The sequence below is a fragment of the Erwinia sp. TECH1 genome, assembly GCF_054057575.1.
The window spans coordinates 4,386,123-4,443,793 of the sequence record NZ_JBSRZK010000001.1 but is presented as its reverse complement, the minus strand read 5'-3'; the positions used below and the strand labels follow the sequence as shown (position 1 = coordinate 4,443,793).

At 57.0% G+C, this 57,671-nt stretch carries 50 protein-coding genes (2 of these 50 cut by a window edge); 31 read left to right on the top strand and 19 right to left on the bottom strand.

The window, feature by feature from the left end; genetic code table 11:
• A protein-coding gene (ugpQ, locus tag ACVWZ0_RS20915) for a glycerophosphodiester phosphodiesterase (protein ID WP_253457528.1) crosses the window boundary here: on the top strand, nt 1-649 show its 3' portion. Its footprint begins 95 nt before the window's first position; the window shows 649 of its 744 coding nt (coding positions 96-744); its start codon lies off the left edge, out of view; the stop codon is at nt 647-649.
• A gap of 244 nt (nt 650-893) precedes the next feature.
• On the opposite strand, the gene ACVWZ0_RS20910 is transcribed toward ugpQ, so the two are convergent.
• Nucleotides 894-1,184: a DUF2756 domain-containing protein gene (locus tag ACVWZ0_RS20910; protein WP_253457530.1), complete on the bottom strand. Its 291-nt coding sequence runs from the start codon at nt 1,182-1,184 to the stop codon at nt 894-896.
• A gap of 155 nt (nt 1,185-1,339) precedes the next feature.
• Here ACVWZ0_RS20910 and ggt point away from each other — a divergent pair, with 155 nt between their 5' ends.
• Complete coding sequence (gene ggt / locus ACVWZ0_RS20905) at nt 1,340-3,082, top strand: gamma-glutamyltransferase (protein ID WP_253457532.1); 1,743 nt, start codon at nt 1,340-1,342, stop codon at nt 3,080-3,082.
• Nucleotides 3,083-3,115: 33 nt separating this feature from the next.
• Here the strand turns inward: ggt and ACVWZ0_RS20900 are convergent, their stop codons facing one another.
• Nucleotides 3,116-3,613: a GNAT family N-acetyltransferase gene (locus tag ACVWZ0_RS20900; protein ID WP_253457535.1), complete on the bottom strand. Its 498-nt coding sequence runs from the start codon at nt 3,611-3,613 to the stop codon at nt 3,116-3,118.
• Nucleotides 3,614-4,000: 387 nt separating this feature from the next.
• Between ACVWZ0_RS20900 and ACVWZ0_RS20895 the strand changes: the two genes are divergently transcribed.
• From ACVWZ0_RS20895 to gntU, 4 genes are all read left to right on the top strand, one after another.
• On the top strand, nt 4,001-4,696 hold the full coding sequence (locus ACVWZ0_RS20895; RefSeq protein ID WP_253457539.1) for a pirin family protein: 696 nt from the start codon (nt 4,001-4,003) through the stop codon (nt 4,694-4,696).
• A gap of 94 nt (nt 4,697-4,790) precedes the next feature.
• The gene (gene gntR / locus ACVWZ0_RS20890; protein WP_253457542.1) at nt 4,791-5,786 is read left to right on the top strand and encodes a gluconate operon transcriptional repressor GntR; all 996 of its coding nucleotides are present in this window, start codon (nt 4,791-4,793) and stop codon (nt 5,784-5,786) included.
• A 238-nt stretch (nt 5,787-6,024) separates the two neighbouring features.
• Nucleotides 6,025-6,558: a gluconokinase gene (gene gntK, locus ACVWZ0_RS20885; RefSeq protein ID WP_253457545.1), complete on the top strand. Its 534-nt coding sequence runs from the start codon at nt 6,025-6,027 to the stop codon at nt 6,556-6,558.
• Between the two features lie 6 nt (nt 6,559-6,564).
• On the top strand, nt 6,565-7,905 hold the full coding sequence (gene gntU / locus ACVWZ0_RS20880) for a gluconate transporter (RefSeq protein ID WP_125289912.1): 1,341 nt from the start codon (nt 6,565-6,567) through the stop codon (nt 7,903-7,905).
• A 420-nt stretch (nt 7,906-8,325) separates the two neighbouring features.
• Here gntU and ACVWZ0_RS20875 read toward each other — a convergent pair whose 3' ends face one another.
• Complete coding sequence (locus ACVWZ0_RS20875) at nt 8,326-8,805, bottom strand: hypothetical protein (protein WP_253457548.1); 480 nt, start codon at nt 8,803-8,805, stop codon at nt 8,326-8,328.
• A 190-nt stretch (nt 8,806-8,995) separates the two neighbouring features.
• Complete coding sequence (locus tag ACVWZ0_RS20870) at nt 8,996-9,589, bottom strand: YhgN family NAAT transporter (RefSeq protein ID WP_125289910.1); 594 nt, start codon at nt 9,587-9,589, stop codon at nt 8,996-8,998.
• Between the two features lie 241 nt (nt 9,590-9,830).
• Here ACVWZ0_RS20870 and asd point away from each other — a divergent pair, with 241 nt between their 5' ends.
• Nucleotides 9,831-10,940 (top strand): aspartate-semialdehyde dehydrogenase, encoded by a 1,110-nt coding sequence (asd, locus tag ACVWZ0_RS20865; RefSeq protein WP_253457550.1) that lies wholly within the window; start codon nt 9,831-9,833, stop codon nt 10,938-10,940.
• Here asd and ACVWZ0_RS20860 read toward each other — a convergent pair.
• Entirely contained in the window at nt 10,920-11,096 is a 177-nt protein-coding gene (locus ACVWZ0_RS20860) for a hypothetical protein (protein ID WP_253457553.1), read from the bottom strand. The genes asd and ACVWZ0_RS20860 overlap by 21 nt on opposite strands.
• 385 nt (nt 11,097-11,481) lie before the next feature.
• Here ACVWZ0_RS20860 and glgB point away from each other — a divergent pair, with 385 nt between their 5' ends.
• From glgB to ACVWZ0_RS20825, 7 genes are all read left to right on the top strand, one after another.
• Nucleotides 11,482-13,668, top strand: coding sequence for a 1,4-alpha-glucan branching enzyme (gene glgB, locus ACVWZ0_RS20855; protein ID WP_253457556.1), 2,187 nt, complete (start codon nt 11,482-11,484; stop codon nt 13,666-13,668).
• Nucleotides 13,665-15,650, top strand: a complete 1,986-nt coding sequence (gene glgX / locus ACVWZ0_RS20850; protein ID WP_253457559.1) for a glycogen debranching protein GlgX — start codon at nt 13,665-13,667, stop codon at nt 15,648-15,650. Before glgB ends, glgX begins: the two co-directional genes overlap by 4 nt.
• Nucleotides 15,651-15,662: 12 nt before the next feature.
• Nucleotides 15,663-16,952 (top strand): glucose-1-phosphate adenylyltransferase, encoded by a 1,290-nt coding sequence (gene glgC / locus ACVWZ0_RS20845; protein WP_253457562.1) that lies wholly within the window; start codon nt 15,663-15,665, stop codon nt 16,950-16,952.
• A gap of 75 nt (nt 16,953-17,027) precedes the next feature.
• A complete protein-coding gene (glgA, locus tag ACVWZ0_RS20840) occupies nt 17,028-18,461 on the top strand; it encodes a glycogen synthase GlgA (protein ID WP_125289905.1) in 1,434 nt (477 codons plus the stop codon).
• Between the two features lie 19 nt (nt 18,462-18,480).
• Nucleotides 18,481-20,928: a glycogen phosphorylase gene (gene glgP, locus ACVWZ0_RS20835; protein WP_253457565.1), complete on the top strand. Its 2,448-nt coding sequence runs from the start codon at nt 18,481-18,483 to the stop codon at nt 20,926-20,928.
• A gap of 342 nt (nt 20,929-21,270) precedes the next feature.
• Nucleotides 21,271-21,546 carry a hypothetical protein gene (locus ACVWZ0_RS20830; RefSeq protein WP_253457568.1) on the top strand — a complete coding sequence of 92 codons (276 nt, stop codon included), beginning with the start codon at nt 21,271-21,273 and terminating at the stop codon, nt 21,544-21,546.
• 14 nt (nt 21,547-21,560) lie between these two features.
• Nucleotides 21,561-21,926: a hypothetical protein gene (locus ACVWZ0_RS20825; protein ID WP_253457570.1), complete on the top strand. Its 366-nt coding sequence runs from the start codon at nt 21,561-21,563 to the stop codon at nt 21,924-21,926.
• Nucleotides 21,927-21,981: 55 nt separating this feature from the next.
• Here the strand turns inward: ACVWZ0_RS20825 and glpD are convergent, their stop codons facing one another.
• Nucleotides 21,982-23,490 (bottom strand): glycerol-3-phosphate dehydrogenase, encoded by a 1,509-nt coding sequence (gene glpD / locus ACVWZ0_RS20820; protein WP_253457573.1) that lies wholly within the window; start codon nt 23,488-23,490, stop codon nt 21,982-21,984.
• 226 nt (nt 23,491-23,716) lie between these two features.
• Here glpD and glpE point away from each other — a divergent pair, with 226 nt between their 5' ends.
• The 6 genes from glpE to ACVWZ0_RS20790 all read left to right on the top strand — a co-directional run bounded on the left by glpE (nt 23,717) and on the right by ACVWZ0_RS20790 (nt 31,308).
• Nucleotides 23,717-24,046, top strand: a complete 330-nt coding sequence (gene glpE / locus ACVWZ0_RS20815) for a thiosulfate sulfurtransferase GlpE (RefSeq protein ID WP_253457575.1) — start codon at nt 23,717-23,719, stop codon at nt 24,044-24,046.
• A 48-nt stretch (nt 24,047-24,094) separates the two neighbouring features.
• Nucleotides 24,095-24,907 (top strand): rhomboid family intramembrane serine protease GlpG, encoded by an 813-nt coding sequence (glpG, locus tag ACVWZ0_RS20810; protein WP_253461197.1) that lies wholly within the window; start codon nt 24,095-24,097, stop codon nt 24,905-24,907.
• Nucleotides 24,908-24,926: 19 nt separating this feature from the next.
• On the top strand, nt 24,927-25,685 hold the full coding sequence (locus ACVWZ0_RS20805) for a DeoR/GlpR family transcriptional regulator (RefSeq protein WP_253457578.1): 759 nt from the start codon (nt 24,927-24,929) through the stop codon (nt 25,683-25,685).
• A gap of 147 nt (nt 25,686-25,832) precedes the next feature.
• On the top strand, nt 25,833-28,253 hold the full coding sequence (gene malP, locus ACVWZ0_RS20800; RefSeq protein WP_253457581.1) for a maltodextrin phosphorylase: 2,421 nt from the start codon (nt 25,833-25,835) through the stop codon (nt 28,251-28,253).
• Nucleotides 28,246-30,324 carry a 4-alpha-glucanotransferase gene (gene malQ / locus ACVWZ0_RS20795; protein ID WP_253457584.1) on the top strand — a complete coding sequence of 693 codons (2,079 nt, stop codon included), beginning with the start codon at nt 28,246-28,248 and terminating at the stop codon, nt 30,322-30,324. Before malP ends, malQ begins: the two co-directional genes overlap by 8 nt.
• 465 nt (nt 30,325-30,789) lie before the next feature.
• Entirely contained in the window at nt 30,790-31,308 is a 519-nt protein-coding gene (locus ACVWZ0_RS20790; protein WP_253457587.1) for a ClbS/DfsB family four-helix bundle protein, read from the top strand.
• Here the strand turns inward: ACVWZ0_RS20790 and ACVWZ0_RS20785 are convergent.
• The 3 genes from ACVWZ0_RS20785 to gntX form a co-directional block, all read right to left on the bottom strand.
• Complete coding sequence (locus ACVWZ0_RS20785; protein WP_301289650.1) at nt 31,300-31,425, bottom strand: hypothetical protein; 126 nt, start codon at nt 31,423-31,425, stop codon at nt 31,300-31,302. The two genes, ACVWZ0_RS20790 and ACVWZ0_RS20785, sit on opposite strands and share 9 nt — an antisense overlap.
• A 215-nt stretch (nt 31,426-31,640) precedes the next feature.
• A complete protein-coding gene (gene nfuA, locus ACVWZ0_RS20780; RefSeq protein WP_125289892.1) occupies nt 31,641-32,216 on the bottom strand; it encodes a Fe-S biogenesis protein NfuA in 576 nt (191 codons plus the stop codon).
• A 59-nt stretch (nt 32,217-32,275) separates the two neighbouring features.
• Entirely contained in the window at nt 32,276-32,956 is a 681-nt protein-coding gene (gene gntX / locus ACVWZ0_RS20775) for a DNA utilization protein GntX (RefSeq protein WP_253457590.1), read from the bottom strand.
• Between the two features lie 34 nt (nt 32,957-32,990).
• On the opposite strand from gntX, the gene bioH reads away from it, so the two are divergent.
• Both bioH and ACVWZ0_RS20765 read left to right on the top strand, forming a co-directional pair.
• On the top strand, nt 32,991-33,767 hold the full coding sequence (gene bioH / locus ACVWZ0_RS20770; protein ID WP_253457593.1) for a pimeloyl-ACP methyl ester esterase BioH: 777 nt from the start codon (nt 32,991-32,993) through the stop codon (nt 33,765-33,767).
• Between the two features lie 146 nt (nt 33,768-33,913).
• Nucleotides 33,914-34,183, top strand: a complete 270-nt coding sequence (locus tag ACVWZ0_RS20765) for a YdgH/BhsA/McbA family protein (RefSeq protein WP_253461199.1) — start codon at nt 33,914-33,916, stop codon at nt 34,181-34,183.
• A gap of 18 nt (nt 34,184-34,201) precedes the next feature.
• Here ACVWZ0_RS20765 and ACVWZ0_RS20760 read toward each other — a convergent pair whose 3' ends face one another.
• The 5 genes from ACVWZ0_RS20760 to greB all read right to left on the bottom strand — a co-directional run bounded on the left by ACVWZ0_RS20760 (nt 34,202) and on the right by greB (nt 41,664).
• Nucleotides 34,202-35,911, bottom strand: a complete 1,710-nt coding sequence (locus ACVWZ0_RS20760) for an alpha-amylase family glycosyl hydrolase (protein WP_253457596.1) — start codon at nt 35,909-35,911, stop codon at nt 34,202-34,204.
• 95 nt (nt 35,912-36,006) lie between these two features.
• A complete protein-coding gene (gene feoB, locus ACVWZ0_RS20755) occupies nt 36,007-38,307 on the bottom strand; it encodes a Fe(2+) transporter permease subunit FeoB (protein ID WP_253457599.1) in 2,301 nt (766 codons plus the stop codon).
• Nucleotides 38,308-38,321: 14 nt separating this feature from the next.
• Nucleotides 38,322-38,546: a FeoA domain-containing protein gene (locus tag ACVWZ0_RS20750; RefSeq protein ID WP_253457602.1), complete on the bottom strand. Its 225-nt coding sequence runs from the start codon at nt 38,544-38,546 to the stop codon at nt 38,322-38,324.
• Nucleotides 38,547-38,770: 224 nt separating this feature from the next.
• Nucleotides 38,771-41,086, bottom strand: a complete 2,316-nt coding sequence (locus ACVWZ0_RS20745; RefSeq protein ID WP_253457605.1) for a Tex family protein — start codon at nt 41,084-41,086, stop codon at nt 38,771-38,773.
• A 98-nt stretch (nt 41,087-41,184) separates the two neighbouring features.
• Nucleotides 41,185-41,664 carry a transcription elongation factor GreB gene (gene greB / locus ACVWZ0_RS20740; protein ID WP_253457608.1) on the bottom strand — a complete coding sequence of 160 codons (480 nt, stop codon included), beginning with the start codon at nt 41,662-41,664 and terminating at the stop codon, nt 41,185-41,187.
• 290 nt (nt 41,665-41,954) lie between these two features.
• On the opposite strand from greB, the gene ompR reads away from it, so the two are divergent.
• A complete protein-coding gene (ompR, locus tag ACVWZ0_RS20735; RefSeq protein WP_001157751.1) occupies nt 41,955-42,674 on the top strand; it encodes an osmolarity response regulator transcription factor OmpR in 720 nt (239 codons plus the stop codon).
• The gene (gene envZ, locus ACVWZ0_RS20730; protein ID WP_253457611.1) at nt 42,671-44,020 is read left to right on the top strand and encodes a two-component system sensor histidine kinase EnvZ; all 1,350 of its coding nucleotides are present in this window, start codon (nt 42,671-42,673) and stop codon (nt 44,018-44,020) included. Before ompR ends, envZ begins: the two co-directional genes overlap by 4 nt.
• A gap of 58 nt (nt 44,021-44,078) precedes the next feature.
• On the opposite strand, the gene pckA is transcribed toward envZ, so the two are convergent.
• The 4 genes from pckA to ACVWZ0_RS20710 all read right to left on the bottom strand — a co-directional run bounded on the left by pckA (nt 44,079) and on the right by ACVWZ0_RS20710 (nt 49,561).
• Nucleotides 44,079-45,692 (bottom strand): phosphoenolpyruvate carboxykinase (ATP), encoded by a 1,614-nt coding sequence (pckA, locus tag ACVWZ0_RS20725; protein WP_253457614.1) that lies wholly within the window; start codon nt 45,690-45,692, stop codon nt 44,079-44,081.
• Nucleotides 45,693-45,978: 286 nt separating this feature from the next.
• Nucleotides 45,979-46,857 (bottom strand): Hsp33 family molecular chaperone HslO, encoded by an 879-nt coding sequence (gene hslO / locus ACVWZ0_RS20720; RefSeq protein ID WP_253457617.1) that lies wholly within the window; start codon nt 46,855-46,857, stop codon nt 45,979-45,981.
• A gap of 23 nt (nt 46,858-46,880) precedes the next feature.
• Entirely contained in the window at nt 46,881-47,282 is a 402-nt protein-coding gene (gene hslR / locus ACVWZ0_RS20715; protein ID WP_253457620.1) for a ribosome-associated heat shock protein Hsp15, read from the bottom strand.
• A gap of 140 nt (nt 47,283-47,422) precedes the next feature.
• A complete protein-coding gene (locus ACVWZ0_RS20710; RefSeq protein WP_253457623.1) occupies nt 47,423-49,561 on the bottom strand; it encodes an intracellular growth attenuator family protein in 2,139 nt (712 codons plus the stop codon).
• A 407-nt stretch (nt 49,562-49,968) separates the two neighbouring features.
• Here ACVWZ0_RS20710 and nudE point away from each other — a divergent pair, with 407 nt between their 5' ends.
• Nucleotides 49,969-50,535: an ADP compounds hydrolase NudE gene (gene nudE / locus ACVWZ0_RS20705; protein ID WP_253457626.1), complete on the top strand. Its 567-nt coding sequence runs from the start codon at nt 49,969-49,971 to the stop codon at nt 50,533-50,535.
• Nucleotides 50,536-50,617: 82 nt separating this feature from the next.
• Here nudE and mrcA read toward each other — a convergent pair whose 3' ends face one another.
• The gene (gene mrcA / locus ACVWZ0_RS20700; RefSeq protein ID WP_253457629.1) at nt 50,618-53,164 is read right to left on the bottom strand and encodes a peptidoglycan glycosyltransferase/peptidoglycan DD-transpeptidase MrcA; all 2,547 of its coding nucleotides are present in this window, start codon (nt 53,162-53,164) and stop codon (nt 50,618-50,620) included.
• Between the two features lie 116 nt (nt 53,165-53,280).
• On the opposite strand from mrcA, the gene pilM reads away from it, so the two are divergent.
• The 6 genes from pilM to aroB form a co-directional block, all read left to right on the top strand.
• Nucleotides 53,281-54,105, top strand: coding sequence for a pilus assembly protein PilM (pilM, locus tag ACVWZ0_RS20695; RefSeq protein WP_253457634.1), 825 nt, complete (start codon nt 53,281-53,283; stop codon nt 54,103-54,105).
• Nucleotides 54,105-54,644 carry a PilN domain-containing protein gene (locus ACVWZ0_RS20690; protein WP_253457637.1) on the top strand — a complete coding sequence of 180 codons (540 nt, stop codon included), beginning with the start codon at nt 54,105-54,107 and terminating at the stop codon, nt 54,642-54,644. Before pilM ends, ACVWZ0_RS20690 begins: the two co-directional genes overlap by 1 nt.
• Nucleotides 54,637-55,134: a HofO family protein gene (locus ACVWZ0_RS20685; protein WP_253457640.1), complete on the top strand. Its 498-nt coding sequence runs from the start codon at nt 54,637-54,639 to the stop codon at nt 55,132-55,134. Before ACVWZ0_RS20690 ends, ACVWZ0_RS20685 begins: the two co-directional genes overlap by 8 nt.
• Nucleotides 55,135-55,229: 95 nt before the next feature.
• Complete coding sequence (gene hofQ / locus ACVWZ0_RS20680; protein ID WP_253457643.1) at nt 55,230-56,492, top strand: DNA uptake porin HofQ; 1,263 nt, start codon at nt 55,230-55,232, stop codon at nt 56,490-56,492.
• A 389-nt stretch (nt 56,493-56,881) separates the two neighbouring features.
• Nucleotides 56,882-57,403, top strand: a complete 522-nt coding sequence (aroK, locus tag ACVWZ0_RS20675) for a shikimate kinase AroK (RefSeq protein ID WP_034934892.1) — start codon at nt 56,882-56,884, stop codon at nt 57,401-57,403.
• Nucleotides 57,404-57,441: 38 nt separating this feature from the next.
• Nucleotides 57,442-57,671, top strand: partial view of a 3-dehydroquinate synthase gene (gene aroB, locus ACVWZ0_RS20670; RefSeq protein WP_253457647.1) — the beginning only. The gene runs 862 nt beyond the window's last position; only the first 230 of its 1,092 coding nucleotides appear in the window; its start codon is at nt 57,442-57,444; the stop codon falls past the right edge of the window.

Here is a 57,671-nt window from a genome sequence, read left to right as displayed (position 1 = left end):
CGCGCGGCTGGGGCACAAGATGATTGAGTTCGACGTCAAGCTCTCGCTGGACGGCGAAATTTTTTTGCTGCATGACGACACGCTCGACAGAACCAGCAACGGCTGGGGCATCGCCGGACAGCTGCCATGGGAAAAGCTGATCCAGCTGGATGCGGGCGGCTGGTTTGGCAAAGATTTCACCGGCGAGCGTCTGCCGCTGCTGTCTCAGGTGGCGCAGCGCTGCGCTTCTTACGGCATGATGGCAAATATTGAAATCAAGCCCACAACCGGTCTGGAAGCGGAAACCGGACGCGTGGTGGCGCTGGCCGCGCGCGAGCTGTGGCATCGGCAGACCGCGCCGCTGCTCTCCTCGTTCTCTTTTGAAGCGCTGGAAGCCGCCATGCAGGCCGCGCCGGAGCTGCCGCGCGGGTTGCTGCTGCACGAATGGCATGACGACTGGCAGCAGCTGACGCAGCGGCTGGATTGCGTCTCGGTACATTTCAATCATAAGGTGCTGGATCGGGAGAGAGTGGCGGCACTCAAAGCGGCGGAGCTGCGGATTCTGGTTTATACGGTTAATCAACCCGAAAGGGCAAAAGAGCTGCTGGACTGGGGCGTTGACGCCATCTGTACCGACCGCATTGACCTGATAGGCGCAGATTTCACTTGAAGACGCTGATACAGCTAGCGCCTTACTGAACGCGCGCCGGCTGCTGGCCTGACCTTAATGTGTATTCTGGCTGAGTGGTGCTGCCGGGCTGCGATTGATAGCACCGAATCGTCGAACCGACGCGATTCGGCTACAGTCCCATCTTAATCCCTATTCTGCTGCACCAACGGCTGAGTAATGCTACCGGGCGGTGATTGATATCGCCGGATCGTCCAACTGGGGCAATCCGGCTGTTGGCCTGACCTTAATTTGTATTCTGCTGAACCGACGGCTGAGTAGTGCTGCCGGGCTGCGTCTGCAACACGCGCTGGGAAGCGCTGTTACGCTGATCCTGCACCTTTCGCTGTAGCTGCTGGCTTTGCTGCTGCTGATCCTGCTGCAGTTTCCGCTGTTGCTGAACCTGCTGCGTCTGCATCTGCTGCTGCATCCGCTGCGAACTGGGGTTATAGCCCGGCTGGTTAGGCTGATTATTATTTAGCATATTGGCCATGCCGCTTAACGGCAGCAGCGCGGCACACACGAGTAACCATTTCATCGAATACCTCCCTAAGCTGTCTATCCAGTGTATGTCAGCCGCGCTGTTCTGGCCTGAGGGCCAGTCTGAATTTGTAGGTTTTCTCGCCTTTTCGCTTGTTTTGTGCATAGTTAGAGACGGTAAACAAACGTAAATAATTCTAATAAGAGGTGAATATGGGGCAGGGCAGAGTGACGCTGGCAGCATCGCTGATAGCAGGACTGATTTTCTGGCAGGGCGCGACGGCAGCGCCCACCGCGCCGCCAATCTCGTACGGCGTGGACGCCGATACTTTCCATCCGGTAAAAGAGCAGCACGGCATGGTCGCCTCGGTAGATGCGCTCGCCACCCAGGCAGGCGTGGACGTGCTGAAACGCGGCGGCAATGCGGTAGATGCCGCCATCGCCGTCGGCTATGCGCTGGCCGTCACGCATCCGCAGGCCGGTAACCTTGGCGGCGGCGGTTTTATGCTAATCCGCACCGCTTCCGGCCATGCTACCGCCATCGATTTTCGTGAAATGGCACCGATTAAAGCCAGTCGCGATATGTTTTTAGACGCCCAGGGCAACGCCGACGGTAAAAAGTCGCTGACCTCCCATCTGGCTTCCGGCGTGCCGGGCACCGTGGCCGGTTTCGCGCTGGCGAATAAAGAGTACGGCACGTTGCCGCTGGCGCAGCTGATCGCACCGGCCATCAGGCTGGCGGAAAAAGGCATCGTGGTTAACGAAGCGCTGGCTGATGATTTGAAAGTGTACGGCAAAGAAGTGCTGATTACGCACCCCAACAGTAAAGCCGTTTTTTATAAAGCAGACGGCCAGCCCTACGCGCGCGGCGAAAAGCTGGTGCAGCATAATCTTGCCCGTAGCCTGCGGCTGATTGCGACGCAAGGCCCGGACGCTTTCTATAAAGGGGAGATCGCCTCGGAAATCGCCGCGGAAATGGCGGCGAACGGCGGCCTGATCGGCAAAGCGGATCTGGCCAATTATAAAGCGGTCGAGCGTAAGCCCATCAGCGGCACCTATCGCGGTTATGAAGTCTTTTCTATGCCGCCGCCTTCTTCCGGCGGGATCCATATAGTGGAAATCCTCAATATCCTGGAAAACTTCGATCTGGCGAAAATGGGCTTTGGCAGCGCCGACGCTATGCAGGTGATGGCGGAAGCGGAAAAACATGCCTACGCCGATCGTTCTGAGTATCTGGGCGATCCTGATTTTGTGAAAGTGCCGTGGCAGGCGCTGACCAGTAAAGCCTATGCGAAATCGCTGGCCCAGCAGATTGACGTGAACAAAGCGCTGCCTTCGACAGAGATTAAACCCGGCAAGCTGGCGCCTTATGAGAGCAATCAGACCACGCATTTTTCCGTGGTCGATAAGCAGGGTAATGCGGTCGCGGTGACCTATACGCTGAACACCTATTTTGGCAGCGGGATCGTGGCGGGCAAGAGCGGCATTTTGCTCAACAACGAAATGGACGATTTTTCCGCCAAGCCGGGCACGCCGAATATTTATGGTCTGGTCGGCGGCGAGGCAAATGCGGTGCAGCCTTACAAAAGGCCGCTCTCTTCCATGTCGCCGACCATCGTCGCCAAAGACGGCAAAACCTGGCTGGTAACGGGCAGTCCGGGCGGCAGCCGTATTATTACAACCGTGCTGCAAATGGTCGTTAACAGCATCGATTTCGGTATGAACGTGGCGGAAGCGACCAACGCGCCGCGCTTTCACCATCAGTGGTTGCCGGATCAGCTGCGCGTGGAGAAAGGCTTCAGCCCGGATACGCTGAAGCTGCTGGAGGCAAAAGGGCAGCACGTTAAGGTACTGCCTGCGATGGGCAGCACGCAGAGCATTATGATCGGCCCGGACGGCACCCTGTATGGCGCTTCCGATCCTCGCTCTGTTGACGATCTGACGGCAGGTTATTAACGAGAGGGGGCGATATTTTATCGCCCCTGTGTTTTAAGCGGCGCGCAAACGCGCCATATAGAGCGCATCCACCTGTTTGCCGTTGCGTACGGCATAGCGCCGCGCCACGCCTTCCGTTTCAAAACCAAACCGCTGATACAATCTTACCGCCGTGTCGTTGTCGGCAAATACCGTTAGCTCAATGCGCTCGACGCTCAGCCAGCTATCGCACAGGCTGACCATCTCCTGCATCAATGCGGAGGCCACGCCGCGACCACGGTAGTGATAATCGACGCAGAGTCCAAAAGTCGCGGTATGCCGCCGACGCGCGCGGCCATTAACCTCCAGATATAAGTTGCCGACCACCTGTTCATCAACGCAGGCGACCAGCCGCTGCATGCCGGGCTGAAGTTTCTGTAGACGTTCCTGAACAAGCTGAAGCGAGGGATGAGGAAGCTGTAGCGTGTCGGTGTAGGTTTCCGGCTGGCTGACAATACGATGCAGCGCGGCAGCGTCTTCAACGACGGCGTGTCTTATCACTATCTCACTCATTCTCTCGCTCCTTTTGGTTATTTCCTGCTTAAATTCAGGGGATTCTGGCGCAAAAGCAAGCGAAAAAAATGCCGCAGAGGCTTTACAAGTGCGAATGATAATGATTATTATTGTCATGCGTTTTCGATTTGGGCTTCACGGACCGGTCGGGAAGGCACGACATTGCTCACATTGCTTCCAATATTATTTAGCCAGCTCGGGTGCTGGCTTTTTTTTTGCCTGCCCGGCGGCAACCTCCGTTTTCTCCCTTCTTATCTGCTTGCGCAAACGGTCTGAAAGACGCCTGTTAATTTCATCGAATAATTTGAACAGAGGAGACAATTTTCTCCGCTATCTTCCCGGTCAGCACAGGTCCAGACTATGTGAAAACGTTGAGGAGGATTGAACATGATTTACTTACGCAAAGCACAAGAACGCGGTCACGCTAACCACGGCTGGCTGGACAGCTGGCACACGTTTTCTTTCGCTAACTACTACGACGCCAACTTTATGGGCTTCTCGGCGCTGCGAGTGATTAACGAAGATGTTATTGATGGCGGCCAGGGCTTCGGCACTCATCCCCATAAAGATATGGAAATCCTGACGTATGTGCTTTCCGGTACCGTTGAGCATGAAGACAGCATGGGCAATAAGGAGCAGATCCCGGCGGGCGAGTTCCAGATTATGAGCGCCGGCACCGGCGTGCGTCACTCTGAGTACAACGCCAGCAAAGACGTGCCGCTGCACCTGTATCAGATCTGGATTATTCCGGAAAGAACGGGCATCACGCCACGTTACGATCAGCGTCGTTTCGCGGATGTTCAGGGCCGCCAGCTGGTGCTGTCGCCGGATGCGCGTGAAGGCTCGCTGAAAGTTTATCAGGATATGACGCTTTCCCGCTGGGTGCTGAAGCAGGGCGAGCAGGATACCGTACAGGTTGAGCCGAACCGTCGTATCTGGATCCAGGTGGTGAAAGGCGATGTCACGGTCAACGGCGAAAAAGCGGGCACCAGCGACGCTTTCGCAATCTGGGATGAAGCTTCGCTGAGCCTGGAAGCCGCCAGCGACGCCGAAATCCTGCTGTTCGATCTGCCGCCGGTTTAAGATCACACTTTGGGCGCGGCCTGCCGCGCCCTTCACCGTTTTCCCGCCAATTTTGTTACACTCAAGCGATCCACCCTCTGACTCCCTGAAAATAATGAAGAAGAAAAGACCGGTGCTACAGGACGTTGCCGATCGTGTGGGCATCACCAAGATGACCGTCAGCCGCTATCTGCGCAATCCCGATCAGGTTTCCGTTGCCTTGCAAAGCCGTATTGCCGCCGCGCTCGATGAACTGGGCTATATCCCTAACCGCGCGCCCGATATTTTATCTAACGCCACCAGCCGGGCGATCGGCGTGCTGCTGCCTTCTCTTACCAACCAGGTTTTCGCCGACGTGCTGCGCGGCATCGAAGCCGTAACCGATGCGGCAGGTTATCAGACCATGCTGGGCCATTTTGGCTACAGCGCGGAAAAAGAAGAGCTACAGATGCGCTCGCTGCTGGGCTGGAATATCGACGGGCTGATCCTGACCGAACGCACCCACACGCCAGCCAGCCTGCGGATGATCGAAACCGCAGGGATCCCGGTGCTGGAGATGATGGACTGCGTTTCGCCTTGCCTGGATCTGGCGGTAGGGTTTGATAACGTCGAGGCGGCGCGGCAGATGACCCACGCTATCCTGCGCAAGGGACATCGCCGCACGGTTTATCTGGGGGCGAGGCTGGACGAACGTACTTTGCTGAAGCATCAGGGTTATGAACAGGCGATGCGCGAAGCGAACCTGGAGCCGCGCAGCATCATGATGGAAGAAGCCTCTTCTTTTTCGATGGGCGGCACGCTGATGCTGGCGGCGCAGCAGCGCTATCCTGATACAGACAGTCTGTTTTGCACCAACGATGATTTAGCGATAGGCGCCATGTTTGAATGCCAGCGGCAGGGGCTGCGCGTGCCGCAGGATATTGCTATCGCGGGCTTCCACGGCCACGACATCACCCAGGTGGTCACGCCAGAGCTGGCCACCGTGCTGACGCCGCGTGAAAAAATGGGGCAGGTTTCCGCCTCGCTCCTGCTGGCGCGCATTCGCGGCGAGCAAACCGGATCGCAGCAGATCGACGTCGGCTTTACGATTTCTGAAGGCGGCAGTATTTGATTCCACAGAGCCGAGCCCGTCGGCTCTGTTTGATCCCATAGAGCCGATCTGCCCGGTTCTTTGTCCCTTTGTGCCGCAGCCACTCCTAATCTGTCATTTTTTTGAACCATCTCACATTTACCAGCTTTTTCCGCTCTGGCTGTTGCCATACTTCACGGGCGTCCAGACAATGTTACCGATAACAACATAACGCTAACAATAATGGGCAGGTCCCTGACATCTTCGCCGGAGTAAAACAATGAACAACTCTTTTCCGTCCAATCATGTATTTGTGCTGATGGGCGTATCCGGCAGCGGCAAATCGGCCGTTGCCAATGCCGTCGCTTATCATCTGAAAGCGGCCTTCCTGGATGGCGATTTCCTGCATCCTCGCAGCAATATTCAAAAGATGGCGGACGGTCATCCCCTGAACGACGACGACCGCCGTCCCTGGCTGAAGGCGATTAACGACGCCGCGTTTGCTATGCAGCGTACCAATCAGGTTTCGCTGATCGTTTGTTCCTCGCTGAAAAAGAGCTACCGCGACATTCTGCGCGAGGGCAATGACAACCTGTCGTTCATCTATATGAAGGGCGATTTCGATACCATTGAGGGCCGTCTGCGCGCGCGTAAAGGGCACTTCTTCAAGCCGCAGATGCTGGTCACGCAGTTTGAAACGCTGGAGGAGCCGGGCAGCGACGAGCGCGACGTGCTGGTCGTGGATATCAACCAGACGCTGGATGAAGTTGTGGCTACCACTATCGCCACCATCGAAGGTGCGATAAATAAGTAGGGTGTCATGGCAACTGCAACACTGGTATTAACCGCGGCAGGCTCTGTCCTGCTGCTGCTGTTCCTCGTGATGAAAGCGCGGATGCACGCCTTTCTGGCGCTGATGCTGGTCTCTGTCGGCGCCGGGATCTTCTCCGGAATGCCGCTGGATGACATTGCCGCCACCATGCAAAAAGGCATGGGCGGCACGCTGGGCTTCCTGGCCGTGGTCGTCGCGCTGGGTGCGATGTTCGGTAAAATTCTGCACGAAACCGGCGCGGTCGATCAAATAGCGATCAAGATGCTGAAAACGTTTGGTGAAAGCCGCGCGCATTACGCGATGGGCATCGCCGGGCTGATCTGCGCGCTGCCGCTGTTCTTTGAGGTGGCGGTGGTGCTGCTGATCAGCATCGCCTTCGCCGTGGCGCGCCGCACCGGCGACAACCTGGTCAAGCTGGTTATCCCGCTGTTTGCTGGCGTGGCGGCGGCGGCGGCGTTTTTGCTGCCCGGCCCGGCGCCGATGCTGCTGGCTTCGCAGATGCACGTCGATTTCGGCTGGATGATCCTGCTCGGCGTCTGCGCGGCGATCCCCAGCATGCTGATCGCCGGCCCGCTGTTCGGCAACTTTATCAGCCGACACGTGGAATTTACTCTGCCGACAGAGGACAACCATCCTGAGTTTGATGAGAGCAAGCTGCCCTCGTTCGGCTTCAGCCTGTCACTGATCCTGTTTCCGCTGGTGCTGGTTGGGCTGAAAACCATCGGCGCGCGCTTTGCGACCGAAGGCACTTCGCTCTATGAGTGGCTGGAGTTTATTGGCCATCCGTTTATCGCCATTCTGCTCGCCTGTTTGCTGGCGATCTATGGCCTGGCGTATCGTCAGGGCATGGATAAAGAGCGGGTGATGCAGATTTGCGGCAGCGCGTTGCAGCCGGCGGGTATCATTCTGCTGGTAATTGGCGCGGGCGGCGTCTTTAAGCAGGTGCTGGTGGATTCGGGCGTTGGCCCGGCGTTGGGGCATGCACTGACCGGCGCGGGCCTACCGGTGGCGCTGGCCTGCTTTATCCTGGCGGGCGCGGTGCGCATCATTCAGGGCTCCGCAACGGTCGCCTGTCTGACGGCGGTAGGACTGATTATGCCGGTAATTGAACCGCTGCATTATTCCGGCGCGCAGATGGCGGCATTATCCATCTGTATCGCGGGCGGTTCGATCATTTTCAGCCACGTTAACGACGCGGGCTTCTGGCTGTTCGGCCGTTTTACCGGCGCAACCGAAGGGCAGACGCTGAAGACCTGGACGATGATGGAAACCATCCTCGGCACTACCGGCGCTATCGTGGGTATGATCGCCTTTGCGCTGCTTTCTTAATGTATTGATCGGCGGGCGGCTTAGCGCCGCTCGCCTTTTTCTTTTGCTGAAGGAGGAAAAATCAGAAAGGGGAACAGCAGGTAGGGCGCAATAACTAATAAGGCAACCATCCCACGAGAATAGCCGGCGTCGTTGGCTCTGCGGACGCCACGACCAGACCGATCCCAAACAGTAAAATCTTGCCGTCAGCAGCCACTCTTTGACAGTCGCGATTGATTGTTATGCAGGCAACGGCTTCTGAATTACTTCTGAACCGAGCGGCGTAACATCGCATCCGGCAACGGTGCACCCAGATTTCCGATCCCGCCAGCTTCACGAATGGCAGATGAAAGTTCGATTGCTCGCTGGGTTTTATGCTGTCGAGCCATACGCATTACCTCTTCACGAGTTAACCCGTGTGCTGAACGCCCGGTTTCACAATCAGGTTTCAATGACATAGATCCCCCATTCCCTGTATTTTGAGACGTAATGATAGCCTGAATTTTGTTCATTTTCACTCAGTACTTCGTCATATAGCTTGCCAAGCCCGGGCCGGACGGGAATAGCTACCACGGCCTGCGGCGCGTATTTAGCAACAAAATCCGTGATTGCTCCGCCCACTGCTTTTAACATAAATTCTTTCAGCTCGAGCCAGGAAAAATTCATTTCTTTACCCGGCGAAAATAGAGGGGAATCGGTCATGACTGCTTCTAACGTGTAAAAATTGAAGAGATAAAAATCGTTTTGAAGGGTGTGAGGAGAATAGTCACCTGCGAAAATTTCATGAAACTGACTGGGCAGGCGTTCTATATCAATAATGTATTCCTCTGTCTTATCCGCTCTTTTTTCAACCGTAGCGATATAGCAGACGTTTCGGGTACGCATCGGCAGCTTAAAAGGCTGTACCGTAATTTTCATCATTGCCAATCCTTTGGACTTATCTTATCCGCTGTCAGTTAATAAATTCGCCTGAAAATTATACAGACCTTCAGAGAGTACAGACAGCGTTTGTTACTGTACTACCGAATAACTGATGCCCTGTTCAGGAGGAAAAGGCGCAATGCCGCACGACAGAAGCGGCAAAACATTTCATACAGTGGTTGTGTTCCGATCAGAGCTTCAGATAAGCGCGGATCCCGTCCAGGAACATCTGGGTGGCCAGCATAATCAGGATCAGGCCCATCAGACGCTCCAGCGCGTTAACGCCTTTTTCGCCCAGCAGCCGTAAAAACAGCCCCGAAAAGAGTAGGATCGCCACCGTAGCGCCCCAGGCGATCAGCAGCGAGCCCGCCAGGTAGCCGATGTTGTTGGGATACTGATGCGACAGCAGCATTAGCGTCGCCAGCAGCGAAGGGCCAGCCACCAGCGGAATGGCCAACGGCACCAGAAAAGGTTCTTCGCCTGCGGGCAGGCCACTGCTGTTGCTTTCGTGCGAGGGGAAAATCATCTTGATAGCGATCAGAAACAGGATAATGCCGCCGGAAATCGAGACGGTCTCCGTTCGCAGGTTCAGAAACGCGAGAATTTTTTCACCGGCAAACAGGAACAGCAGCATAATCGCCAGCGCGATCAGCATTTCCCTAATCAGCACCGTCCGACGACGTTTCGGCTCCAGATGCTTTAAAACCGACATAAAAATCGGCAAATTGCCCAGCGGATCCATAATAAGCAGCAATAATATGGTCACCGAAATCATCTCTGTCATGGGTTTCTCCTTCTTTCCACCGGGGCTGGTCTTCCGTTATAAGCAGCTCTGCTAAAAAAGCCGCGCTAATCGAATTAATTCACTTGCCACTTTTGCTGCATTTTGTAAGGTGATAGCCATATTTCTTTCTTATCACTTACTCTAACAGGTCAGGCGTTTTTGTCGCAGACAGTTTGCCTTTCGCCAGCGGGCGGCTCAAGGCTACTCGCAGACGGGCAAACCAGCCTGAAACAGGTGCAATATGAAATCAGTAGGCTTAATTGGTTGGCGCGGCATGGTCGGTTCCGTGCTGATGCAGCGGATGACGGAAGAGCGCGACTTTGACGTCATTCGCCCGGTATTTTTCTCCACGTCTCAGCATGGTCAGGCCGCGCCGCAGTTTGGCGGTCAGTCTCCGGGCCTGCTGCAAAATGCGTATGACCTGGACGCGCTGAAGGCGCTGGATATCATTATCACCTGCCAGGGCGGCGACTACACCACCGAGATTTATCCAAAGCTGCGTGCGGCAGGCTGGCAGGGGTACTGGATTGATGCGGCCTCCACGCTGCGTATGCAGGACGACGCGCTGATTATCCTGGATCCGGTCAACCACCACGTTATTCGTCAGGGTCTGGACAAAGGCATTAAAACTTTTGCGGGCGGCAACTGTACCGTCAGTCTGATGCTGATGTCGCTGGGCGGCCTGTTCGCCCAGGATCTGGTGGAGTGGGCGTCAGTGGCGACCTACCAGGCGGCTTCCGGCGGCGGCGCGCGGCATATGCGTGAGCTGCTGGCACAGATGGGAATGCTGCACGACGGCGTGGCGAAAGAGCTGCAAAATCCGGCCTCCGCTATCCTGGATATCGAACGCAAAGTCACCGAGATGAGCCGCAGCGGCGTGCTGCCAACCGATAACTTCGGCGTACCGCTGGCGGGTAGCCTGATCCCGTGGATCGACAAACAGCTGGAAAACGGCCAGAGCCGCGAAGAGTGGAAAGGCCAGGCGGAAACCAACAAGATCCTGCAGCCGGCGCGCACTATTCCGGTCGACGGCCTGTGCGTGCGCGTTGGCGCGCTGCGCTGCCACAGCCAGGCGTTTACGCTGAAGCTGAAAAAGGATGTGCCGCTGGCGGAAATCGAACAGCTGCTGGCTGCCCATAACGAATGGGCTACCGTGGTGCCAAATGACCGTGAGCTGACCCTGCGCGAGCTGACGCCAGCGGCGGTGACCGGCACGCTGAAAACGCCTGTGGGCCGTCTGCGCAAGCTGAATATGGGGCCGGAGTATCTTTCTGCCTTTACCGTTGGCGACCAGCTGCTGTGGGGGGCCGCCGAGCCGCTGCGCCGGATGCTACGACTGCTGGTGGATTAAGACCGCCTCGCCCTGCCAGAACGGCAGGGCGCTTTCACCTGCACGCGGTCGTGCCTGTCGTGCCGCGAAGGTTACTTTTCCATTTTTAATTTCCATATCTTTCCCAACATTAACGATAACAGTTGCGCTGTTTAAACATTCATCAACGGTCAACATGTCGCGATCGGTGAAAGCGGTTAACCGTGCGCCTTAACTGCATTTGTTCCCTGAGGGGAATTTTATCGCTCCGGCTTCCCTGCTTTTCCATGCCGCTTACTAATCTGTGAAAGTTTGATCTGAAAGCAATATTTTTTCTTCATTCGACCCTGGCTTTACTGGCGCCCTGGCTATGCTTAGCTGTATCGCCCGATTACGGGATGTTTGGCGCTGTCTGCCACGTCCGATCACGTTTTGAGTATTCAACAGAAGTTGTCGCACGCTGCGGCGGTTTTTTGCACAGGATGTCAGGCCGTACCCGCCAGCGTGCTTTTGGCTCAATGAAGAGCAGCGCATTCGTTTTTTTCTGAAAAAGGATCGCCTGCCATACATTACAGGTACAGTCATGTCAGAGCTTACGGATCGCCGGTTAATTAATGCGTTAATTTCCGGTCATTATGCTGACCCCTTTTCGCTACTCGGCATGCATCAAACCCCAAAGGGATTGACGGTGCGCGCCCTGTTGCCGGACGCCACCGAAGTTTGGGTAATCGAAACCAATACCGGCCGGAAATGTGCTCAGCTGGAATGTATTGATTCACGGGGATTTTTCGAAGGCGTGATCCCACGCCGCAAAAATATGTTCCGCTACCAGCTGGCCGTCACCTGGCACGGTCAGCAAAACCTGGTGGATGATGCCTATCGCTTTGGGCCGCTGCTGAAAGAGCTGGACAGCTGGCTACTGGCGGAAGGCACCCACTTACGTCCCTATGAGAGCATGGGCGCGCACTCGGACGTGATTGACGGCGTTATCGGCACCCGCTTTTCCGTATGGGCACCTAATGCCCGTCGTGTCTCCGTGGTCGGCGATTTTAACTTCTGGGATGGCCGTCGCCATCCTATGCGACTGCGTCAGGAGAGTGGCGTCTGGGAGCTGTTTGTGCCCGGCGCCGTGCAGGGGCAGCTTTATAAATATGAAATCATCGATAAAAACGGGCAGCTGCGGCTGAAATCCGACCCGTATGCTTTTGAAGCGCAGATGCGGCCGGACAGCGCCTCGATGATTTGCGGCATTCCGCCTAAAACCACCATGTCGGAAGCGCGCCAGCGGGCCAACGATTTTGACGCGCCCATCTCTATTTATGAGGTGCATCTCGGATCGTGGCGTCGCCATACGGATAACAACTACTGGCTGAGCTACAAAGAGCTGGCCGAGCAGCTGGTGCCTTATGCCAAAGAGATGGGCTTTACCCATCTTGAACTGATGCCGATCAACGAGCATCCGTTTGACGGCAGCTGGGGCTATCAGCCTACCGGCATGTATGCGCCAACGCGCCGTTTCGGCACGCGCGACGAGTTCCGTAACTTTATTGCCGTTGCCCATCAGGCCGGCCTGAACGTGCTGCTGGACTGGGTGCCGGGACATTTTCCTTCCGATGATTTCGGCCTCGCCAAATTTGACGGCACCGAGCTGTATGAGCACGGCGACCCGCGCGAAGGCTTTCATCAGGACTGGAACACGCTGATTTATAACTTTGGCCGTCGTGAAGTCAGCAACTATCTGACCGGCAACGCGCTCTACTGGATCGAACGTTTTGGCATCGACGGCCTGCGCGTGGATGCCGTTGCCTCCATGATCTATCGCGACTACAGCCGGGCGGAAGGCGAATGGATCCCTAACCATTTTGGCGGCCGGGAAAACCTGGAAGCTATCGCTTTCCTGCGCTACACCAACCGCACGCTGGGCAACGCCGCGCCCGGCACCGTGACCGTGGCGGAAGAGTCCACCGATTTTCCGGGCGTCACGCGTCCGTCCGAAACGGGCGGCCTGGGCTTCTGGTACAAGTGGAACCTGGGCTGGATGCACGACACCCTGGACTACATGCAGGTAGATCCGCTCTACCGCAAGCATCACCACAACAATCTGACCTTCGGAATGCTTTACAACTCCACCGAAAATTTCGTGCTACCGCTGTCGCACGATGAAGTGGTGCACGGCAAGCGTTCTATCCTGGATCGGATGCCCGGCGACGTCTGGCAGAAGTTCGCCAATCTGCGCGCCTACTACGGCTGGATGTACGGCTTCCCCGGCAAAAAGCTGCTGTTTATGGGCAATGAGTTCGCGCAGGGCAAAGAGTGGAATCACGATATCAGCCTGGACTGGCATCTGCTGGAGGGCGAGGACAACTGGCACAACGGCGTGCAGCGCCTGGTGCGCGACCTGAACCATACCTACCGCGAGCATCCGCCGCTGTATCAGCTTGATTTTGACCAGATGGGCTTTGAGTGGCTGGTCGTGGATGATTTTGATAACTCGGTGTTTGTTTTTGTGCGCCGCGATCGTGAAGGCAATGAACTGATTGTAGTCAGCAACTTTACGCCTGTTACGCGCTACGACTACCGTTTCGGCGTTACGCAAGCGGGAAGCTGGCAGGAAGTGTTGAATACCGATTCCGCGCATTATCACGGCAGCAATGTCGGTAATCTGGGATCGATTAGCAGCGAGGCTATTCCGAGCCATAACCGCGAACACTCAATCAGTATGACCTTGCCGCCGCTTGCTACGGTGTGGCTGGTCAGGGAGGCCTCATGAGTCAATTGCAGCCCGGTAAATCCACGCCCACAGGCGCGACCTATGACGGCAAGGGCGTAAATTTTACGCTGTTTTCGCAACACGCCGAGCGGGTAGAGCTTTGCCTGTTTGACGAGCGAGGCATTGAAACGCGAATGGAGCTGCCCGCCCGCACCGGCGATATCTGGCACGGCTATCTGCCCGCCGCCAAACCAGGCCAGCTTTATGGCTACCGCGTTCACGGCCCCTGGCAGCCCGAAGCCGGGCATCGCTTCAACCCACACAAGCTGCTGATTGACCCCTGCGCGCGCGAAGTGATCGGTGAAGTTACTGACGATCCTCGTTTTCAGTGCGGCCCACAGGTTTTGGATACCAAAGACAGCGCGGCAGTTGCACCGCGCAGCGTGGTCGTGGCCGAAGATTTCGACTGGGAAGACGACAAATCGCCGCGCGTGCCGTGGGGCTCCACCGTTATTTACGAGGCTCACGTACGCGGCCTGACCAAACGCCATCCCGGTATCCCGAAAGAAATCCAGGGCACCTATGCCGCGCTGGGTCATCCGGTGATGATCGACTACTTCAAGCGGCTGGGCATTACCACGCTGGAGCTGCTGCCGGTAGCCTTCTTCGCGCACGAGCCGCGTCTGCTGCGGCTTGGGTTGACCAACTATTGGGGCTACAACCCGCTGGCGCCTTATGCGCTGGATTCCCGCTACGCTTCCGGCGTGAACGACGTGCATCCGCGTGATGAATTCCAGCAGGCGGTGAAAGCGCTGCATGCGGCAGGCATTGAAGTGGTGCTGGACGTAGTGTTTAACCATACGGCCGAGCTGGATGAAACCGGGCCGATGCTGTCGAAGCGCGGCGTGGATAACAAAAGCTTCTACTGGCTGGACGAGCAGGGCAAGTATGAAAACTGGACCGGCTGCGGCAACACGCTCAACATCAGCCATCCTAACGTGCTGGACTGGACGCTGGAGTGCCTGCGGTACTGGGTTGAGGTTTGCCACGTCGACGGCTTCCGCTTTGACCTGGCGACGGTGCTGGGCCGCACGCCGGAATACCATCCGCACGCCTCTATTTTTGAAGCGATGCAGGAAGATCCGCTGCTCTCTCAATGCAAGCTGATTGCGGAACCCTGGGATATCGGCCCGGACGGCTATCAGGTCGGCAACTTTCCGCCGCCGTTTGCCGAATGGAATGACCAGTACCGCGACACGATGCGGCGCTTCTGGCTGAACGGCGACAGCAGCAATGCTGAGTTCGCCAAACGTTTCGCCGGCTCCAGCGATATCTTTAACCAGCAAGGGCGGCTGCCTTCGGCCAGCATCAACCTGATCACCGCGCACGACGGCTTTACCCTGACCGACCTGGTCTGCTTTAACGAAAAACACAACGAGGCCAACGGCGAAGATAACCGCGACGGCCACAACGGCAACTACAGCTATAACCACGGCGTTGAAGGGCTGAACGCGCCGCTGCTGGTAGCCGAGCACCGTTTGCGCAGCGTACACGGCTTATTGACCACGCTGCTGCTCTCGCAGGGCACGCCGATGCTGCTGGCCGGCGACGAACACGGCCACACTCAGCACGGCAACAACAACGCCTACTGTCAGGATAACGAGCTGACCTGGCTCGACTGGGAAAACAACAACAGCGGACTGTTTACTTTTACTGCTGCCCTGATCCACCTGCGCAAACGCATTCCTGCGCTTCAGGCCGATCGCTGGTGGCAGATTGACGACGGCAACGTGGAATGGCTTGGGCCGGACGGTCAGCCGCTGTCTGCCGACGCCTGGCACCACGGCGAACGCAGGATGCAGATCCGGCTGTCGCAGCATTGGCTGATCGTGATGAACGCCACCGAAGAAGTGTGCGACATCACGCTGCCACCAGGGCGCTGGCACGCCATTCCGCCCTTCGCCGGGGAAAACAACCCCATTCTGTTAACTGTCTGGCATGGAGCCGCGCACGGTGTGTGCGTGTTCCAGGAACAACCATAACAGGAGTCAGGCATGGCCACTTTAGATAAGAACGACCCTCTGATGTTGGCAAGACAATTGCCGTCGCAAACTGTAGCCCTGATCCTGGCGGGCGGACGCGGCACGCGCCTGAAAGACCTTACCGCCAACCGCGCCAAGCCTGCCGTCCATTTCGGCGGCAAGTTCCGCATTATCGATTTTGCCCTGTCAAACTGCCTGAACTCCGGGATCCGACGGATTGCGGTGATCACCCAGTACCAGTCGCACACGCTGGTGCAGCATATCCAGCGAGGCTGGTCGCTTTTTAACGAGGAGATGAACGAGTTCGTCGACCTGCTCCCTGCCCAGCAGCGCCAGACTACCGAGCACTGGTATCGGGGCACGGCGGATGCCGTGACGCAGAATCTGGATATTATTCGGCGCTATGAAGCGAAATATATCGTGATCCTGGCCGGCGACCATATCTACAAAATGGACTACTCGCGCATGCTGCTGGACCACGTGGAGAACGGCGCGAAATGCACCATTGCCTGCCTGCCGGTGCCGATTGAAGAGGCCAGCGCCTTCGGCGTGATGGCGGTCAACGATCAGAACAAAGTCGTCGATTTCCTGGAGAAACCGGCCGATCCGCCGTCGATGCCGGGTAACGATACCCTGGCGCTGGCGAGCATGGGCATCTATACCTTTAACGCCGACTATCTTTATCAGCTGCTGGAAGACGATCTGAAAATTCCCGAATCGAACCATGACTTCGGCAAAGATATTCTGCCGAAGATCGTAGCGACCGGCGAAGCGCTGGCGCACTCCTTCAGCCTGTCCTGCGTGCAAAGCGATAAAGACGCGCCGCCTTACTGGCGCGATGTCGGCACGCTGGAAGCTTACTGGAAAGCCAATCTCGATCTGGCGTCGGTGACGCCGGAGCTGGATATGTACGACCGTGAATGGCCTATCCGTACCCATATGGAGCCGCTGCCGCCGGCGAAATTCGTGCAGGACAGGTCAGGCAGTCATGGAATGACGATGAATTCACTGGTATCGGGCGGCTGCATTATTTCCGGCTCGGTGGTAGTGAATTCCGTTTTGTTTTCACGCGTAAGAATCAATTCTTTCTGCAATATCGAATCCTCTGTGCTGTCGCCGGATGTGGTAGTGGGGCGCTCCTGTCGCCTGCGCCGCTGCGTTATAGATCGTGCGTGCGTGCTGCCCGAAGGAACGGTAATCGGTGAGAATCCGGATGATGACGCGCGCCGTTTTTACCGCTCGGAAGAAGGCATTGTGCTGGTGACGCGTTCCATGCTGGCGAAGCTGGGCTGGCGCAGTTAACCGCATAAAGTACAAAAATAAAGCACAGGTATTTGATGCGGAGGAACGCGTCAGAACAAGGTAAAGGAGCCGATAATGCAGGTTTTACATGTCTGTTCAGAAATTTTCCCGCTGCTGAAAACGGGCGGGCTTGCTGATGTTGTGGGAGCATTACCGGCGGCGCAAATTGCACAAGGGATTGATACTCGCGTATTGATCCCGGCGTTTCCGGACTTGAAAAAAGGGATACCGGATACTGAAGTGGTCGCCCGACTGCATACTTTTGCCGGCTATGTCGAGCTGCTTTATGGACAGTACGACGGCGTAGGCATCTATCTGATCGACGCGCCGGGACTGTACGATCGCCCCGGCAGTCCGTATCACGATGAATCGCAGTTTGCCTATACGGATAACTATCTCCGTTTTGCGCTGCTGGGCTGGATGGGCTGCGAAATTGCCTGCGGACTGGACACCTTCTGGCGACCGGAAGTGGTTCACGCGCACGACTGGCACGCCGGTCTGACCTGCGCCTATCTGGCCGCCAGAGGCCGTCCGGCAAAATCCGTGTTCACCGTACACAACCTGGCGTATCAGGGGCTGTTTTACGCGCATCATCTGGACGAAATCCAGCTGCCGTGGTCTTTCTTCAATATGCACGGCCTGGAATTTTATGGACAGATCTCCTACCTCAAAGCTGGTCTGTTCTATGCCGATCATATTACGGCGGTCAGCCCGACCTATGCGCGCGAGATCACCCAGCCGGAATTTGGTTACGGTATGGAAGATCTGCTGAAGCAGCGGCAGATGGAAGGGCGGCTGACCGGCATCCTGAACGGCGTGGATCCGCTGATCTGGGATCCGGAGCAGGATCTGCTGCTGACCACGCGTTATAACCGCGACGTGTTAGACGCCAAGCAGGAGAACAAGCGCCAGCTGCAAATTGCGATGGGGCTGAAAATTGACGAAAAAGCCCCGGTGTTTGCCGTGGTCAGCCGCCTGACGAAGCAGAAAGGGCTGGATCTGGTGCTGGAGGCGCTGCCTGGGCTGCTGGAGCAGGGCGGTCAGCTGGTGCTGCTGGGCGCGGGCGACGCGGTGCTGCAACAGGGCTTCCTGGCGGCGGCCGCGGAATATCCGGGTCAGGTTGGCGTGCAGATTGGCTACCACGAAGCCTTTTCGCACCGCATCATGGGCGGCGCCGACGTGATTATGGTGCCGAGTCGCTTTGAGCCTTGCGGGCTGACGCAGCTTTACGGCCTGAAGTACGGCACGCTGCCGCTGGTGCGGCGTACCGGCGGCCTGGCCGATACGGTCAACGACAGCTCGCTGGAGAACCTGGCCGACGGCATTGCCAGCGGTTTCGTCTTTGAAGACAGCAATGCCTGGTCGTTGCTCCGTGCCATTCGCCGCGCCTTTGTGCTCTGGTCGCGCCCTTCGCTGTGGCGTTACGTACAGCGTCAGGCAATGGCAATGGATTTTAGCTGGCAGGTGGCCGCCGTGGCCTACCGCGATCTCTATCAACGTCTGCTGTAAAGAACCCAGGAAAATTGATATGAACGCACCTTTCATCTATACCGCCCCAACGCTCAGCGTCGAGGCACTGAAGCACTCCATCGCCTATAAATTGATGTTCACTATCGGCAAGGATCCTTCCGTTGCCAACAAACATGAATGGCTGAACGCCACGCTGCTGGCGGTGCGGGATCGGATGGTGGAACGCTGGCTGCGTTTTAACCGGGCGCAGCTGTCGCAGGATGTGCGTCAGGTCTATTATCTGTCGATGGAATTCCTGGTAGGCCGCACGCTTTCCAATGCGCTGCTGGCAATGGGTATTTACGAAGACGCGCGCGCCGCGCTGGAAGAAATGGGTTTCGATCTGGAAGATCTGATCGGCGAAGAGAGCGATCCGGGGCTGGGCAATGGCGGTCTGGGCCGCCTGGCCGCCTGCTTCCTGGACTCGCTCGCCACGCTGGGCTTGCCCGGACGCGGCTACGGCATCCGCTACGATTACGGCATGTTTAAACAGAATATCGTTGACGGTCGCCAGGCGGAATCGCCGGATTACTGGCTGGAGTACGGCAACCCGTGGGAGTTCCAGCGCTTTAATACCCGCTACAAAGTCCGCTTCGGCGGACGTATTCAGGTAGAGGGCAGCCGTTCCCGCTGGCTGGAAACGGAAGAAGTGCTGGCGATGGCCTATGATCAGATCATTCCGGGCTTTGATACCGACGCCACCAACACGCTGCGCCTGTGGGGCGCGCAGGCGAGTAACGAAATCAACCTGGGGAAATTTAATCAGGGCGACTACTTTGCGGCGGTGGAAGATAAAAACCACTCGGAAAACGTCTCGCGCGTGCTTTACCCGGATGATTCGACCTACTCCGGGCGCGAGCTGCGTTTACGCCAGGAATATTTTCTGGTGTCGGCCACGGTGCAGGATATTCTTAACCGGCACTGGGTGATGCATCAGACGTTCGATAACCTGGCGGATAAGATTGCCATCCATCTGAATGATACCCATCCGGTGCTGGCTATCCCGGAGCTGATGCGCTTGCTGATCGACGAGCATAAGTTCAGCTGGGACGACGCGTTTGAAGTGACCTGTCAGGTCTTCTCCTACACCAACCATACGCTGATGCAGGAAGCGCTGGAAACCTGGCCGGTAGATATGATCGGCAGGATCCTGCCGCGCCATCTGCAAATTATTTTCGATATCAACGACTACTTCCTGAAAACGATTCAGGACTACTATCCCGATGACTGGGATCTGCAGTCGCGCATCTCGATTATTGATGAGAACAACGGTCGTCAGGTACGGATGGCCTGGCTGGCGGTCGTGGTCAGCCACAAGGTCAACGGCGTGTCCGAACTGCACTCTAACCTGATGGTACAGTCGCTGTTCGCCGACTTTGCCGCGCTGTTTCCTGGCCGCTTCTGCAATAAAACCAACGGCGTGACGCCGCGTCGCTGGGTGGCGCTGGCCAATCCTTCGCTTTCAGAAGTATTGGACGACACCATTGGCCGCAACTGGCGTACCGACTTAAGCCAGCTTGACGAGCTGAAGCAGCATATCGACTATCCTGGCTTTTTGAAAAGGATCAGCGATTCCAAGCTGACCAACAAAAAGCGGCTGGCGGCGCATATCGCCCAGAAAATGGATATCGTTATCGATCCTCACGCATTGTTCGACGTGCAGATCAAGCGTATCCATGAGTACAAACGTCAGCTACTGAACGTGCTGCATGTGATCACCCGCTATAACCGGATCAAGGCCGATCCGGATGCCGACTGGGTACCGCGCGTGAATATTTTTGCCGGTAAGGCCGCGTCGGCCTACTACATGGCAAAACATATTATTCATTTGATCAACGATGTCGCGCAGGTGATCAACAACGATCCGCAGGTGAAAAATAAGCTGAAGGTCGTGTTTATCCCCAACTACAGCGTCAGCCTGGCCCAGGTCATTATCCCGGCGGCCGACCTTTCCGAGCAGATTTCTCTGGCGGGCACGGAAGCGTCCGGCACCAGCAATATGAAATTTGCCCTGAACGGCGCGCTGACCATCGGGACGCTGGACGGCGCCAACGTCGAGATGCTGGAGCACGTCGGCGAAGAGAATATCTTTATCTTCGGCAACACCACGCCGCAGGTCGAGGAGCTGCGCGCCCAGGGCTATAACGCGCGTAAATACTACGAACAGGACGCCGAGCTGCATCAGGCGCTGACGCAGATCGCTACCGGCACCTTCAGCCCACAGGAGCCTGGCCGCTATCGTAATATTTATGATTCGCTGGTGAATCTGGGCGACCACTATCAGCTGCTGGCGGACTATCGCAGCTACGTGGATACCCAGGACAAGGTGGACGAGCTGTACCGCCATCCGGAGGAATGGACGCGCAAAACGCTGCTGAATATCGCCAATATGGGCTACTTCTCGTCGGATCGCACCATCCAGGAATATGCCGATGAGATTTGGGGCATTAAGCCGATCCGCCTCTAAGCTCTGCCGTGATTAAACGCTTTACCTGAAGACTCGCTGTGCTGTGTTTTTATACAGCGCAGCGAGAGTCAGCCTGAAGAAGTTTCTCCCCGCTTTGGCACTATTTTATTTTTTGTATCAGGCAAATAAATACCTCAAACAGAACGCCACGAGCACCTTCATTTCAGGAGCTGGCTGCCATTGCATTATCCGTAACTTGCTGGTGAAGGAGGGGTGACCACGGCGATCCGCCTGTAGCGCTAAAGGTCCGTTCTGAGCCTTCAACCTGAGTTTAAATTTGTACATTTCACGGCCCGCTGCGATATAATTTGCTCACTTTACCATCAGCAAAGGATGTCGAACATGCCGAGTAAAATTACTCTTTCTGAAAAGGTGGCACGGGAGAAATTAGGCGATCCGCAGCAATTTAAAGGTGGTGTCTATATTACCCAAAATGGCGCGACCGGACTCTTCGTTCAGCCCGCCGACGAACGTGAAGCAGAGCTTGCCGCCATCGCTAAAGAGCGTGAGCTTAATGCTTTAGGCAAAATTTTAATGCGCGGAAAAAATGACATTACTCAGGGACGCAAGATGACGCCGGAAGAGGCGTTAAAAAAATTGCGTGAAATAAAAGGATAATTCGCGAGGCTGTTATGAACAAGGAGGTTTACTTAGCCGAAACTGCGGTTAGGTCGCTACAGGAAATTAAATTTTATAAGCGCGAAGCGTCAATACGCGCGGGTATGCCCTATGCTGAAAGCGAAGAAGCGGCCCAGGCATTTGTTGAAAATTTGATGCTAAATAGCCTTGAACAGATTAGCAATGAGAGGCTGGAATGGGCTTACGATACCGATATGGCTAATCGCGGTATAAAAGTTAAACGCTACTACGATGCAAAACGGGATTATCTGTGTTTTTTTGATCACGATACTGATGATATCGCCGTCCTTTATTATGCCAGTCCACGCCAGAATCACACTGATGCGCTTTATCGATTGTTAATAAACCAGCCGCTCTGACAAAAAGGGCGGAAATCAATTCCGCCCTCTGTATTACCGCTTTAGCCGTCAGCCCTTATGAGGCCAGCGATAAAACCGGTTTTTTACCATGCTGGGCCAGCCATTCACCGACGCGTGCGCGCTCCTGCTCGTTCAGGAACATGCCCATTTTGGTACGGCGCCACAGCGCATCGTCCTGCTCGCGCACCCATTCCTTCTCGACCAGATAACGCAGCTCCGCTTCGTAGAAGTGGTGGCCAAAGCGTTCGCCCAGATCGTCCAGGCTTTTCGCCGGTTTCAGGAACAGCTCGGTGTTGCTGCCGTAGGTACGGGCATAGTGGCGAGCCATCGCTTCGGTAATAAACGGATAGCGGCGACGCAGGCTGGCGGCGTAATCCTCACGCGTGCCGGCGATATCGCCGCCGGGCAGCACGCAGCTGCGCGTCCAGGCCGGGCCGGCTTTCGGATAATACTTCGACAGCTTCTCCATCGCATGCTCAGCCAGCTTGCGGTAGGTGGTCAGCTTGCCGCCGAAGACCGACAGCAGCGGCGCTTTACCGTTATCGTCACGCACGTCCAGCGTGTAGTCGCGGGTGATGGCCTGCGGCGAATCGGATTCGTCATCGCACAGCGGGCGCACGCCGGAATAAGACCAGACGATATCTTCCTTGCTCAGCGTCTTCTTAAAGTGGTTGTTAAACACTTTCAGCAGATACTCGGTCTCTTTCTCGTCGATATGCACGTTTTTCGGATCGCCTTTGTACTCCACGTCGGTGGTGCCGATGATGGAAAACTCATCCATCCACGGGATCACAAAAACGATACGGTTGTCTTCGTTTTGCAGGATATAAGCCTGCTTTTGCGTATGCACGCGCGGCACCACGATATGGCTGCCTTTGATCAGGCGAATACCATAAGGTGATTTCAGCTGGAGGCCGTCGTCAAACAGCTGCTTCACCCAGGGGCCAGCCGCGTTGACCAGGCCTTTAGCCTGCCACGTGTGGGTTTTGCCGGTATCGATATCTTCCGCTTCTACCGTCCACATGTCGTTCTCACGCCAGGCGCGAGTGACGCGGGTGCGGGTACGGACTTCACCGCCGCGCTTTTCCACTTCCTGTGCGTTGAGCACGACCAGGCGCGCATCGTCTACCCAGCAGTCGGAATATTCGAAACCGCGCGTAATTTCCGGCTTCAGCACCGAGTCTGATTCAAAACGCAACCCTTTGCTGCCCGGCAGGCTGGTGCGTTTGCCCAGATGATCGTACATAAACAGACCCACGCGGATCATCCATGCCGGACGCAGGTGCGGGCGGTGCGGCAGGCGGAAGCGCATCGGGAAAGCGATATGCGGCGCCATTTTCAGCAGCACTTCACGCTCGGCCAGCGCTTCGCTGACCAGGCGGAATTCGTAGTGTTCCAGGTAGCGCAGGCCGCCGTGGATCAGTTTAGAGCTGGCGGAAGAGGTAGCGCAGGCCAAATCTTGCGCTTCCAGCATCAGCACAGACAGGCCGCGTCCTGCAGCATCTGCTGCAATGCCAGCGCCGTTGATACCGCCGCCGATTACGATCAAGTCTTTGGTTTCCACGTCATCTCCTCCGATGTTCGGAATAGTTCTTAAATGTTCGTTTTCGAGCATTATAATAATCGCAAAGCGACACTGATGCCAGCCTTAACCGAATAAAAACATTTATGCGTGATGCAGGTAACAGAATTGTTCACGAAAAAGCCGTATAGCCCTGCATTTCGTTGGGTTATTGTCGGCTTTGTTCGCGATACAATAGTGGCCGCTTGTCATTATTCGAGAATCGATCATGGAACAATTTGAGTGCATCAACGTGCAGCAGGCGCAGGCTTTGCTGACCCAGGACAACGCCCTGCTGGTCGATATCCGCGATCCGCAAAGCTACGCTATCGGACACGCCAGCGGCGCTTTCCACCTGACTAACACCACGCTCAGCACCTTTATCCAGCAGAGCGATCTCTCTGTGCCGGTACTGGTGATGTGCTACCACGGCAACAGCAGCAAGGGCGCGGCGCAGTATCTGCTGACGCAGGGCTTCAAAGCGGCCTACAGTATTGATGGCGGTTTCGACGCCTGGCGCGCCGCTTTTCCACAGCAGGTTGATTCCGCCGCGGACTAACCGCAGACAGGAAACCATTTTTCAGCAACAGGGACTTTACCGGCGATGATGCGCATTACCGATTTTGCCAGCCAGCGCATGGCGCAGGCTTTTGTGGATTATATGGCGACGCGCGGCGTCACGCTGCGGATTGAGCAGGACAGCCGCTACACGCTGTGGCTGGATAACGATGCCCAGCTGGAGCTGGTCGAAAACGAACTTAATCAGTTTATCCGCGACCCGAATCATCCGCGTTATCAGATGGCAAGCTGGCACTCTGGCACCACCAATAGCGGCATTACCTATAGTCATTCCTCGCTGATGGCTAACCTTCGTGAACGCGCCGGGCCGCTGACTTTGATCGTAATGGCGGCCTGTATCATCGTGTTTATCCTGATGCAGATTGTCGGCGACGGCACCGTGCTGAGCTGGCTTTCCTGGCCGGATGTCGATCAGCATTTTCAGCTGTGGCGCTGGTTCAGCCACGCGCTGCTGCATTTTTCACTGGTGCATATCCTCTTTAATTTGCTCTGGTGGTGGTATCTGGGCGGCGCCATAGAAAAACGGCTGGGCAGCGGTAAGCTGTTTGTGATTATGCTAATCTCCGCGCTGCTCAGCGGCTGGATGCAGGCGAAGTTCAGCGGCGTGCTGTTTGGCGGCCTTTCCGGCGTGGTTTACGCGCTGATGGGCTACGCCTGGCTGCGCGGAGAGCGGGATCCCGCCAGCGGTATCTTCCTTGAGCGCGGCCTGATGGCGTTTTCCATCGTCTGGCTGGTGATTGGCTATATGGGCTGGTTCGGCCTGTCGATCGCCAACGCCGCTCACGTTACCGGGCTGCTGACAGGCCTGGCAATGGCCTTTGTAGACACCCGAAAAAAATAACGGGCAACAGGAGAGCTTTGTGAAGCAGACGCAACGACACGACGCCATTATCGATCTGGTTCGTCGTCAGGGCTATGTCAGTACCGAGGAGCTGGTGGATCACTTTACCGTCAGCCCGCAAACCATCCGTCGCGATCTGAACGAGCTGGCGGAGCAGAATAAGATCCAGCGTCATCACGGCGGCGCGGCGCTGCCCTCCAGTTCGGAAAATACCGCCTGGCAGGATCGTAAAATGATGTGGTCGGCGGAAAAAGCGCGCATCGCGCAGCGAGTGGCCAGCCAGATCCCGGACGGCGCTTCGTTATTTATTGATATCGGCACCACGCCGGAAGCCGTTGCGCACGCGCTGCTGAACCATAACAACCTGCGCATTGTCACCAACAATCTTAACGTGGCGATGCTGCTGATGAGCAAGCCCGACTTCAGCCTGATTGTGGCGGGCGGCGAAGTCCGCACGCGTGACGGCGGCATCATGGGCGAGGCGACGCTGGATTATATTTCTCAGTTTCGTCTGGACTACGGCATCCTGGGCATCAGCGGTATTGATATGGACGGCTCGCTGCTGGACTTCGACTATCACGAGGTGCGCACCAAGCGGGCGATTATCGAAAACTCGCGCTGCGTGATGCTGGTGGCCGACCATTCAAAATTTGGCCGTAACGCGATGGTCAACCTGGGCAATATGAGCCTGATTGACTATCTCTTTACGGATGAAGTGCCGCCGCCCGGCGTGTTGAAAACCATCGAGCAGCACGAGGTTCATCTGGAACTGTGCTAAACCCTGCCTGATAGCGAACCAGCCATCGACGCCCTGTCGATGGCTTTTTTAATTTTATCATCAGCCTGCATGAGCATTTTTTACTGTTCAGGTCTTAACTGTATGTGTTCCGCCAGTGTTCCTCTTACTCTTTTAAAAGGAAGCGGTATGTCGCAGCAGAAATTTAATCAGGCTCGTTTCGAGGCGGCGTTGGCCCGCCAGTGGCAGCGCACCGGCCTTTCTTCAGCAGATGAAATGACGTCTCACCAGTGGTGGCAGGCGCTCAGCGGCGCGCTGGCCGAGATGTTGGCCGCTGCCGCGCCCGCAAAGCCGGCAAAGCAGCAGCGCCACGTAAACTATATTTCCATGGAATTTCTGATTGGCAGGCTGACCGGCAACACGCTGCTGAACCTGGGATGGTATGACGAGGTAAAAGCGGCGCTGGCCGCTCACCAGTGCAGCCTGAGCGAGCTGCTGGAGGAAGAGGTCGATCCGGCTCTGGGCAACGGCGGGCTGGGACGGCTGGCCGCCTGTTATCTGGATTCAATGGCGACGGTCGGGCAGTCCGCCACCGGCTACGGGCTGAACTACCAGTACGGCCTGTTTCGCCAGTCCTTTGACGATGGCCGCCAGATCGAGGCGCCGGACGACTGGCATCGCGAGCGTTATCCGTGGTTTCGCCACAATAGCGCGCTGGATGTTAACGTCGGTTTCGGCGGGAAAGTCACCAAAAACAACGAGGGCAGCGTCGACTGGCAGCCCGCTTTTATGCTGCGCGGCGAGGCCTGGGATCTGCCGGTGGTCGGCTACCGCAACGGCGTAACGCAGCCGCTGCGGCTCTGGCAGGCCAGCCACGCGCATCCTTTCGATTTGACGCTGTTTAACGACGGCAAATTTCTTCAGGCGGAGCAGCAGGGCATCGAGGCGGCAAATCTGACCAAGGTGCTTTATCCCAACGACAACCATCAGGAAGGCAAGCGCCTGCGTCTGATGCAGCAATATTTTCAGTGCGCCTGCTCGGTGGCGGATATTCTGCGCCGCCATCATCTTGCCGGACGCCATATTGCCGAACTGCCTGACTACGAAGTGATCCAGCTTAACGATACCCATCCCACTATTGCCATTCCGGAGATGCTGCGCGTGCTGCTGGACGAGCACCAGCTGGCGTGGGACGACGCCTGGGCCATCGTCAGTAAAACTTTCGCCTATACCAACCACACGCTGATGCCGGAAGCGCTGGAATGTTGGGATCAGCGGCTGGTGCGGGCGCTGCTGCCGCGCCACTTTATGATTATCAAAGAGATCGACAGGCGCTTTAAAAAGCAGGTCGATAAAGTCTGGCCGGGCGACGAGGCGGTTTGGGCAAAGCTGGCGCTGCTGCATGACAACCAGCTGCGCATGGCGAACCTGTGCGTGGTCAGCTGTTTTGCGGTGAACGGCGTGGCGGCGCTGCATTCGGCGCTGGTGGTTAAGGATCTGTTCCCGGAATACCACCGGCTCTGGCCAACCAAATTCCATAACGTCACCAACGGCATTACGCCGCGCCGCTGGCTTAAGCAATGCAATCCACAGCTGGCGACGCTGCTCGACGACACGCTGAAAGTGGAGTGGGTCAACCATCTGGAGGCGTTACAAGGGCTGGAAGCGTTCGCCGACGATGCGGCTTTCCGCCAGCGCTATCGCCAGATCAAATATGATAATAAGGTGCGGCTGGCGGACTATATTCACCGCGTGACCGGGATCAAAGTCAGTCCCGAAGCGCTGTTCGATGTGCAAATCAAGCGGCTGCACGAATACAAGCGTCAGCATCTTGGGCTGCTGCATATTCTCTCCTGCTACAAAAGGCTGCGTGAAGATCCCGATATGGCGTGGGTGCCGCGCGTCTTTCTGTTCGGTGCTAAAGCCGCGCCGGGTTATTACCTGGCAAAAAATATCATTTATGCCATCAACAAAGTGGCGGAGAAAATCAATAACGATCCGCTTATCGGCGACAAAATGAAGGTTGTGTTTATCCCGGACTATCGCATTACCGCTGCGGAACTGATGATCCCGGCCGCGGATATTTCGGAGCAGATTTCCACGGCGGGCTATGAGGCTTCCGGCACCGGCAATATGAAGCTGGCGCTGAACGGCGCACTGACCGTCGGCACGCTGGACGGCGCCAACGTGGAGATTGCAGAGCAGGTAGGCGAAGAGAACATCTTTATTTTCGGCCACACGGTAGACGAAGTGAAAGCGCTGCGGAAAAAAGGCTACGCGCCACTGAAGCTGCGTAAAAAAGATAAGCATCTCAACGCCATTCTGAAAGAGCTGGAGAACGGCTTCTTCAGCAATGGCGATAAACAAGCCTTTGCGCCGCTGCTTAACAGCCTGGGCGAGGGCGGTGATTACTGGCTGGCGCTGGCCGACTTCGCCAGCTATTGCGAAGCGCAAAAGCGCGCCGAACAGCACTATCTTGACCAGGAAGCCTGGACAAGGATGACCATCCTCAATACCGCGCGTTGCGGCATGTTCAGCTCCGACCGTTCTATTCATGACTATCAGCAGCGCATCTGGCAGGCCAAACGTACAGGGAGCAGCAATGGATAAAAAGAAATTTGAGCAGGCAGCAGCAGCGGCAGGTATCGCCGCCCAATACATCAACGCCAAAGGCGAGCAGGAAGAGATTTCCCCCGACATTCGGCAGCGCCTGCTGGCAGCGATGTCAACCAACCGCAGTAAACCCGGCCCAATCCCGCCGTGCAAGGTTTTCCTGCGCAAGCGGACAATGACGCTGGAAATCGGCGGCAAGGGCAGCTACCAGTGGCAGCTGACCAGCGAAAAAGGCCGTGACTATCAGGGCGAGATCAATGCCGGAAAAGCCCTCACGCTGCCTTCCTCGCTGGCCTATGGCTATCACACGCTGTCCCTGCGTCAGGGGAAAAAGAGCTGGCCGTGCCGGATTATCATTGCACCGAAACGCTGCTACGAGCCGGAGCCGCTGCGCCAGGGCGAAAAGTTGTGGGGCGCCTGCGTCCAGCTTTATACGCTACGCTCCGAACAGAACTGGGGAATTGGCGATTTTGGCGATCTGAAGCAAATGCTGACTGAAATTGCCGAGCGCGGCGGGTCGTTTATCGGCCTCAATCCTGTCCACTCGCTTTATCCTGCCAGCCCGGCAAACGCCAGCCCATATAGCCCCTCTTCGCGGCGCTGGCTCAACGTTCTCTATATCGACGTTAATGCCGTCCCGGAATTTCAGGAAAGCAAAGAAGGCCAGCGCTGGCTGCGCGGTAAGGCCATCCAGAGTCGCCTGCAGCAGGCCAGAGAGGCCGAGTGGGTAGATTATGACACGGTAGGGGAGCTGAAAATGACGGCTCTGCGCTATGCCTGGCAGCGGTTCAGCCAGCGTCAGCAGGATGATGCCAGCCAGGCGCATTTTACCGCCTTTATCGAAAAGGGCGGTGAAAGCCTTTACTGGCAGGCCGCTTTCGACGCGTTGCATGGCGCCATGCGGCGCGAAAATAAAGATGCCTGGGGCTGGCCGGTGTGGCCGGAAAATCTGCGGGAAGCACATGGCGAAGCCGTACAGCAATTCTGCCGCGACAACGAGGACGAAGTGCGTTTCTGGCTGTGGCTGCAATGGCTGGCGAACCGACAGTTTGAAGAGTGTTGGCAGGTCAGCCAGCAGCACGCCATGCCGATTGGACTTTATCGCGATTTAGCGGTGGGCGTGGCGGAAGGCGGCGCGGAAACCTGGTGCGATCGCGAACTGTACTGTATGGACGCATCGGTAGGCGCGCCGCCGGATATCCTTGGCCCGCTGGGACAGAACTGGGGACTGCCGCCGATGGATCCGCATATCATGACCGCGCGCGGCTACCAGCCTTTTATCGACCTGCTCAGAGCGAACATGATGAGCTGCGGCGCGCTGCGTATCGACCACGTGATGTCGCTGCTGCGCCTGTGGTGGATCCCCTACGGTGAAACCGCCAATTACGGCGCTTATGTCTACTATCCCGTTGACGACCTGATGGCGATCCTGGCGCTGGAAAGCCAGCGCAACGCATGTATGGTGATTGGGGAAGATTTGGGAACGGTGCCCGTCGAGATCGTCTCAAAGCTGCGGCAAAGCGGCATCTACTCCTGGAAAGTGCTCTATTTCGAGCAGGAAAAGCCCGATCGCTATCGCGCGCCGGACAAGTGGGCGCGTCAGGCCATGGCGAGCGCCACCACGCACGACCTGCCGACGCTGCGCGGCTTCTGGAGCGCCGTCGATCTGGAGATGGGCGAGAAGCTGGGTCTGTATCCCGATAAGGTGGTGCTGCGCGGTCTTTATGAAGACAGAGCGCGGCAGAAACAGGCGCTGCTGGAGGCGCTGCATCGCTACGGCTGCGTGCCGAAAGACAGCGGCAAAAAGGCCGCCCTGGTGAAAATGACGCCGCAGCTGAGTCGGGGAATGCACCGTTTTCTTGCCGACACCGACAGCGCACTGCTGGGGCTTCAGCCGGAAGATCTGCTGGATATGGACAAGCCGGTTAACGTGCCGGGCACCACGGATCAGTATCCCAACTGGCGTCGTAAGCTCAGCAAAACGGTGACAGAAACCTTTGCCGACAAGCAGGTCAATCTGCTGCTGAAGGATGTGGACCGGCGGCGCAGGGTTGGGAAGAAAGCGTAGGCGACGGCAGTAAATTACCTCCTTTGCCGTTACGCAAAGGAGGTAAGATTAAAGCTCATGCTTAGCGATAATATAGCCGTTAAATCTTACGCTGTACTCATCGTTATTAACGATCGCAGTGGTATAGAAAGTATTACGCATTGCTACTTCATTTTCATAAATGAACCTACTATTAAATTCCTGGCTTCGTTATCCAGATAGATCCTCCTGTAGTCTTTCACTGAAATCCACCTACCAGAAGATTGCTTTTCTTCTTTAACCGCATACAGTATGACAATATTCTCATCTAATTTGCTATTTTCTGTCATTAATCGGTAATTTTGGCCCGGTGAAAATCTCAGTTCGGCATTACTGTTTTATTGTTTCGTTATGTTTTTATCTGTCAGAGATACAAAATCAGACAAAAGGATAAAGGGAAAAAAGTAATATAAATAAAGGCTATTTTAAAACGAAGAGGGAATTTCCATGAGCGTACCACAAACCCGAACGGCATTATTATCGGCAATTGATAAAAACTTCGCTAAGCTACAACGTTATCTTGAGGTGATTCCTCCAGAACTTACCCTGAGCAAAACGATGGAAGGCCATGCTAAAGGCACCCAGATCAGCGTCTGCGATCTTATTTGTTACCTGCTGGGCTGGAATAACTTAGTGATAAAATGGATCAACCAGGGCGAAAAAGGGCAGCCCGTTGATTTTCCAGAATCCGGCTATAAATGGAATCAGCTGGGCCTGCTGGCGCAAAAGTTTTATCAGGATTACCAGCATCTGGATTACGGAACGTTAATCCTCAACCTCCAGTCCGCTAACAGGAAGATCGTCCAGATGATTGAGAACCGCACCGACGAAGCGCTCTATGGAAAAGCCTGGTACGGGAAATGGACGATGGGAAGGATGATCTCTTTTAACACCTCCTCGCCTTACGCTAATGCCTGTGCACGATTAAGGAAATGGGCTAAAGAAAACGCCGTTCGCTTACAATAGTTTTTCCCGCAGTAGCTGTAGGCCGGTTGCCAGGATTAGCTCGTCAGCCACCCGCTGGATCTCTGCGCGCTCGGCCTCTGAAAATTGAGCTTTCAGGTAATCCTTCAAATCGGTCATTTTTCTTTCCTCTCCATTTTCGGTATCTGGCATAAGGGATAGTTTATACATCCAAACGATCATAAAGAAAATGGCGAGACAGATCTGATAAAACCACGCGACTGGTTGCGATGACAAAGGCGGTTTAGCAGGAATTTTGAACAGTGAATAAAAATGCCAGATCGGGATCTGGCATTCGGGAAAAGGCAACGTTGGCTTTATCGGGCCGCTAACGCTTAGTAGAAAGAGTGTTCGCCACGCTGGTGCTCGGTCAGATCGCGCACGCCTTTCAGCTCGGGGAAGGTCGCCAGCAGCTCTTTCTCGATACCTTCTTTCAGCGTCACATCAACCATTGAACAGCCGTTACAGCCGCCGCCGAACTGCAGGATAGCGAAGCCGTCGTCGGTGATTTCCATCAGCGATACCTTGCCGCCGTGGCTCGCCAGCTGTGGGTTAATGGTGGCCTGGAGCTGATATTCCACGCGCTCGATCAGCGGCGCGTCGTCGCTCACCTTACGCATTTTGGCGTTTGGCGCCTTCAGCGTCAGCTGGGAACCCAGATTATCGGTGACGAAATCAATCTCGGCGTCTTCCAGGTAGGGCGCGCTCAGTTCATCAACGTAGGCGGAGAGCTTCTCGAACTTCAGCTCGGTGTCGGTGGCTTCTACCGCATCGGGTGGGCAGTAAGAAACGCCGCATTCCGCACCGGGCGTACCCGGATTGATAACGAATACGCGAATCTGGGTGCCCTCTTCCTGTTTTGACAGCAGTTTTGCGAAGTGCTCTTGCGCAGAATCAGTAATTCGGATCATGGCGATTGCTCAATAGTTGACTAAATTAGTGGGTTTATTTTACGCTCATCGCCGACGCTCTACAAGGTGCGGCAAAGGCACAGGACCTGTACGCTGGCCGCACCCGCACGCAGCAGGAGCCGGGCGATTTCTTCAACGGTGCTGCCGGTGGTGACGACGTCATCCAGTAAAGCGATATGCCGTCCTTTCACCTCGATTTCAACCTTAAAGGCGCCCCGCAGATTACGCCGTCTGGCGCGGGCCGATAAAAAGTGCTGGGTGCGCGTCCTTTTTTTCCGGCTCAGGCCGCCCGGCGCGCAGGGAATGGCAAGCCAGTGCGCCAGATAGCGGGCCATATCGTCCAGCTGATTATAACCACGCCGCCAGGCGCGGCTGCGATGCAGCGGAACGTAGAGCAGCAGATCGGGACGCTGGAGCCTGCCTTCACGACGGGCCGTTAACCAGGTTAGCAAAATCAGGCGCGCCAGCATCACCGATAGTGCTGTTTGCTGCGAAAACTTCAGTTTTTTGACCAGCTCTTTTAGCGGCGGCTGCCAGTCGGCGACAAAAACCAGCCGCTGCCACGAGGGCGGATGGCGCTGGCAGCGTCCGCACTCCTCATTGGGATAAAAGGTCGATAAGCCACAGCGCGGACAGCAACAGGGCGGTTTCAGGGCGCGCTGGCAGTAACTGCATATACCGTGATGGGCCAGCGTCAGCGGCATCCGGCATAGCCAACAGGCGGCGGGCATTGTTAGCATAGCGTCCTCCATGACAAAAACAGGATAGTAATAGATGGCTCAGCTTTACTGGCAGACAATCGGCACGGGAGATCGCGATCTTGTGATGCTCCACGGATGGGGACTGAACGCGGGCGTCTGGCAGAACATCATTGCGCGACTCAGCCCGCATTTTCGTCTGCACCTGGTGGATCTGCCCGGTTATGGCCGCAGCGAAGGGTTTCCGGCGATGGGCGTGGAGGAGATGGTGGCGAACCTGCTGCCCTTTGCGCCTGCCCGCGCCGTCTGGCTGGGCTGGTCGTTAGGCGGCCTGGTGGCGAGTTCGCTGGCGTTGCAGCATCCGCAACGCGTCAGCGGGCTGGTCAGCGTGGCTTCTTCCCCCTGTTTTACCGCGCAGGACGACTGGCCGGGCATCAAACCCGAGACGCTAAGCAATTTTCAGCAGCAGCTGAGCGAGGATTTTCAGCGTACCGTCGAGCGCTTCCTGGCGCTGCAAACGCTGGGCACGGAAACGGCCAGGCAGGATGCGCGCCAGCTCAAAAGCGTGGTGCTCTCACTGCCTGCTCCGGAAGTCAGCGTGCTGCAGGGCGGGCTGGAAATTCTGCGCACCGTCGATCTGCGCGAACCGATGCAGGCATTACAGGTGCCACTGCTGCGTATTTACGGCGCGCTGGACGGCCTGGTGCCGCGTAAAATCGCACCGCTGCTGGATGCGCGCTGGCCCGACAGCGAAGCGGTTATCATCGACAAGGCCGCACACGCGCCTTTTATTTCCCATGCCGAAGCGTTCTGCAAGCAACTGATTGATTTTGGATTGAAATTGCCGCGTTAATTTTGTTCAGAAAACTGGCGAATTGCGGGTTACCGATAATAATTATCAGGGGCTGCTGACCGCTTTACCTCTGAGTGGGCAGGCTGAATTCCTGCCCAGCATTCTCATCCGGCAGCCGACGACAATAACATTAACCGGGAGTGTCTCTGATGAAATTAAAAACGATGGCCGTTGCCTTTCTGGCGCTGTCCCTGCCTTTTGCCGCGCTGGCGGCGAAAGAGGTGACCCGAGAAGAAGTCAAAACCATGAACCTGGAAAAAATCGGCACGGTGCACACCACGGCGGAAACCACTTCGCCAATGGATGCCAAAGCGGTGCTGTCGAAGCTGGCGGATGAAAAGGGCGGCAAATACTATCTGATTATCGCCGGCCGTGAACACGGTAAATTCAGCGCGACCGCAGACGTTTATAAGTAAGCTTTCGGCAGGCAGAATTCATTCTGCCTGCTGTTTCTCTCCCACATTTTTCAGCCACAGAAAGTGCCACGGCGGCAGCGTCAGCGGATGATTACTGTTAAAAATGCTGTTACCGGCAATATTACGGTAGAGCCGATCGTCCGGCAGCGTCCAGCTAACTTCTTTACCGCTCAGATTATAAATACAGAGCATCTCTTCATGCGTCTGCGCCGATCGACGTCGCAAAATAAACAGTGAGTTATCGCTTTCCAGCACTTCGGCAGGGTTATCGGGATGAAAAGCGGGCTGGCGCGTTCTTAACTGAATCAGCTGGCTCAGCCCATGGTACACCTTATGGCGTAACGAGCGGGTATCGCTGAGCGCGGCTTCAATCTCGCCGATAGCGTATTTTTCGCGGTTAATGGCCCGGTTGTGGCCCGCTACTTTTACCCCTTCCATATCGTTACGTGAACCCAAAATGCTCTGAATATAAACCGCCGGCACGCCGGGAAAAGCCAGCAGTACCGCATGCGCCAGCATAAAGCGCTGGAAGCGCACCTCGTCGCTGTCCTCTTTTTTATTCAGCGCATCCATATAGGTAACGTTGATCTCATAGGGGCTGCTGGTGCCGTCAGGATTGTTTTTATAGGAGATCAGCGCGCCTTCAAGCGCCAGATCCCTGACCAGCGACACGATTTCGGTTTCCGGCAGGATGCCGCGCAGCGGATTCAGGCCGATGCCGTCGTGCGAGGCCAGAAAGTTAAACCAGGTGGTGGTGCCGTTGCCGACGCCCAGCGAGGCTGCCCACTGCTTGAGCGCGCGTGAGGAGCCATAATGGATAGCGTGCAGCAACAGCGGCGGCAGCGAGAACTGATAGACCATCTGCGCTTCATCGCGCCCGTTGCCGAAGTAGCTGATATTGTCTTTATGCGGCACGTTGGTTTCGGTAATGATCACCGTGCCGGGCGCGACTTCCTCCGCGATAGCGCGGAACAGCTTCACCAGCAGGTGCGTTTTTTCCAGATGGATGCACGAGGTGCCGGGCGTTTTCCACATATAGCCCACCGCATCCAGCCGCACGTAGTCCGCGCCCTTTACCAGATAGTCGAGCAGCACCCTGACCATGCTCAGCAGCACCTCTGGCCTGGCGAAATTCAGGTCGATCTGATCGGCGCTGAAGGTGGTCCAGATAAAACGGGTTTCGCCGTTTGCCAGCGTAAAAGGCGTCAGCAGCGGCGAGGTTCTGGGCCGCGTTACCGCGCTGAGATCCGTGCCGGGCGGCATACTGATAAAGAAATCGTCCCAGCCGGGATCCTGTGCCAGATAGTGCTTAAACCAGGCGCTGTGGGCAGAAATATGGTTGCAAACGAAATCGAACATCAGCCGCGTATGCTGATGCAGTTCCGCCACGTCTGACCAGTCGCCGCAGATGGTATTGACCCGATGATAGTCAATGACCGAAAAGCCATCGTCGGAGGAGTAGGGGAAAAAAGGCAGAAGATGAACCAGGGTAAAGCACTTGAGATGCTGCTGATAAAAGCGGGAGAAGGTGCGCAGCGTGGGCGCCTCGCGCTCGCGGAACTGATCGGCGTAGGTAATCAGCACCACGTCTTTTTCGTCCCAGTGCGCTTTACGCTGGTAGCCGAGTTCTTTTTGCGTCTGCCTGATGGCTTCCGTCAGCTGGTTCAGCGTATCGGCGGGAAAAGCGCCCTCATAGATCTTATCGATTAAGTTATTGATAATTTCCATTTTTATAAAGTGAGCCACCGCATTGGTTTACAGCCACGTAATGTTCACTGTAGACCCTGGAAGCGAAATCGCAACTTCCTGCGGCGGCTGACGCTTTAGTGGCAGCTGCCTTTTTTACTGCATCCCATGCAGCCATTGGCATCAAGGGTTCTGACCGACAGCCGGGCTGGCGGCAGCCTGATGTTTTTCATCACCGCCAGCAGCAGCAGATTAAACAGGGCGACCGCGACCAGGACTATCGCGCTTGACTGCGGATGGCTGGTGAAGGTGGCAAGCTGATAAAACGTTGCCGCCAGGCTGTAGGCCAGGCTCAGCCCCCAAAAGTTTGAGAACAGCATCCAGCCGGTGCTGCTTTCGCGCGCTACCGCGCCCATCACCGACACGCAAGGCACGTAAAGCAGCACGAAAATCAGATAGCTATAGGCGGCGGTATCGCTGGCAAATTTGCTGTGCATCATGCCCATCGCGCCGCTTGCCATATCGCCGTCGCCTTTGCTGGCATCAAGCGGATGCAGCAGCACGCTCAGGCTGAATGTTTCCTTCACGCTTTGCCAGGTTTCCGTTACCGCCCCTTTCAGCTCCGCCAGCAGGCTATAGCTCTGTGGATCGAAGGTTTCTTCGTGCAGCGCCTCGGCGGTATAAAGCGTATTCAGCGTGCCGATAACCACTTCTTTCGCCATCGCGCCGGTGAGCAGCCCGACCGTAGCCTGCCAGTTATCGCTGCTGACGCCAATCGGAGCGAGCAGCGGGGTCAGCTGACGGCTTACCGTCGCCAGTGCCGAATCATTGATGCTGGAAACGGGCTGGCCGCTGAACGAAAAGCTGTTCAGACCGCCGATAATCACGCTCACGATCACGATGACCTTGCCGGCGCGCAGCACAAAGCTTTTCAGCCGCTGCCAGGTTTGCAGGCACAGGCTTTTCAGATGCGGCACGTGCCAGGCAGGCATTTCCATCATAAAAGGCGTCGCCTCGCCGCGCAGCAGCGTGTGCTTCAGCACCAGGCCAGTGACGATCGCGGCCAGGATCCCCAGCAGATAGAGGCTGAATACCACCAGCGCACCGTGCTGGCCGAAGAAAGCCGAGGCGAAAATGGCAAAGATAGCCAGCCGCGCGCCGCATGACATAAAGGGCGCCATCAGCAGCGTAATCAACCGTTCGCGCGGCGCGTCAAGCGTGCGGGTGCCCATCACCGCAGGCACGTTGCAGCCGAAGCCGACGATCAGCGGCACAAAGGATTTGCCGGGCAGCCCCAGCGCCTGCATCAGCCGATCCACGACAAAAGCCGCGCGGGCCATATAGCCGGAATCCTCCATAAAAGAGAGAAACAGATACATCAGGCCAATCTGCGGGATCAGCGGCATTACCGTATTGATGCCGCCGCCGATGCCCTGCGCCAGGAACAGCGTCAGCATGCCAGGGAAGTGCAGCGTTGCGCCCAGCCACTGCATGCCGTCGACAAAGATGGCCGCGCTACCCTGTTCAAACAGCGGTTGCAGCGCGCCGCCCAGGTTGATGGCGAGAAAGAACATCAGGTAAATCACCGCCAGGAAAATGGGGATACCCAGCCAGCGATGCAGCACCAGCGCGTCAAGCAGCCCGAAGAGACGAGGCGGAATGGCCGTCTGTTTTCCCCTGGCGCGCTGGCACAGCTTTTCAATCGCGGCATAGCGAGCCTGGCTGATGGCAAGCGGCGCTTCCGGGCCGATTTGTGCCGCCAGCGCTGCGGCGCGCTCACCGGCCTGAATACGGCACCAGACGTCGCCTTCCAGCATCTGCAGGGCCAGCCAGCGCCGACGCGAAAGCGGCAGCTGAACCGGCATGGCGGCCTGGAGCGTGGCGACGTGGCGCTCCGTTTCTTCGGGATAATCGACGGTCAATACCTTGGCCCGACCGTCAAAGTCGTCAATCGCCGCCTTCAGCCGATCGATGCCCGTGCCGCGTGTGGACACCAGCGGCAGTACAGGGCAGCCCAGCGCTTTTTCCAGCTGCGCCACATCGATATGGATATGCTGACTTTCCGCAATATCCAGCATGTTCAGCGCGACGATGCAGGGTACGCCCAGCTCGCGCAGCTGTAGCGTCAGGTACAGATTGCGGGCCAGGTTGCTGGCGTCAACCACGTTGATCAGCAGATCCGCCTCGCCGCTCAGAATATAGCTACAGGCGATCTGCTCATCCAGCGAGCCTTGCTCCGACATGGTGGTCAGTGAATAGGTGCCAGGCAGATCCACCAGCTGCACCTTGTGCTGCGCGGTGGTAAAGGAACCTTCCTTGCGCTCCACGGTGACGCCAGCCCAGTTGCCGACGCGCTGGCGGGCGCCGGTCAGCTGGTTAAACAGGGTCGTTTTCCCGGCGTTGGGATTGCCGATAAGGCCGATCGTCGTGGTTTTCATAGAGTCGCTCGCTTTCAGTTCAGGCAGTCAAGCTGGATAAGGGAAAGATCTTTGCGGCGCAGCGCCAGGCTGGCATAGCCGTTTTCGATTTTGACGGGGCCGCCGAACGGCGCCACGGCCTTAACCTGAAAGCGAGAACCGGGACAAAGCCCCTGCAACAGCAGTTTTTGCCGGAAGCCCGGACTGATAGCCGGAGAGAAACCTTTGATTGCGTAATAGCGATTGGCAAGAAATTTCATAGCACCACCCTGGCAGGCTACGCTGCCGTGATAATTGACTGGGGTGATTATATTGAGAATGATTATTACTTCAGTTGATGTAGGACAAATTTACGCCGAAGGAAGTTATCTGGAAAGTAAACAGGAAACAAAAAAGCGAAGGGCGCGCAAAAAAAATGCCGGTTAAGCGTGCGGATCGGGCGAGCCGCACGCTTTTTGCAGAACGGGCGCGTTAGCGCCCGCGATCAGGACTTCTTGCCGAAGGCGGCGGCCAGCGCATCACCCATCGCGCTGTTGCCCGCAGGCTGTGCGGCAGGACGCGGACGCGCTTTATTCTGCGCAGGGCGACCGGCGTCGCGACCGGCGCTGCGGCGAGCGTTGGTTTCGCCCGGCTGCTCGTCAAGACGCATGGTTAAGGCGATACGCTTGCGCTGGAGATCGACCTCCATCACTTTGACTTTGACGATATCGCCCGCTTTCACCACCTTATGCGGATCGTCGACGAACTTGTCGGCCAGCGAAGAGATATGCACCAGGCCATCCTGATGCACGCCGATATCGACAAAAGCGCCGAAGTTGGTGACGTTGGTGACGGCACCCTCCAGCACCATGCCCGGCAGCAGGTCATTCAGGGTTTCCACGCCTTCCGCAAACTGGGCGGTTTTGAACTCGGGACGCGGATCGCGGCCCGGTTTCTCCAGCTCTTTGAGGATGTCACTGACCGTCGGCACGCCAAACTTCTCGTCGGTGAAATCCACGGCGCGCAGATCGCGCAGCGCGGTTGAGTTGCCCATCAAATCGCTCAGCGCCTGCTCGGTGGCGGCCAGGATGCGCTCGACGACCGGATAGGTTTCCGGGTGAACGGTTGAGGCATCCAGCGGGTTATCGCCCTGGCTGATACGCAGGAAGCCCGCGCACTGTTCAAAGGCTTTCGGCCCCAGGCGGGCGACCTTCAGCAGCTGCTGGCGATTGCGGAAGCGGCCGTTCTCGTCGCGCCAGTTAACGATATTCTGCGCAATCATCTTGCTCAGGCCGGCGACGCGGGTCAGCAGCGGCACGGAAGCGGTGTTCAGATCCACGCCCACGCCGTTAACGCAGTCTTCCACCACCGCATCCAGCTTTTTCGCCAGCTGGCTTTGGCTGACGTCGTGCTGATACTGGCCGACGCCGATCGATTTCGGATCGATTTTCACCAGCTCGGACAGCGGATCCTGCAGGCGACGGGCAATGGAAACGGCGCCGCGCAGCGAAACGTCCAGATCCGGAAACTCCAGCGCGGCCAGCTCGGAAGCGGAATAGACGGAGGCGCCCGCTTCGCTGACGATGACCTTCTGGCCTTTAACCTGGGGGAACTGCTTTTGCACATCCAGATAAAAACGTTCGGTTTCGCGCGAGGCGGTGCCGTTGCCGATCGCCACCAGCTCAACCTGATGCTTTGTGCAAAGCGCGGCGACCGCAGCGGCGGCTTTGGCGGCCTGGCCGGTATGCGGATAAACCGTATCGGTGGCGACCAGCTTGCCGGTGGCGTCCACCACAGCGACCTTCACGCCGGTGCGCAGGCCCGGATCCAGACCCATCGTGGCGCGCATACCCGCAGGCGCGGCCATCAGCAGATCGTGCAGATTACGGGCGAACACGTTAATCGCCTCGTCTTCCGCGCGTTCGCGTACCGTGCCCATCAGCTCGGTTTCAAGATGCAGCATCACTTTAATGCGCCATGTCCAGCTCACCACCGCTTTGCGCCAGCTGTCCGCCGGGGCGTTGTTCAGGCGCAGGTTGAGATGGCTGGCGATGATCTGTTCGCCCTGGCTTTCGCGCGGCGGCTCGTCAAACTGCGGATCGGCGTTCAGTGCAAGCTGGAGTACGCCCTCGTTGCGGCCACGGAACATGGCCAGCGCGCGATGCGAAGGCACGGTAGACAGCGGTTCGTGATGATCGAAATAGTCGCGGAACTTGGCGCCTTCTTCCTGCTTGCCTTCCACCACTCGCGATACCAGATGGGCGTTTTTCCACAGGTAGTCACGCACTTTCGCCAGCAGCGCGGCGTCTTCCGCAAAGCGCTCCATCAGGATATAGCGCGCGCCGTCCAGCGCGGCTTTGGTGTCGGCCACGCCTTTATCGGCATCGACAAAGCCTGCGGCAAACTGCTCCGGCTCGTGGGAGGGATCCTGCCACAGGGCGTCGGCCAGCGGCGCCAGGCCCGCTTCGATAGCAATCTGCCCGCGCGTGCGGCGTTTCGGCTTGTAGGGCAGGTAAAGGTCTTCCAGCTCGGTTTTGCTCAGCGTGCTGCCGATAGCCTCGGCCAGCTCGTCGGTCAGCTTGCCCTGGTCGCCAATGGATTTCAGGATCGACTGACGGCGCTCTTCCAGCTCGCGCAGGTAGCCCAGGCGCGCTTCCAGCTGGCGCAGCTGGGTATCGTCCAGGCCGCCGGTCGCTTCCTTACGGTAGCGTGCGATAAACGGCACGGTGTTTCCTTCATCCAGCAGACGGACAGCGGCATCAACCTGTTCTGCCCGTGCCTGCAGCTCACTTGCAATTATGCGGCTCAGCGAATCTTTCATTGTCGGTTACTTTATGGCTTGAGAAACTGCGGCAAGTCTACGGATTGCCGACGGCAATTGCCAGCGTATGGCCTTAAGGAGGCCGCAGATCCGCAGGATTAGGATTGTTTAACGTAGGTGATGTCGTTGACGTACCAGCCCGCCTCGCCAACGGGCGTCTGCACCACGGCCAGATCGCCTACCTCTTTTTTCAGCAGCGCGCGCGCCATAGGCGAGTCGATAGAAATGTAGTCTTTGCGGCCGAAGATCTCGTCGTAGCCGACGATGCGAAAGCGCTTGAGTTCCCCGTCGTCGTTTTCCACTTCGACCCAGGCACCAAAGAACACTTTGCCTTCCTGCTGCGGCGAATAGTCCACGATGCGCAGCTGCTCCAGACACTTGGTCAGGTAGCGCACGCGGCGGTCAATTTCACGCAGGCGTTTCTTGTTGTACTGGTAGTCGGCGTTTTCGCTGCGGTCGCCCAGGCTGGCGGCCCAGGTCACTTTTTTTGTCACTTCCGGACGCTCTTCGCGCCAGAGATAGTCCAACTCGGCTTTCAGCTTGTCGTAACCTTCGCGGGTGATCAGTTTGGTTTTCATTGTCGTCCTTCTCTTTCTCGGGAGTGCGCGCATTATTTTGTTGCGGCCCGGCCGGCGATGCAAATACCTTCACGTTTTTTCTGGCCCGCCGTTACTGATTGTTTGTCCTGATCTTTCAGTGCAAAAAGAGGGCGGCTGAAGGGGTAGTTTCGCGGATAAATTAAAGATAAGCTGCTGTTTAATATGCTTTGTAACAATTTCGGCTAGAATATAAACCATTATTGACTGTTACATTCAGGCATCTTTTTTAAGAATACCGGCGCAGGCAATAGCGCCTTTGGAGTATCGAAATGCAAGAAAACTACAAAATCCTGGTCGTGGATGACGATATGCGTTTGCGCGCGCTGTTAGAACGTTATCTGACCGAGCAGGGTTTCCAGGTGCGCAGCGTCGCGAACGCTGAACAAATGGATCGTCTGCTGACCCGCGAATCCTTCCACCTGATGGTGCTGGACCTGATGCTGCCGGGCGAAGACGGTCTTTCTATCTGCCGCCGTCTGCGTAGCCAGAGCAACCCGATGCCGATCATTATGGTCACGGCGAAAGGGGAAGAAGTGGATCGTATCGTAGGGCTGGAAATCGGTGCCGACGACTATATTCCCAAACCGTTTAACCCACGCGAACTGCTGGCCCGTATCCGCGCCGTGCTGCGTCGTCAGGCCAACGAGCTGCCGGGCGCGCCTTCGCAGGAAGAAGCAGTTATCGCTTTCGGCAAGTTTAAGCTGAACCTGGGCACGCGCGAAATGTTCCGCGAAGACGAGCCGATGCCGCTGACCAGCGGAGAATTCGCCGTGCTGAAGGCGCTGGTGAGCCACCCGCGCGAGCCACTTTCCCGCGACAAGCTGATGAATCTGGCGCGCGGCCGCGAATACAGCGCGATGGAGCGTTCTATCGACGTGCAGATTTCCCGTCTGCGCCGCATGGTGGAAGAAGATCCGGCCCATCCGCGCTATATCCAGACCGTGTGGGGTTTAGGCTACGTCTTTGTACCGGACGGCAGTAAAGCATGAGGCGACTCCGCTTCTCTCCCCGCAGTTCCTTTGCCCGCACGCTGCTGCTGATCGTCACCCTGCTGTTTGTCAGCCTGGTGACGACCTATCTGGTGGTGCTGAATTTCGCCATTCTGCCCAGCCTGCAGCAGTTTAATAAGGTGCTGGCGTATGAGGTGCGAATGCTGATGACCGACAGGCTGCAGCTGGAGGACGGCACGCAGCTTGAAGTGCCGCCAGCGTTTCGCCGGGAAATCTATCGCGAGCTGGGTATTTCGCTGTATACCAATGCGGCGGCGGAAGAGAGCGGATTACGCTGGGCGCAACACTACGAGTTTCTCAGCCAGCAGATGGCGCAGCAGCTCGGCGGCCCAACCGACGTACGCGTCGAAGTAAACAAAAATTCGCCGGTTGTCTGGCTGAAAACCTGGCTTTCGCCCGATATCTGGGTGCGGGTGCCGCTGACCGAAATTCATCAGGGCGACTTCTCGCCGCTGTTCCGCTACACGCTGGCGATTATGCTGCTGGCGATAGGCGGCGCATGGCTGTTTATCCGCATCCAGAACCGACCGCTGGTGGAGCTGGAGCACGCCGCGCTTCAGGTGGGCAAGGGCATTATTCCGCCGCCGCTGCGGGAATACGGTGCGTCTGAAGTGCGATCGGTGACGCGGGCGTTTAATCAGATGGCGGCAGGCGTGAAGCAGCTGGCCGACGACCGCACGCTGTTGATGGCAGGCGTCAGCCACGATTTGCGCACGCCTTTGACGCGTATTCGCCTGGCCACTGAAATGATGTCGCAGGAAGACGGCTACCTGGCGGAATCGATCAACAAAGATATTGAAGAATGCAACGCCATTATCGAGCAGTTTATCGACTACCTGCGTACCGGGCAGGAGATGCAGACCGAGCGTGCGGATCTCAATAGCGTGGTGGGCGAGGTCGTGGCGGCGGAAAGCGGCTACGAGCGGGAAATCGAGAACGCGGTAATGCCGACGGAACTGATGCTGGATATCAATCCGTTGTCGATCAAGCGCGCGGTCGCCAATCTGGTGGTTAATGCCGCTCGCTATGGCAACGGCTGGATCAAGGTCAGCAGCGGCAGCGAGCTACAGCGCGCCTGGTTCCAGGTAGAGGATGACGGGCCGGGGATCAAGCCCGAGCAGCTTAAGCACCTGCTTCAGCCTTTTGTGCGCGGCGACAGCGCCCGCAGCACCAGCGGTACAGGGCTGGGGCTGGCGATCGTGCAGCGCATTATCGATGCGCATCAGGGATCGCTGGAAATTGGCGAAAGCGAGCGGGGCGGATTATGTATCCGCGCCTGGCTGCCTTTGCCGCCCAGCACCGCGCCTGCGGTCGTGACGGGATAAGCCGCAACAATGAAAAAGGCCGGATGTCAGACATCCGGCCTTTTTTATCACGCCTGGCCTACAGCTGCGGGCCGGCGGATACCAGCGCCGCACCGGCGGCCGTATCGGTATACTTATCAAAATTAGTAATAAACAGCTGCGCCAGGTCGCGCGCTTTCTCTTCCCACCGTGCGGCATCGGCGTAAGTGTTGCGCGGGTCGAGGATCGCACTGTCCACGCCTGGCAGCGCCAGCGGCACCGTCAGGTTAAAGATCGGCAGCGTGATGGTTTCCGCCCCGGCAATCTCATCGCTGAGGATAGCGTTGATAATGGCGCGTGTGTCCTTCAGCGAAATACGTTTGCCGCTGCCGTTCCAGCCGGTATTGACCAGATAAGCTTCCGCGCCCGCCGCCGCCATGCGTTTTACCAGCACCTCGGCGTATTGCGTCGGATGCAGCGTCAGGAACGCCGCGCCAAAGCAGGCGGAAAAGGTCGGCGTCGGTTCGGTGACGCCACGCTCCGTACCGGCCAGCTTGGCGGTAAAGCCCGACAGAAAGTGATACTGCGTCTGATCCGGCGTCAGGCGCGACACCGGCGGCAGCACGCCGAAAGCGTCCGCCGTCAGAAAGATCACCTTACGGGCGTGTCCCGCTTTCGACACGGGCTTCACGATGTTGTCGATGTGGTAAATCGGGTAGGAGACGCGGGTATTCTCGGTCTTGCTGCCGTCGTCATAGTCCACCGAACCGTCGGCGCGTACCACCACGTTTTCCAGCAGCGCATCGCGACGAATAGCGTGATAGATTTCCGGCTCCGCCTGTTCAGACAGCTTGATGGTTTTGGCGTAGCAGCCGCCTTCAAAGTTGAAGACGCCGTCATCGTCCCAGCCGTGCTCATCGTCGCCGATCAGCTGGCGGTTTGGATCGGTCGACAGCGTGGTCTTGCCGGTGCCGGAGAGGCCGAAAAACACCGCCACATCGCCTTTTTCGCCAACGTTGGCCGAACAGTGCATCGACGCGATACCCTTCAGCGGCAGCAGATAGTTCATGATGGCGAACAGCCCTTTCTTCATCTCGCCGCCGTACCAGGTGCCGCCAATCAGCTGGATGCGCTCGGTCAGGTTAAACGCGACAAAGTTTTCGGAATGCAGCCCCTGCTGTTGCCAGTCGGGGTTAGTGCATTTCGCGCCGTTCATCACCACAAAGTCAGGTTCGAAGCTGGCCAGCGCCGCCTCATCCGGCCGGATAAACATGTTCTTAACGAAATGCGCCTGCCAGGCCACTTCGGTAATAAAACGCACGCTGAGACGCGTATCCGGGTTAGCGCCGCACCAGGCATCCACAACAAAAAGACGTTTGCCGGAGAGCTGTTTGGTGACTTTGGCTTTCAGATCCTGCCAGATTTCCTGCGAAAGCGGCTGGTTGTCATTTTTGCCTTTGCCCTGATCGTTCCACCACAGCGTGTCGCGAGTTGTCTCGTCACGCACGATATATTTATCTTTGGGGGAACGGCCGGTAAAGATGCCGGTATCGACGGCAATCGCGCCGGATTGCGTTTCAATACCGCGTTCATATCCGCTCAGTTCGGGACGCGTTTCTTCCCTGTACAGCGTGTCGAAATCCGGGTTGTAAAGGATCTCAACCACGTCCGTGATGCCATAATCGACGAGATCCTGCTGGGTCAGGTCACGCATGTTACTGCTCCTTTGTCGGGTCGGTTGTAATTACAGATGAAGGGAAATCACGTGCCGTTAACCGTAGTGGTTATCAAATTCTTAATAAAGTGTAAATTGCGATCGCGCGCAGTTTACACGGCTAAAGGCTGAGGAAAAGCAACAGGAGGCAGAAATGAGAGGCGACACATGAAACGCTTATTATCGCCTCAGCGTATGCATTTGCGTAAGGGTTTTGCGGAATGACTACGGTAAAAAGGCATAGGATGGTCAGAGAGATGCGCCGCCTGGCGACGGCGCAGTATTATCAGTGCACGCGCTCGTCGCCGGCGGCAGAGTCGTTGCGGATCGCTGCGATATCTACAGCATCGTAAATATAGTGGCTGCCGCAGTAGTCGCAATGCATATCGATCTTGCCGTCTTCGGCCAGGATCTCATTCACTTCTTCTTCCGGCAGGCTGCGCAGAACTTCACCGCAGCGTTCATGCGAACAGGTGCAGCGGAAGATCACGTCCTGCGGATCGTAGAGCGTGACTTCTTCCTGATGATACAGTCGCCACAGCACTTCGTTGGCCGGCAGGCCCAGCAGCTCTTCCGTTTTAATGGTGTCGGTCAGCGTCGCCAGATGCTCGAAGTCCTCTGTTTTGGCGTCCTGCGCGGGCAGAACCTGCAGCAGAATACCACCTGCGCCAGCCTGGCCTTCCGCTTCGCCGGTACGGATAAACAGGCGGGTCGGCAGCTGCTCCGAACGCATAAAGTAGTCTTCCAGACACTCGGCCAGGGTTTCGCCTTCCAGCCCAACCACGCCCTGATAGCGTTCGCCTTTGGCTGGCGTGATGGTGATCACCAGGTAGCCGTTGCCGACCATCTCTTTCAGGCTGCTGTCCGGCGCGATCTCGCTGTTAACACGGGCCACGCCGCGCATTTCCTGACGATTGTTACCGTTGATCACGGCCAGGTTCAGCGGGCCGTCGCCCTGAAGCTGCACGGTGATGTCGCCGTCGAACTTCAGCGTGGCGGTCAGCAGGCTGGTGGCGACCAGCAGCTCGCCCAGCACTTTCTGTACCGGCAGCGGGTAATCGTGACCGTTGATAATCTGCTGCCAGGTGTCGGAAACCGTCACCAGTTCGCCGCGTACGGCGTAATTTTCAAACAGATAACGGTGCATTTGGTCTTGATGAGCCATAATTCTCTCTCGTTGTGGCAAGCTTATTCGTCGCCAGAATTTTTAAATTTCATCAGGTCCCGGCGCTCTTTTTTGTCAGGGCGACGGTCAGGATGCGGCATAGTCAACGCGTTCATTTTTCGCGCCAGCGCTATCTTTTCCCGCTTCTCAATACTTTCAGCCGTTTCGGCATACATCTGCTGGGCTTCTGCGGCCGGACGACGCTGGTCACCCGTTGCCAGAACGATGATCGTACGTTCATTATTGCCCTGGCGTAAGGTTAGCTGGGCGTTCAGCTCCACCAGCTTGCTCGGCTTGCTGCGCTGGCCGTTGTAGTGCACTTTGCCGCCTTCAATCATCTCACGTGCGACCGCGCGGGTTTTATAGAAGCGAGCGGCCCACAGCCATTTATCGAGCCGAACCGCTTCTGCGGATTTCTCTTTCATCGCTGCTCCTGTTTGGGAATATCCCTATGTATGGGTTGCCTGTCGGAAATCAAGGTGCCTCTCCGGCTTAAGCCGGAGAGCGTCATGCGGGATGGCGCAGAGAGGACGATAACCTTAAAAATAGCATAAAACCGACGGGCTCAGAACAGCGGTCGGATAGTCTGCGGCGTGCTTAGCGCGGGGTTAAAACACTTATCGTAATAGTCCTGAATCGCCGTGGTGCGCACGCGATTGAGATGAATACGTCTGAGGGCCAGCAGACCGTTAAAGATAAAGCTTAAGGCAACGATCAGCAGCAGCAGGGTAGTGCCGAGATAGTGGCCCAGTCGGGTGGCGTCCGGCTCGCTGTGCAGCGCGATATGCCGCGTGCCGTTGGCGTCGGTGGTAATGCTGGTCACGATGCCGCTGGCGGAAAACGGCGTGTGCAGCAGCATGCCCGCCAGGCGCTGTAATTCCGGCCACTGGTCGGGCGCGTTGAAGTCGAACAGGGAGATGCCGGGCGCCTGCTGATTGACCAGCTGGCGGCCTTCATCGCTGAGGATCAGAAAACCGCCGGGCGGCGGGCTGTTAAGCGCTTCCGCCGCGCGTCTTGTTTCCCGATAGAAAAACGAAGAGGTGGCGGTGTTAACCAGGTTTTCCAGCGCTTCGGCGCTGACCGGTCGCAGCAGCACATTGGTGCCGGCCAGCGCGCCAGAGTCCGCCCGACGCACCAGCGTCTCCCAGTCTTTAGCGTTACCAAGGTTGACCAGCGCGTTTTTCAGCCTGACGCAATCCTGCTCCTGGCTGCACAGATCCTGCGTTTTCAGCACGATATCGGAAAAGTCATCCAGCAGGATCATGCCTGATTTTTGGATAGCCGTGGCGAGCTGCGGATTAAGCTTGGGATCGGTGCTGTTCTGTGGATGCAGCTGCAGGCTGGTGGTGTTCAGCAGGGCGGTAGCCTTATCGATAATATCCGACTGTGGCTGGGGCAGGGGAGCGGCGTTGTTCCAGTAGACGGCCGAACAGTCGAAAGGCATAAACGCGTAGCTGCGGTTGCCCTGATAGGTCGCCGGGACTGAACACATGCCTTCACCGCTGACTTTAAGGGAGTCGCCGATGCGCAAGGCAACGTTTTCCAGATCGCCCACGCTGTGCACCTGGACGCTTTCGGTGCCTTTCAGCCAGGCGATGCTTAGCTTGAGCGGCATACTTAGCGGCACCAGAAAAACCAGCAGCACCAGCACCAGCAGCGAACCTGTAGCCAGCACCAGGTTTTTGCGCCAGCGATGAATAGGGAAATTGCGGACTTCATCCTGTAGCGACAGAAAGCGGCCCTGACGCACGACCTGACGGTTAAGATAGATATCTACTTCGGTAGGCTGGCCTAAATCGTGTGCCACGTAAGGCTGCCAGTGGGGAGGATAGATCAGATCGATAATGCCGAGTGAAATATTGCTGACCTGGCCCTGGTTGGATTCGCCGAACAGACCCCAGCGTTTGGGCGCGCCGCGCAGGCAGTGGATTTCCCGCAGGTCTTTCTCGCCCGGCCGCCGCCAGAGCGACCAGCCGCTGATAAGGATAATGACCAGCGCGGTGACCACCAGCCACGGCATCATTACCGCCGGGCTAATCAGGCTAAAAAAGAGCAGCAGCAGCCCCAGGCTGATAGCTACCGCCTCGCGCGTGCCGTCGGGACGGCTGAGCATATACTCTTCAGGCGTCTCTTTACGCACGCTAAGCAGCTCAATGTTTTCGCTTTCTTCTTTTCTGATCGAGGCGTTTTGCGCCGCAGGCCGCGTTACCGTCCCCAGCGCAGGCGGCTCGTAAACGTAGTTGACCAGCGAATGCCCGTTGAGCGAAACCACCAGCGGAATAGTTTGCGTTTTGATCAGCTCGACGTAATTTTCTTCGGCGATGTACTGTTCCCACAGCGGCGGCAGATGCACTTCAACCGCATCCAGATAGTAACGCCATTTGTGCGGATCGTCGGTGGAAAGGCCGTAGCGGGTAATAGAGCGGGTAACCGGATAGACGTTGCTGCTTTGCGAGGTTAGCGCCAGATTATCGTTTGCATGTGTATTGCCGCCGGGAAGCGGAATGCTGCGGTGCTTCGCTAAAGAGCCGATGTAGCGTTCAACGGCTTTACGCTCGTCGTCGCTCAGCTTGCGAAAAGGCGGACTAATGAATGGCAGCGGTTTCGCCAACGGCGGGCGATGCCGCATAGCGTACCAGAAAAAACAACCCGCTCCGAGTGAACAGGCCAGCATTACAGCCAATATAATGACTATTGTGCTCATGCTTTTCTCCCTGCCATCCTGCTCCTGCCATTGTGCTGGAAATTACCGGCCTGAATCATAGTTATATCGATATTGTGACGGCTTCAGGCAGCGCTGGCAATCCGCGAAGTTTAATAAAATAACGCGCAAAATCATAAAATTAGAATAATAGTAGATTAGCCCCGACCGAGATGGTAACAAGCCATAGGCCGTAGCAATATCGGTATATTCTTATTTTGTAAAACACGCATTGACTTTTTTAAAACTTTTTTAATTACTTACGGGTGGATTTGTTATAACGGTGTAAAATAATTCATGCGCTGATTGGCAACCTTCTTTCACTGCCGCACAATAGCGTAACTGTCGGTAAATTTACCGCGACTGGCGAGCTATTACGCTCATTTTTTTGGCTTTTCCCTGGGGCCACTATGACCGGACAACTGCAAAAACCTAAAATCCTGAATGTTGAAACCGTCGCGCGGTCGCGTCTGTTTACCGTGGAGGCCGTGGATTTAGTGTTCAGCAACGGTGCTGAGCGCGTTTATGAGCGAATGAAACCCACTGAACGTGAAGCCGTGATGATCGTCCCCATTGTGGACAACCATCTTATTCTTATTCGGGAATATGCCGTCGGACTGGAAAATTATGAGCTGGGGTTCCCTAAAGGCCTGATCGATCCGGGCGAAACGCCTGCGGAAGCCGCCAACCGCGAGCTGAAGGAAGAGGTAGGTTTTGGCGCGCGTCAGCAGGAATGGCTGGGCAAGCTCACCATGGCGCCGTCCTATTTTTCCAGCAAGATGAATATCATCGTGGCGGAAGATCTTTACGAAGAGCGGCTGGAAGGCGACGAGCCGGAACCGCTGCCGCAGGTTCGCTGGCCGTTGGATAACCTGATGGCGCTGCTGCAGGAGCCTGATTTTTGCGAGGCGCGCAACGTCAGTGCGCTGTTTATGGTGCGGGAGTGGTTAATTCGCCAGGGGCGGCTGAGCTACTAAAAACGCGACAGCATTCCAAAGAAAAGCCCGGTAAAAACCGGGCTTTTTTGTGGCCATCAGGCACGGGCGACGTGGCCCGGCATCAGAACAGCTCGTGGCTTTCGCCGTTGTCCATCAGCGTGGTGCCGACATCATGGACGGAATACTCGGTCGGCTGTGTGCCGTTGATAAAGTACTCCTGACGGGTATTGCCGCCGCCGTTGGCCAGCTTGCCGGTACGGCGATCGATGGTGACGGTAACCACGCCTTCAGGCGGCGTCAGCGGCTGCACCGGTACGCCATCCAGCGCGACCTTCATGTAGTCGTCCCACGCTGGCTGAGCGCTCTTCGCGCCGCCTTCATAGCCTGAAATCTGATCTTTAATCGCGCCGGAAGCGGTCGTTCGGCCCAAATCGCGGCGGTGATCGTCAAAGCCGATCCACACAGAGGTCACCACGCCCGGACCATAGCCTGAGAACCAGGCGTCTTTCGAGCTGTTGGTGGTGCCCGTTTTACCGCCGATATCGTTGCGCTTCAGATCGCGTCCTGCGCGCCAGCCGGTGCCCATCCAGCCCGGTTCGCCAAAGATATTGGAGTTCATCGCGCTTTTGATCAGGAAAGAGAGCGGCGTGTTGATCACGTGCGGCGCGTACTGTTCATCCTGCTGTGGCGGCTGGGAAACCTGCTCCAGCTGCGGCTGCGGAACGACTGCGTTGCCGCCCTGCTGCGATACCGTCGGGTTTTCCACGCTGTCTTCATTCAGCGCTACCGCTTTCTGCGTCTCGCCGTAAATCACCGGCAGATTGCATTCCGGGCAGGCTACTTTCGGCCTGGCTTCAAACAGCGTATTGCCCTGTTCATCCTCAATCTTGCTGATAAAGAAAGGATCGACCAGGAAGCCGCCGTTGGCCATCACCGAATAGCCGCGCACCATCTGCAATGGCGTAAACGAAGCGGAGCCAAGCGCCAGCGATTCGGTGTGCACGATATTCTGCGCCGGGAAGCCAAAGCGTTGCAGATACTGCGCGGCGTAATCAACGCCCATCGCACGCATAGCGCGCACCATGACCACGTTCTTGGACTGACCCAGCCCCTGACGCAGGCGGATCGGGCCGTCGTAGGTCGCCGGTGAGTTTTTTGGCCGCCAGTCGGCGCCCGAGCCGGCATCCCAGCGGGAGATCGGCACGTCGTTCAGGATAGAGGCCAGCGTCAGCCCGCGATCCATCGCTGCGGTATACAGGAACGGCTTGATGTTCGAGCCTACCTGGCGCAGCGCCTGGGTCGCGCGGTTAAATTTGCTCAGGTTAAAGTCGAAACCGCCTACCAGTGCGCGAACGGCGCCGTTGTGCGGATCCAGCGAAACCAGCGACGAGTTAACGTCCGGCACCTGCGCCAGCCACCAGCCGGTATCCATCTGGCGTACCCAAATCTGCTGGCCCGGCTGCACCACTTCGGTCACGGAAGTCGGCGTGCGGCCCTGGACGGTATCGGATTTATAAGGCCGCGCCCAGCGTACGCCAGCCAGGTTCAGCGTCACGCTGCTGCCGTCGCGCATCAGTACCGTGGCTTCTTCGCGGTTGGCTTCGGTTACCACCGCCGGGAAGAGCGGGCCGTAAACCGGCAGCGCCTTCAGCGTTTTCAGGATCTCCGTACGGCCCCAGGCGGTCTGGCCGACTTTCCACAGCACGTTGGCCGGGCCGCGGTAGCCATGACGCATATCGTAATTCAGCACGTTGTCCTGCAACGCTTTCTGCGCGCCCAACTGTAATTTACGGGTAATGGTCGTGGTGACTTTAAAGCCGTCGTTATACGCGTTGTCGCCGTAGCGTTTCACCATCTCCTGACGCACCATCTCGGTCAGATAAGGGGCGGAGAAGGCGATTTCCGGCGCGTGATAGTGCGCTTCCAGCGGCGAAAGGCGCGCTTCGTCATACTGCGCCTGCGTAATGTAATTCTGATCCAGCATGCGGCTGAGCACGACGTTGCGACGAGACAGCGCGCGAGTAGGGGAATAGAGCGGGTTAAAGGTCGATGGCGCTTTAGGCAGACCGGCGATCATCGCCATCTCGCCCAGCGATAATTGATCGACATTTTTGCCGAAATAGACCTGTGCGGCAGCGCCCACGCCGTAGGCGCGGTAGCCCAGATAGATTTTGTTCAGGTAAAGCTCAAGGATTTCGTCTTTGCTCATCATTTGCTCAATGCGAATGGCGAGAAAAGCCTCCTTGATTTTACGCATCAGCGTACGCTCGGGGCTGAGGAAAAAGTTACGGGCCAGCTGCTGCGTGATGGTACTGGCGCCCTGGGAAGCGTGGCCGGAAACCAGCGCAATGCTTACCGCGCGGAAAATGCCGATAGGATCGATACCGTGATGCTCATAAAAGCGGCTGTCTTCGGTAGCGATAAAGGCCTTGACCATGACGGGCGGGATCTGCCCAAGCTTTAACGGGATGCGGCGCTTTTCGCCGTATTGAGCAATCAGCTCGTTATCCGCGCTGTAGACCTGCATGGGCGTTTGCAGCCGGACATCTTTCAGCGTGGCGACGTCGGGCAGCTGCGGCTGTATGTACTGATACAGACCATAAATCGAGCCGGCTCCCAACAAAATGCAACACACTGCAAGGATCAAAAAATACTTTACGAACTTCACCTGATATTTTCCATCTTAAGTCGCCTGGACAGTTTATAAACAATCGCGCGGTAGTATAAAGGCAAGCCAGAGGCCTGGATACATCATTTTTCTACTGAGCAGGGAGACCGCGCGAAATGGCATTTCAGACATGGCAAGTCGGCCTGGATATTCAGAACGGACAGCTTTGCGCCCTGGGTATTCAATACCGTCGTAACGGCTGGCAACTGCGCCACTGGTGGCAACATGCGCTGCCGCACGATACGTTAACCAACGGGCTGGTGCAACGGCCCGACCCGCTTATTCCCCTGCTGCGACAGTGGCGAAAACGGCTGCCGCGGCAGATCTCGCTGCGCGTCGGCTTTCCCGCCCGGCTGGCGTTGCAGCACGCGCTGGCGCTGCCGCAAACCTCACTGCGTGAACCAGAGCGTAGCAGCTATATCGCGGCCGCGGCGAAGCGATTTTTTCCGATAGAGCCTGAAAAACTTGCGCTTGACTACCGCCAGGCAGCTGCCGACAGCGGGCAGCTGTGGCTGACCGCCGCCCGCCGGGACGCGGTTCATGACTGGCTATCGATGCTGAAGACGGCGGGACTCAACCCTCGGGTGCTGGAGCTGGCTCCGGCCGCGCTGTTTGCGCTGGCGCAAAGCCTGCGGCTCAGCCCGGATGCCGTGCTGGTGCACCGTTTACCCGACCACTGGCTCTGGTTTGGCGCGCGGCTACAGCCGCCATGGGGGTGGTGTCCCGCTGATGACTCGGCCAACCTGGCGGCGCTGCGCGAAAAATACCTCGCCGATGCGGCCACGCTTTACTATAGCTCGGCCTTGCCGGAAGCGCTGCCTGCCGATGCGCTGTGGCTGGAGCCGCTGGCGGCTTTCGCTTTTAAGTCGCTGCCGTTGCCCGCGTACAGCGGCGCTTTTGCGCTGGCCGCCGGGCTGGCGCTACGGCCGGAGGACGCCTGATGGTCTGGGTAAATTTTCTTCCCTGGCGTAGGCAGCGGCAGCGTCAACAGCTGCGCCGCGACGGCCTGTTGCTTATGGCGCTACTGGTTCTGTTGCTCGCGCTGACGATGCCCTTGCTGGAGCAGCAGACGCTCGGCAAGCGGCAGCAGACCGGCCTGCGCTGGCTGAAAGAAACCAACGACCAGCTCGACAGGCTCAGCGCTCGCCTGGCTCGTCTGGAAGCCCGGCGCGATACGCTTCGACGCGCGCTGGCCATCAGTGAAGGCAGGCAGGCGCGCCTGCGCGAGTGGCAGGCATTTACGCGTGACCTGGCCGCAACCCTGCCAGCGGCGCTCTGGCTGAGCGAAATCAGCAAAACCGCGCAGAGTCTGACCGTCACCGGATTTTGCCTGCGGCTGGCTGAAGTTGAGGCGTTTCGTCAGCAGTTAGAGCGGTTTCACCTGTTTCAACAGGTCAACACCGGCAGGCTCAGTCGCGACGGAAAGGGCATTATCCGCTTCAGCCTGGAGGCCACGCTGCCGGAACAGGAACATGAGTAGCGTTCTGCTGCATCGCTGGCTCGCTTTGCCGTTCTGGCTAAGGCTGCTGTTGCTGGTGCTCTGCTTTATCACGGGCGCGCTGATGGTACGCCAGGTCTGGCTGCGGCCTCTTCAGCAGCAGGCTTTACAGGTGGCGCAGCAGCGGCAACAGGAGCACAAGCGCTATCGGCTGCTGCTGCACAATTTGCAACAGCGAAGCTCGCTGCACGAAGCCGAAGCGGATATCGCTGGCCTGCAACTGGCGTTACGGCCTGGGGCGGCGCGGCCTTTCTCGTGGCTACAGCTGAGCGAGGCGGCGGGCAACCGTTTACAGGGCTGGCAGCCAACGCCTCAGGGCGGCGAATTAACCCTGCTGCTTAGCTGGCCGCAGCTGCAGTCCGCGTTTCGCTATCTGAGCGAGCGGCAACCCGCCGTCAGGCTGGCGCAGTTCAGCCTGAAGCGGGTGGATGAACAGCTGCGGTTAAATCTGGTGGTGCAATATGAACGCTAGTGCCTTTTTAAAAGATTGGTTAAAACGCCCGGTAATACTGGCGGCCGCCACGCCGTGCAGCGCGCCTTTAAGGATTAACTTGCAAGGAAGCCTTTATGAAACGCATTCGCCTGTGGAAAGTTCTTCTCCTGCTGCCGCTATGGCTGGCAACGCCATTGCGGGGCAGCCCGGCGCCGCTTTCTCTGGCGTTCGATGACGCGCCTGTCGGGCAAATTCTTCAGGCGCTGGCGGACTATCAGCAGCTGAATTTGCTGGTTGCGCCCGGCGTCGAGGGACGGCTTTCCGTCCGTTTAAAAGAGGTCAGCTGGCAGCAGGCGCTGACGCTGGTTTCCCGCCTGGCGAAGCTGAAGGTGAATAAAGAAGGCAACGTGCTGCTGGTTTTCCCGCAGGGCTGGCAGGAAGAGCAGCAGCGACGGCAAACGCTTGAGCGGGAAGAGGCGGAAAAGGCGCTGCCGCTTGATACGCTGGCGTTGCCGCTGCGCTATGCAGAGGCGGAAAAAGTCTACGGCAGCCTGCAGAGCGCGCAGGCGAAGCTGCTGAGTTCGCGCGGCAGCGTGACGGTAGATAAACGCACCAACAGCCTGATCCTGCGCGACACCCGAGCCGCGCTGAACGAGATCCAGCGCTGGGTCACGGCATTGGATACGCCGCTGGAGCAGGTCGAACTCGCCGCGCATATCGTTACCCTCAGCGAAGAGAGCCTGCGCGAGCTGGGCGTGCGCTGGGGCCTGGGCGGCGAAGAGCAGATCGCCCGCGCGCTGCGGGTCAGCCAGCTGCGCGTTGATCTGCCGGTGGCTAATCCCGCACTGGCCTTAGGCTTTACCCTGGCGCGCCTGAACGGCAGGATGCTGGATCTGGAGCTGAACGCGCTGGAGCAGGAAAACAAACTGGAGATTATCGCCAGTCCCCGACTGTTCACCTCGCATCAGCAGCCCGCCAGTATTAAACAGGGCACCGAAATCCCCTATGAGGTCTCCAGCGGTAGCAACGGTAAAACCAGCGTGGAGTTCAGGGAGGCGGTCTTAGGCATGGACGTAACGCCTTACGTGCAGCCGAACGGCCGCATCATGCTAAAGCTGCATATCAGCCAGAACCTGCCCGGCAGTACGGTACGCAGCGGCGAGGGCGAATATATCGCCATCGATAAACAGGAGATCCAGACCCAGGTCACGCTGAAAGATGGTGAAACGCTGGCGCTGGGCGGCATCTTCCAGCAGCAGCGCGCAAAAGGGCAGAGCCGGGTGCCGTTTCTTGGCTCTGTACCGCTGTTGGGCGCGCTTTTTCGCCATGCGACTACCGGCCAAAAAAAACGTGAGCTGGTGATCTTCATAACCCCAAGATTGATTCGTGACGAGTAAAGCTTTTTTGTAACAAACTGAGCGAGCGAGTGCTTTTTTAGCGGATTGCAGCCATATGCGTTTGACGCAAGGGCGGAATTAGCTTACAAGGTTTAGCGATTTTTGAATTACAGGCCTCGGTTTGGCTTTAAGAAAAAGCATTTACCCGTTTTTTATCGTGCGCAACCGGCGTAACCGATGCTGTGACATCGGCGTGATAAATGAAGCGGACTGAACGCGCCAGCTGTGGGCGCAATGGGCAAGGTCAATTTAATCGGTTGCCAAAACACCTTCAGTGTTGAGATAATTTTCCTCTGACTCTCGCACTATCGCTCATGAGGTTTCAGTTCATGTCCTGTCCGCTGTAGGACGGGGTATCATTAACGAATTGTCTTAGTAATACCGAAAAAATGGCAGAGAAACGCAATATCTTTCTGGTTGGGCCTATGGGTGCCGGCAAAAGCACTATTGGGCGTCAGTTAGCTCAGCAACTCAATATGGAATTTTTCGATTCCGATCAAGAAATTGAGCGACGTACCGGAGCGGATGTGGGCTGGGTGTTCGACGTCGAAGGCGAAGAAGGCTTCCGCGATCGCGAAGAAAAGATCATTAACGAACTCACCGAGAAGCAGGGCATTGTCCTGGCGACCGGCGGCGGTTCCGTTAAGTCTCGCGAAACACGCAACCGTCTTTCCGCTCGCGGCGTGGTGGTCTATCTGGAGACCACGATCGAAAAACAGCTGGCTCGTACGCAGCGCGATAAAAAGCGTCCTTTGCTGCAGGTGGATTCTCCACCGCGCGAAGTGCTGGAAGCGTTGGCGGACGAACGTAATCCGCTGTATGAAGAGATTGCTGACGTCACCATTCGTACCGATGACCAAAGTGCTAAAGTCGTCGCAAATCAAATCATTAACATGCTGGAAAAGAGCTAGCGGCTCTGCTCCGCCTGCGGGCCGAAAAGGAGTGCTTCATGGAGAAGATTACCGTCACTCTGGGGGAACGCAGTTACCCCATTACCATCGCTGCCGGACTGTTTAACGATCCGGCTTCTTTTTGGCCGCTTAAGGCGGGCGAGCGGGCAATGCTGGTCACTAACGACACGCTGGCACCGCTTTATCTTCAACCTGTTCGTCAGCGGCTGGAAAGCGCTGGTATAGAAGTGGACCAGGTGATCCTGCCCGATGGCGAGCAGCACAAAAC

Bases quoted from the DNA above. Each gene is read 5' to 3' on its own strand.
- ACVWZ0_RS20910 (WP_253457530.1), bottom strand. From the start codon at position 1,184: ATGAAATGGTTACTCGTGTGTGCCGCGCTGCTGCCGTTAAGCGGCATG.
- ggt (WP_253457532.1), top strand. From the start codon at position 1,340: ATGGGGCAGGGCAGAGTGACGCTGGCAGCATCGCTGATAGCAGGACTG.
- ACVWZ0_RS20900 (WP_253457535.1), bottom strand. From the start codon at position 3,613: ATGAGTGAGATAGTGATAAGACACGCCGTCGTTGAAGACGCTGCCGCG.
- ACVWZ0_RS20895 (WP_253457539.1), top strand. From the start codon at position 4,001: ATGATTTACTTACGCAAAGCACAAGAACGCGGTCACGCTAACCACGGC.
- gntR (WP_253457542.1), top strand. From the start codon at position 4,791: ATGAAGAAGAAAAGACCGGTGCTACAGGACGTTGCCGATCGTGTGGGC.
- gntK (WP_253457545.1), top strand. From the start codon at position 6,025: ATGAACAACTCTTTTCCGTCCAATCATGTATTTGTGCTGATGGGCGTA.
- gntU (WP_125289912.1), top strand. From the start codon at position 6,565: ATGGCAACTGCAACACTGGTATTAACCGCGGCAGGCTCTGTCCTGCTG.
- ACVWZ0_RS20875 (WP_253457548.1), bottom strand. From the start codon at position 8,805: ATGATGAAAATTACGGTACAGCCTTTTAAGCTGCCGATGCGTACCCGA.
- ACVWZ0_RS20870 (WP_125289910.1), bottom strand. From the start codon at position 9,589: ATGACAGAGATGATTTCGGTGACCATATTATTGCTGCTTATTATGGAT.
- asd (WP_253457550.1), top strand. From the start codon at position 9,831: ATGAAATCAGTAGGCTTAATTGGTTGGCGCGGCATGGTCGGTTCCGTG.
- ACVWZ0_RS20860 (WP_253457553.1), bottom strand. From the start codon at position 11,096: ATGTTGACCGTTGATGAATGTTTAAACAGCGCAACTGTTATCGTTAAT.
- glgB (WP_253457556.1), top strand. From the start codon at position 11,482: ATGTCAGAGCTTACGGATCGCCGGTTAATTAATGCGTTAATTTCCGGT.
- glgX (WP_253457559.1), top strand. From the start codon at position 13,665: ATGAGTCAATTGCAGCCCGGTAAATCCACGCCCACAGGCGCGACCTAT.
- glgC (WP_253457562.1), top strand. From the start codon at position 15,663: ATGGCCACTTTAGATAAGAACGACCCTCTGATGTTGGCAAGACAATTG.
- glgA (WP_125289905.1), top strand. From the start codon at position 17,028: ATGCAGGTTTTACATGTCTGTTCAGAAATTTTCCCGCTGCTGAAAACG.
- glgP (WP_253457565.1), top strand. From the start codon at position 18,481: ATGAACGCACCTTTCATCTATACCGCCCCAACGCTCAGCGTCGAGGCA.
- ACVWZ0_RS20830 (WP_253457568.1), top strand. From the start codon at position 21,271: ATGCCGAGTAAAATTACTCTTTCTGAAAAGGTGGCACGGGAGAAATTA.
- ACVWZ0_RS20825 (WP_253457570.1), top strand. From the start codon at position 21,561: ATGAACAAGGAGGTTTACTTAGCCGAAACTGCGGTTAGGTCGCTACAG.
- glpE (WP_253457575.1), top strand. From the start codon at position 23,717: ATGGAACAATTTGAGTGCATCAACGTGCAGCAGGCGCAGGCTTTGCTG.
- glpG (WP_253461197.1), top strand. From the start codon at position 24,095: ATGCGCATTACCGATTTTGCCAGCCAGCGCATGGCGCAGGCTTTTGTG.
- malP (WP_253457581.1), top strand. From the start codon at position 25,833: ATGTCGCAGCAGAAATTTAATCAGGCTCGTTTCGAGGCGGCGTTGGCC.
- malQ (WP_253457584.1), top strand. From the start codon at position 28,246: ATGGATAAAAAGAAATTTGAGCAGGCAGCAGCAGCGGCAGGTATCGCC.
- ACVWZ0_RS20790 (WP_253457587.1), top strand. From the start codon at position 30,790: ATGAGCGTACCACAAACCCGAACGGCATTATTATCGGCAATTGATAAA.
- ACVWZ0_RS20785 (WP_301289650.1), bottom strand. From the start codon at position 31,425: ATGACCGATTTGAAGGATTACCTGAAAGCTCAATTTTCAGAGGCCGAG.
- nfuA (WP_125289892.1), bottom strand. From the start codon at position 32,216: ATGATCCGAATTACTGATTCTGCGCAAGAGCACTTCGCAAAACTGCTG.
- gntX (WP_253457590.1), bottom strand. From the start codon at position 32,956: ATGCTAACAATGCCCGCCGCCTGTTGGCTATGCCGGATGCCGCTGACG.
- bioH (WP_253457593.1), top strand. From the start codon at position 32,991: ATGGCTCAGCTTTACTGGCAGACAATCGGCACGGGAGATCGCGATCTT.
- ACVWZ0_RS20760 (WP_253457596.1), bottom strand. From the start codon at position 35,911: ATGGAAATTATCAATAACTTAATCGATAAGATCTATGAGGGCGCTTTT.
- feoB (WP_253457599.1), bottom strand. From the start codon at position 38,307: ATGAAAACCACGACGATCGGCCTTATCGGCAATCCCAACGCCGGGAAA.
- ACVWZ0_RS20750 (WP_253457602.1), bottom strand. From the start codon at position 38,546: ATGAAATTTCTTGCCAATCGCTATTACGCAATCAAAGGTTTCTCTCCG.
- ACVWZ0_RS20745 (WP_253457605.1), bottom strand. From the start codon at position 41,086: ATGAAAGATTCGCTGAGCCGCATAATTGCAAGTGAGCTGCAGGCACGG.
- greB (WP_253457608.1), bottom strand. From the start codon at position 41,664: ATGAAAACCAAACTGATCACCCGCGAAGGTTACGACAAGCTGAAAGCC.
- ompR (WP_001157751.1), top strand. From the start codon at position 41,955: ATGCAAGAAAACTACAAAATCCTGGTCGTGGATGACGATATGCGTTTG.
- envZ (WP_253457611.1), top strand. From the start codon at position 42,671: ATGAGGCGACTCCGCTTCTCTCCCCGCAGTTCCTTTGCCCGCACGCTG.
- pckA (WP_253457614.1), bottom strand. From the start codon at position 45,692: ATGCGTGACCTGACCCAGCAGGATCTCGTCGATTATGGCATCACGGAC.
- hslO (WP_253457617.1), bottom strand. From the start codon at position 46,857: ATGGCTCATCAAGACCAAATGCACCGTTATCTGTTTGAAAATTACGCC.
- hslR (WP_253457620.1), bottom strand. From the start codon at position 47,282: ATGAAAGAGAAATCCGCAGAAGCGGTTCGGCTCGATAAATGGCTGTGG.
- ACVWZ0_RS20710 (WP_253457623.1), bottom strand. From the start codon at position 49,561: ATGAGCACAATAGTCATTATATTGGCTGTAATGCTGGCCTGTTCACTC.
- nudE (WP_253457626.1), top strand. From the start codon at position 49,969: ATGACCGGACAACTGCAAAAACCTAAAATCCTGAATGTTGAAACCGTC.
- pilM (WP_253457634.1), top strand. From the start codon at position 53,281: ATGGCATTTCAGACATGGCAAGTCGGCCTGGATATTCAGAACGGACAG.
- ACVWZ0_RS20690 (WP_253457637.1), top strand. From the start codon at position 54,105: ATGGTCTGGGTAAATTTTCTTCCCTGGCGTAGGCAGCGGCAGCGTCAA.
- ACVWZ0_RS20685 (WP_253457640.1), top strand. From the start codon at position 54,637: ATGAGTAGCGTTCTGCTGCATCGCTGGCTCGCTTTGCCGTTCTGGCTA.
- hofQ (WP_253457643.1), top strand. From the start codon at position 55,230: ATGAAACGCATTCGCCTGTGGAAAGTTCTTCTCCTGCTGCCGCTATGG.
- aroK (WP_034934892.1), top strand. From the start codon at position 56,882: ATGGCAGAGAAACGCAATATCTTTCTGGTTGGGCCTATGGGTGCCGGC.